Origin of the sequence: Burkholderia thailandensis E264, from assembly GCF_000012365.1 — a bacterium.
GTDB classification, from domain to species: Bacteria; Pseudomonadota; Gammaproteobacteria; order Burkholderiales; family Burkholderiaceae; genus Burkholderia; species Burkholderia thailandensis.
On sequence record NC_007650.1, the window covers coordinates 2,752,870 to 2,809,994 of the forward strand.

Sequence of the window (57,125 nt, forward strand, 5' to 3'; positions counted from 1 at the left end):
CGGCGGATCGCGCAGCGGCGGAGCAGGCTGCCGCGCACGCCGCGGCGGACAAGTCGGCCGCCGAAGCACTAGCCGCTCGAGCCGCAACCGATCGCGAGGCAGCGGAACGTGCATCGACCGAGCGCAGCGCGGCCGATGCCGCAGCGGCGCAAGCAGCCAGCGACAAATCGGCAGCCGAAGCGCTCGCCGCGCAAGCGGCGGCGGATCGCGCGACCGCCGAGCACGCGGTGACCCAGGCTGCCGCGGAGCGCGCCGCGGCCGAGCAAGCGGCGGCTCAGGCGGCAGCCGACAAGGCCGCCGCCGAGACGCTCGCCGCGCAAGCAGCGGCCGATCGCGCCGCCGCCGAGCAGGCCGCTGCCCAGGCCGCAACCGACAAGGCCGCGGCCGAAGCGCTCGCCGCGCAAGCCGCCGCCGACCGCGCCGCCGCCGAGGAAGCCGCCGCCCGGGCAGCAGCAGACAAGGAGGCCGCCGAGTCGCTGTTCAAGCAGGCCGCGGCCGAGCGCTCGGCCGCCGAGACCGCCGCCGCGCGCGCGGCGAGCTACAAGGCGACGGCGGAATCGCTCGCGTCTTCGCAAGCCGAGCGGAACCGGGCGCTCGCCGAGCCCGGCGAGCCGGCCGCGGCGCGCGAGACCGCGAACGGCAGGCTTTCGCTGCACGTCGCACGCCCATCGCAGGACGAAATCACGCTCGCGCTCGGCGAGCACGCGGTATCGCTGCCGCCGCCGCAGCTCAGCCAGTTGATCGAGGAATTGGCGCACGCGCGCGCGTCGATGACGATCGAGCAGCCCACCGGATTGCCGAACGGCTGGCGTTTCGTGACGACCCGCAATCCGCTGATGGCGGTCCAGAAGCAGGCGAATGGCGACCGCCTGCTGGTCGCGCGGCACAACGGCTACGGCTGGGTGCCGTTCACGTTCTCGCCGGACGTCGTGATCCAGCTGTACATGCTGCTCACGCAGAAGTGACGCGGCGACGCGCGGCGTCCGAAGCGGCCCTCGTGGCCGGCAGCGGCGCCGCGCCGTCGATTCGAAAAAGAAACTGGCCGAAAGGGGCATCGACGAGCGCGCCGGCTGAATCCCCCAGCCGGGCACCCTGTTTTCCCGCGCCCGCCCGCGCTCGCGCATCCCGCCGCCGGCGGGCCGCCGTTCAACGATCCTGCACCGGCGCCTGCACGCGCGCCTTCCACTGCCCGCCCTTGCCGCGCCAGTAACGCACGGCCGACGCGACCGTCGCGCCGACGTAGAACAGCGCGACGAGCGGCAGCGCGGGCGCCCACCACGGCGAACGCCGGTAGTAGCTGAGCATCGGCGCATACGCGGTGCACATCGACGCCCAAGCGAGCCACGCCGGCCACGCGCGCGCGCCGTACGCGAGCGCGGCGACGGGCGGCACCAGATAGATGATCGTCATCCCGACGAGCGTGCCGAGCAGCAGCGCCGGCGAATACCGGAGCTGCGTGAACGCGGTGCGCGCGATCATGTTCCAGATGTCGCGCCAGCTGTCGTAAGGCCGCAACGACACGCTGCGATCGGCGAGATCGAGCCGGATCGGGTGACGGCCGGCGCCGCGGTGCTTGATTTGGGCGGCGAGGCTGCAATCGTCGATCAGCGCGCCGCGGATCGATTCGATGCCGCCCGCCTCCTCGAGCGCGTCGCGGCGCACGAGCATGCAGCCGCCCGCCGCGCCCGCCGTCCGGTTGCGCGGATCGTTGACCCACGAGAACGGATAGAGCTTCGCGAAGAAGAACACGAATGCCGGAATCAGCGCCTTTTCCCAGAACGAATCGCAGCGCAGCCGCACCATCAGCGAGACGAGATCGCGCTGCTCGGCCTGCGCGCGCGTGACGAGCTGCGCGACCGCGTCCGGCGGATGGCCGATGTCGGCGTCCGTCAGCAGCAGATAGTCGGCGGGCAGCCCGAGCGAGCGCACCGCGGCGATCCCCTGCGACTGCGCCCACACCTTGCCCGACCAGCCGGCGGGCAACGGCTGCGCGGCGAGCACGGTCAGCCGGTCGGCGCGGCCGACGGCCGCCGCGGCCGCGCGCGCGGCGTCGGCGGTGCCGTCGGTGCTGTGGTCGTCGACGACGATCAGATGGAACGCGCCCTCGTACGCCTGCCCGACGAGCGACTGGACAGCCTCGCCGATCACGTCGGCCTCGTTGCGGGCGGGCACGACGGCCGCGACGGCAGGCCAGCCGGCGGCGGCGGCGGCCGCGCCGCGCGCGTCGGGCGGCAGCCGCCGCGCGGGCCGCACGCGCCAGAAGCCGCCGCGTCCGAACAGCAGCACGAGCCAGATCACGAGCGACAGGCACGACAGCAGAAACACGACGATGAGCGTCATGCGCGGCCCTCCGCCCGTGCGCCGCGACGGCCCGGCGCGCCGTCCGGCCGGGCGGCGGGGCGCGCCGCCGCGCCCGTTTCGTTACGATCGACTTCCATGCGAATCAGCCCTTTCTTCATTGCGCTCCGGCGTCAGCAAGCCGAAAGCTTCGGTGAAAACCGCCTAGTTTACTGGGTTTGACGCGCGCAAGCGCCGGATCTCCGGGGTTGCTCCAATTGCCACAACGTCAGGAACGGTAAAGCACGCAAAGGCCGATAGGGTTAAAATGCGCGATTCCTTCGGGGTGCCGGGCCCGTTCCAGCATTCATAACATCCAAGTTGGGGCGATCGGCCCGGTCTGCCGGCCGCTCGCACCCCGCGTCAGTCGTCGGAGTTCGCCCAAATATGCGAGTCATCCTTGCCCAGCCTCGCGGCTTTTGTGCGGGGGTTGTCCGCGCGATCGAGATCGTCGAGCGCGCGCTGCAACAGAACGGCGCGCCGGTCTATGTACGTCACGAGATCGTCCATAATCGGCACGTAGTTGAAAACCTGAGAAATAAAGGGGCGCGATTCGTTGAGGAACTCGACGAAGTGCCGCACGGCGCCGTGGCCATCTTCAGCGCGCACGGCGTCGCCCAGACCGTCGAGAAGGATGCCGACGCGCGCGGGCTCGACGTGCTCGACGCCACCTGCCCGCTCGTCACGAAAGTGCACGTGCAGGGGCGCCAGTACGTCGCGGCCGGCCGCCGGCTGATCCTGATCGGCCACGCCGGCCATCCGGAAGTCGAAGGCACGATCGGGCAGATTCCGGCCGAGGTGATCCTCGTGCAGAGCGAAGCCGAGGTCGACACGCTGACGCTGCCGGCCGACACGCCGGTCGCGTACGTCACGCAGACGACGCTTTCGGTGGACGACACGCGCGGCATCATCGAGGCGCTGCAACGCCGGTTCACCGACATCGTCGGCCCGGACACGCGCGACATCTGCTACGCGACGCAGAACCGCCAGGCGGCGGTTCGCGAGCTGAGCGAGCAGGTCGACGTGCTGCTCGTCGTCGGCGCGACGAACAGCTCGAACTCGAACCGGCTGCGCGAGATCGGCACCGAAAGCGGCGTGCCGAGCTATCTCGTCGCTGACGGCTCGGAAATCCGCGCCGAATGGTTCGCGAGCGCGCGCACGGTGGGCCTCACGGCCGGCGCGTCGGCGCCCGAGGAAATGGTCGAGGACGTGATCGCCGCGCTGCGCGCGCTCGGCCCGGTCGAGGTCGCGACGATGTCGGGCCGCGAGGAAAAAGTCGAATTCAAGCTGCCGGCGAAGCTCACGCAAGCTGTCGCCCGCGAAGTTTAAGGAGGACATCTCTTGTCTATTCCGCTGCTCCAGCAAGTCCGCGTTGGCGCGTACATCGTGCGCCAGCACCTGTCCGGCAACAAACGCTATCCGCTCGCGCTGATGCTCGAGCCCCTCTTCCGCTGCAACCTCGCCTGTAACGGCTGCGGCAAGATCGACTATCCGGACCCGATCCTGAACCAGCGGCTGTCCGTCGAGGAATGCCTGCAGGCCGTCGACGAGTGCGGCGCGCCCGTCGTATCGATCGCGGGCGGCGAGCCGCTCCTGCACAAGGAGATGCCGGAAATCGTCCGCGGCATCATGAAGCGCAAGAAGTTCGTCTACCTGTGCACGAACGCGCTGCTGATGGAAAAGAAGATGGACGACTACGAGCCGAGCCCGTATTTCGTCTGGTCGGTCCATCTCGACGGCGACAAGGACATGCACGACCACTCGGTGTCGCAGGACGGCGTGTACGACAAGGCGGTCGCGGCGATCAAGGAAGCGAAGCGCCGCGGCTTCCGCGTGAACATCAACTGCACGCTGTTCAACGACGCGATCCCCGAGCGCGTCGCGAAGTTCTTCGATACGCTGGGGCCGATCGGCGTCGACGGCATCACCGTGTCGCCGGGCTACGCGTACGAGCGCGCGCCGGATCAGCAGCACTTCCTGAACCGCGACAAGACGAAGAACCTGTTCCGCGAAATCTTCAAGCGCGGCGAAGGCGGCAAGCGCTGGTCGTTCAGCCAGTCGTCGCTGTTCCTCGATTTTCTGGCCGGCAACCAGACGTACAAGTGCACGCCGTGGGGCAACCCGGCACGCACGGTGTTCGGCTGGCAAAAGCCGTGCTATCTGGTCGGCGAAGGTTACGTGAAGACCTTCAAGGAACTGATGGAATCGACCGACTGGGACAACTACGGCGTCGGCAACTACGAAAAGTGCGCGGACTGCATGGTCCACTGCGGCTTCGAGGCCACCGCCGTGATGGATACGATCGCGCATCCGCTGAAGGCGCTGAAGGTGTCGATGAGCGGCATCCGGACCGACGGCGCGTTCGCGCCGGACATTCCGATCGACAACCAGCGTCCGGCCGAGTATGTGTTCTCGCGCCACGTCGAGATCAAGCTCGAAGAGATCCAGCGCGCGGGCAAGGGCAAGCTTCAGAAGTCGCCGAAGCCGGCCGCGACGGCCTGACGATCGCCGCGACACGGAGCGCGCTCGCGTTCTCCGCCGTCGCCCAGGGCGCCCCGGACGATGTTCGGGGCGCCTTTTGTTTTTGCTTGTGTTTTTTGCTTGTGTTTTTTGCTTTTGTCCGGGCCAACGTCTCGCACGAAGCTGGCGGCCGAACGCGTCGTGCGAATGCGACGCGCGGTCGGCGGTCGGCGGTCGGCGGTCGGCGGTCGGCGGTCGGCGGTCGGCGCACGATAGCCTGCGTTTCCGTTCGGACGAACGGCGCCTGCAGGCACGAACCGCATCTTCGACACCGCCCGCGCGGATGCACGGTCATCCGCGCATCGGACTGTCGGCGTTGCGCGCTTTCGCCGCATCGCCGCCGTTGCCGCAGCCGCTTCGATCTGCGCGAAACGCGGCAACGATCGAGCGGCGGCGGGCCGGCAGCACACTTTCCCGCGCCGGGTTACGATGCCCGCTGAGCCGGCGCCGGGACGAGACGATGCGCCGCCGATCACGCTGCGCGTCGCGCCGGATGCCGCGACGCCGCCGCCGACATTCCGGGAACCGCCATGACATCATCCGACGTCGCCGCCATCACCGGCTGGCATGCCCACATCTATTTCGACGCGTCGAGCCGCGACGCGGCGTGGGCTTTTCGCGAAACCGTCGAACGCCGCTTCGGCGCGAGCGTGCAGCTCGGCCGCTTCCACGAGCGCCTCGTCGGGCCGCATCCGGCGTGGTCGTATCAGATCGCGTTCGAGCCCGCGCAATTCGCCGAAGTCGTGCCCTGGCTCACACTGCATCACGGCGCGCTCGACGTGTTCCTGCACCCGAACACGGGGGACGAACTGCGCGATCACCGCGACGCCGCGGTCTGGATCGGCCGTTCGCATGCGTTGGATCTCGCTGCGCTGAAGCCCTAGGCGCCGTTTATACACTCGATGAAATGCGTTTACATCTTGTCTTTTGCACAAGCAGGGCAAGATGATTCGAACGTTACCGAGCAAGGAGGTATGGGAACGAATCGAATCCGTGTTGCCGGGCAAGGAAGGCGATCCGGGTCGAACGGCGGTCGACAATCGTTGGCTTGGTTTGTCGAAGCGGTCCGCTGGATCGGCCGAACGGGCTGCCCGTGGCGCGATTTGCCGAAGAAGTTCGGCCGATGGCACACGGTGTACATGCGTTGCTCGCGGAGGCGTCGCAAAGGTGTGTGGGAGCGTGTAGCACACGTAGTGTCCGACGAAACGGAGATCAAACGCGTGGCGATCGACTCGGCCATCGTGCGTGCACACCCGCATTCGGCCGGCGCTCGAAGAAAAGCGGCGCGCAAGACCTCGGCCGTTCGCGCGGCGGACTGACGACCCAGGTTCATCTCGCTGTCGATGAAGCCAGCGTCCTCTGCGAAAGACCGTCACCGAGCGGCAGGTTGCCGATATTTCCTGCGCACGCGAATTGGTCGAGCATGTGCACGGGCGCGGCGATTGCCGACAAAGGTTACGATTCGGATGCCTTCGCGAACACGATCCGTGCTGTACATGCGAAGGTGGCCATCACGCCGCGCTCGAGTCGAAAGACCAAGCGTCGCTACAGCCATGTGCTGTACCGCACTCGGAACATCGTCGAGCACGTCTTCAATCGCATCGAACATTTTCTTCGCGCCTCCACTCGATACAACAAGCTCGCTGGCAACTATCTTGCCTTCACGACGCTTGGCAGCGCCTTTAGGGCGCTGGTGAGAATGTGAACGGCCCCCAGCGAGCATGCAGCGAGTTGGCGCTCGCCCGTACCTCGTCTTGTCGGCGTTTCCAAGATGTACAAACATCGGCACGACACACGCCGCGCCGATGCGCTGACGCGTCGCGGAACCGGCCGCACCGCGAAGACGACGAGGACGAAGACGAAGACGAAGACGACACCAAACGATACACCGCAAGCCCGCCGACGGCCCCGCATTCGCGCGAACCGAAGCGCACGCTCGCGCATCGCGCGGCAGCGCCATCCGTTCGCGCCGCCGCGACCGCGCGGACGGCTCGCCGCATGGCGGGCGTCGCCATTGGTCGAGCCGCAACGCAACGATGCGATGTGATTCGGCAGGCAGGCACGCGCGCGATCGCATGCCGGAATCGGCAAGTAAAACCGCAGATGCGTTCGTCCAGCGTTGTGCGCCGTGCAATCGTCGAGTGCGTCTGGGTTAACGCCGGACGACCGACGCTCGCACTACCATTGCACCGGATGCACGTCATGACACGGAGAAGCCGATGGCACCCGATCTGAATCTGCTGATTGCGCTCGATGCACTGCTCGAGGAAGGAAGCGTCGTCGGCGCCGCGCGCCGCATGAATCTCAGTCCGCCCGCGATGAGCCGCACGCTCGCGCGCATCCGCGAAACCGTCGGCGATCCGATCTTCGTCCAGGCGGGGCGCAAGATGGTGCCCACACCGCGCGCGCTTGCGCTGCGCGGCGCCGTGCGCGAGACGGTCGAGCGCGCATCGCAACTGCTCGCGCCGAGCGCCGAAGTCGATCTGCGCACGCTCGACAAGCAGTTCAACGTGCGCGCGAACGACATCTTCGTCGGCACGCACGGCGGCCGGCTGCTCGAGGAGATGGAACGCGGGATGCCGCGCGCAATGCTGCGCTTCACGCCCGAGGAGAACGACGTCGACGACGACGCGCTGCGCAGCGGCCGCATCGACCTGTTCATCAGCGCGTCGCGCCGCCTCGGCCCCGAGATCCGCGTGCAGCCGCTCTTCACGACGGCCTTCGTCGGGCTCGCGCGCAGCGATCACCCGATCTTCGACGACCACATCACGCCCGAGCGCTTCGCGCGCTGGCCGCACATCGGCGTGTCCCGGCGCGGCAAGTCGTCCGGGCCGATCGACGCCGCGCTCGGCGAGCTCGGGCTGAAGCGCCGCGTCGCGCTCGTCGTGCCGACGCCGTACGCGGCGGTGTTCGCGCTGCAGGCGTCGGACCTGATCCTGCCGCTGCCCGAGCACCTCGCGCTCGGCGCGATGCAAGCAGGGCTCGGCGTGCGCACGTTCGAGCTGCCGGTGCCGCTCGAAACGGTGCTGATCACGCAGGCGTGGCATCCGCGCTTCCAGAGCGATCCCGCGCATCAATGGCTGCGCCGCGTCGTGCGCGGATTGTGCACGGGCATGGCCGCCTTGCAGCCCGCACATGCGTGACGCGCGCAAGCCGTACGCCCCGCGCATGCGTCGAGTGCGATAACTTCACTTTTCCGAACGCACGCGCCGCCGATAGACTGCGTTCGTCCTTGATCGCGAAACGATAGCAATGCATGACGCGGCAGGCCGGCCGCCCTCGCGGTGCCGCGGGCAGGCCGGCCACGGCGGCGCTCGCCGCGGCCATCGGCCCGTTCGCGCCGCGTGCCGCGGAAGCTCGAGCGCTTCGGCGGCGCGCGATCGAATCGGCCGATACGCGGGTCAAGGCGAACGATGAAGACGGCCACGCGACGCTCGCGTGCCTGCCCGCCGGGCTTGCATCCGATTGCGCGGCGCGGCGCGCGGGCCGGATGCGGCTTTACATCGCCGCCGACCGCCCCGCGAGCCGCGACGCAACGCGCGCCCGACCGCGCGCTCGGCGCGAAGCGATCCCGGTACGTGGTTCGACGTCGCGCAGGCGTGCGCCGCGCCGCCGCCGCTGCGAGCGGACGTCGGGCGGCTCGCGCAGGCGATCGGCGTGCCGCCCGACGCCCGCCTCCCCCATTTCGTCAACCCACACCGGAGAATCGCCATGGCTCTCGATCCGCGGGATTTCATCGTTCACGACATCAGCCGGTTTCCGATGTGCGTATTCCGCGAACGCGCGGCGACGCACGGCTACGCCCCGCAGTGGGAACAGGAAATCGACGCGCTGATGCGGCGCGGCGCGCCGTTCGTCGTCGTGTATGTATCGCTCGACGCCGACGAACATCACGACGACCGCCGGCATCGCGCGATGTGGCTCAAGCGGAACAAGGCGGCGCTCGCCGCCGTGTGCAAGGCGCTCATCAGCGTCGAGCCCGATGCCGAGCGGCGCGCGGCCGCCGTCGAGCAGGGGCGAACGGCCGTCAGCGCATTCGGAATTCCGCACGCGGCGGTCGCGTCGCTCGGCGAAGCGGCCGCGCTCGCCGCGCGGCTCGCCGGCGCGGATGATCAGAATGGCGCGTCGGGCGGCGGCGCCGCCGCGCTGCGGACGTGATGCGCGCGGCGGCGATCGCGCGAAGGTCGGGAAACCCGACGATCGACGCCGGCGCGAGCGCACGCCGTCACGCGTCGACACGCACGCGCCGATGCAACGGCAACGAACGCCAGCGATGCGATACGGCTTGACGGCGACGCCGAATCGGCGCGTTCAATGCGTCCGCTGTCGGCCGCTCGGACCGACGCCGCTGCGGATCGACCAACTCGCACGAATATGCGAAGCTTTCGCCGACGTTCCGCGATTCCGCCTCATCCCGCACAAGGAGCCAGACTTGGAGATTCGCCACGGAGTGAACCTCGCGCGCGCCCGCGCGCTCGCCGCGCGCGAACGCGACGCGTTCGAGCGGGCGATGCCCAAATCGCGCGCGCTCTCGGCCGAAGCTGCGCAACACTTGCTGTTCGGCGTGCCGCTGCACTGGATGCGCGACTGGTCGACGCCGTTCTCGCTGTACGTCGATCACGCGCGCGGCGCGCATTTCACCGACGTCGACGGCCATCGCTACGCCGACTTCTGCCTCGGCGACACGGGCGCGATGTTCGGCCATGCGCCCGAACCCGTCGCGCGCGCGCTCGCAGACCAGGCGGCGCGCGGCTATACGACGATGCTGCCGAGCGCGGACGCCGCGTGGGTGGGCGCCGAGCTCGCACGCCGCTTCCGGCTGCCGTACTGGCAGTTCGCGCTGAGCGCGAGCGACGCGAACCGCTTCGTGCTGCGCTGGGCGCGCGCGGCGACGGGCCGCAAGCACATCGTCGTGTTCAACGGCTGCTATCACGGCACTGTCGACGACGTGTTCGTCGATCTCGTCGACGGCCGGCTGGTGCAGCGCGACAGCCTGCTCGGCCAGGCGCACGATCTGCTCGCGTACACGCGCGTCGTCGAGTTCAACGATCTCGGCACGCTCGAAGCGGCGCTGAAGGACGGCGACGTCGCATGCGTGCTCGCCGAGCCGGCGCTGACGAACATCGGCATGGTGTTGCCCGATCCCGGCTTCTGGCGCGAGGCGCGCGCGCTGATTCGCCGCTACGGCACACTGCTCGCGATCGACGAAACCCATACGATCAGCAGCGGCCCCGGCGGCTACGCGGTCGCGAACGGGCTCGAGCCGGATCTCCTCGTCGTCGGCAAGCCGATCGGCGGCGGCGTGCCGTGCGCGGTATACGGTTTCAGCGCGCCGTTCGCCGAGCGCGCGCAGCGTGCGAAGGCGAGCGCGCCGCCCGGCCACTCCGGCATCGGCACGACGCTGACCGCGAACATGCTCGCGATGCGCGCGATCCGCGCGACGCTCGCCGACGTGATGACGGACGCCGCGTACGCACACATGTTCGATCTCGCCGCGCGGCTCGCCGCCGGGCTCGAACAGGCGATCGCGCGGCGCGGGCTGCCGTGGTGCGTCACGCGCATCGGCGCGCGCACCGAATTCCAGTTCGCGCCGACGCCGCCTCGCAACGGCACGATCGCCGGCATGCAGCTCGACGGCGAGCTCGAGCACATCGTGCATCTGTATCTGCTGAACCGCGGCGTGCTGATCACACCGTTCCACAACATGATGCTCGTGTGCCCGGAGACGACGGCGGAAGACGTCGATCGGCTGACCGCCGCGTTCGAAGCGTGCATCGGCGAGATGGCCTGACCGGCATCGCGGCGGCGCGAGCGCGCCGGGCGCGAAGGCGTGCGACGGTTCGCGCCGCCGCGCGCAAAGAATCGGACGATGTCCGATCGCGCGGCGGCTCTCACGGATATTCGGCACCCGATTAATTATCTCGCATGCGTTAATTAAAACCTGACAATCGGATATTCCATGCGGAGCGCATGCGAAATCAAACGCCAACTCAAACAATGAATAAGGCGGCCAAAATTGGCCGGGCGCACCTTTCATCACCAAGCCAAATTTACCCTATATACGATATTAATAGCCTGACTGGTTGTCCGCGCCGTTGATGTGCAGCCGCACAATGCGGCCATGCCGACGCTCGAAGAAAAAGCGGCGTTCGCAGAACGCCTGAAATTCGCCTTGCAGCGCAGCCCGGAGAAAATCTCCGGCGCGACCGCTCTCGCACTGCGCTTCAATCTGCGGCATCGCGGCGAACATCCGATTTCACCGCAGACCGCGCACAAATGGCTGACGGGCCGCACGATCCCGACGCCCGACAAGCTGCGCACGCTCGCCGACTGGCTGCGCGTCGACCTGCACTGGCTCCATTACGGCCCGCCGCCCGGCGCGCCCGGCGGCAAAACGCCAGCGCCGCCGCGACACGACGAGAAATACGCGCCGACGCAGGAGACGATTGAGCTGGCGTCGAAAATCGAGGCGCTTTCGCCGCATCATCGCTATCTGATGCAGGAATTGATCGAGCATTTCTACGGCGATCCGCCGAAGCCGCGCTGAGCCGAGGCCAGCGCCGCGCGCCGTTCGCCGAGTTGCTCCGCCGCATCGGCTCGACGCCGCGCGCCGCCGATGCGCGCAGCAAAAAAAAGCGCCACGGCCCGCGCCGTGACGCTTCTGCGCGATCGCGACAAACGCCTCGCGAAAGCACCGCCGCCCGCGCACTACGCAGTCAGCAGCACTTCCCCGCACCCGAGCCGTATCGCGCGTTCTGCCGTTCGCGGAAGAACGCCTCGTACGTCATCACCGGGCGATCGGGATGCGTCGCGCGCATGTGCGCGACATAGCCGTCGTAGTCGGGCAGGCCGACCATCAACCGCAGCGCCTGCCCCAGATAGCGGCCCGCGGTGCGCAATTCGCCGCCGAGATCGGAGAACATCGCGGCCTCCTCTTAGCGTCCGCTGCCGAGCGCCTGCGCGGCCGGCATCTGCTCGTACGGCGTCTCGCGCGACGTCGGCTGCGCGGCGCGCCGCGCGCGCGCGACCGCGATCACGCCGTACACCGCAATGCTCACGACGACCAGAATGAACAGCGCCGACAGCGCCGCGTCCACGTAGTCGTTGAAGATGATCCGCTGCATCTGCGCGATCGACTTCGCGGGCGCGAGCACCTTGCCGTCGGCGGCGGCCGCCTGCAGCTTCGCCGCGTGCGCGAGGAAACTGACCTTCGGATTCGAATCGAACACCTTCTGCCAGCCGGCCGTCAGCGTGCAGATCAGCAGCCACGCGGTCGGCACGATCGTCACCCATGCATAGCGCTCGCGCTTCATCTTGAACAGCACGACGGTGCCGAGCACCAGCGCGATCGCGGCGAGCATCTGGTTCGAGATGCCGAACAACGGCCACAGCGTGTTGATGCCGCCGAGCGGATCGACCACGCCCTGATACAGGAAGTAGCCCCAGGCAGCCACGCACAGCGCGGTCGCGGTCAGGTTCGCCGGCAGCGATTCGGTGCGCTTGAGCGCCGGATGGAACGTGCCGAGCAGGTCCTGCAGCATGAAGCGGCCGGCGCGCGTGCCCGCGTCGACCGCGGTCAGGATGAACAGCGCCTCGAACAGGATCGCGAAGTGATACCAGAACGCCATCATCGCCTCGCCGCCGATCACCTGGTGCAGGATCTGCGCCATGCCGACCGCGAGCGTCGGCGCGCCGCCGGCGCGCGCGATGATCGTCGTCTCGCCGACCGCCTTCGCGGTCTGCGTGAGCATGTCGGGCGTCAGCATGAAGCCCCACTGCGTGACGGTATGCGCGACCGCTTCCGGCGTCGTGCCGAGCACGGCGGCGGGCGCGTTCATCGCGAAGTAGACGCCCGGCTCGATCACGCACGCGGCGACGAGCGCCATGATCGCGACGAACGATTCCATCAGCATCGCGCCGTAGCCGATGAAGCGCGCGTTGGTTTCGTTGTCGAGCAGCTTCGGCGTCGTGCCCGACGAGATCAGCGAATGAAAGCCCGACACCGCGCCGCACGCGATCGTGATGAACAGGAACGGAAACAGGTTGCCCGACCAGACCGGGCCCGTGCCGTCGACGAACTTCGTGAGCGCCGGCATCTTCAGCTCCGGCGCGACGATCAGGATGCCGATCGCGAGGCCGACGATCGTGCCGATCTTCAGGAACGTCGACAGATAGTCGCGCGGCGCGAGCAGCAGCCACACCGGCAGCACCGACGCGACGAAGCCGTAGCCGATCAGGATCCACGTGAGCTGCGTGCCGCTGAACGTGAACCACGCGGCGAGCGCGGGCGAATCGTGCACGTGCTGGCCGTACGCGATCGACGCCATCAGCAGCACGAAGCCGATGATCGACACTTCGCCGATCCGGCCCGGGCGGATGTAGCGCGTGTAGATGCCCATGAACAGCGCGATCGGAATCGTCGCGGCGACGGTGAACGTGCCCCACGGCGAGTTCGTCAGCGCCTTCACGACGATCAGCGCGAGCACCGCGAGAATGATCACCATGATCAGGAACGCGCCGAACAGCGCGATCACGCCCGGCACCGTGCCGAGCTCCATCTTGACGAGATCGCCGAGCGAGCGGCCGTCGCGGCGCGTCGAGATGAACAGCACGATGAAGTCCTGCACCGCGCCCGCGAACACGACGCCCGCGAGAATCCACAGCATGCCAGGCGTGTAGCCCATCTGCGCGGCGAGCACCGGGCCGACGAGCGGGCCGGCGCCTGCGATCGCGGCGAAGTGATGGCCGAACAGCACGTACTTGTTGGTCGGCACGTAATCGAGGCCGTCGTTGTACTTGACGGCGGGCGTCATCCGCAGGCCGTCGAGCTGGACGACCTTGCTCGCGATGAAGCGGCTGTAGAAGCGGTATGCGATCAAATACACGCAAACGGCGGCGATCACGATCCACAGCGCGCTGACCCGCTCGCCGTGCGCGAGCGCGATCGTGCCGAACGCGAACGCGCCGAGCAGCGCGACCGCGATCCAGATCAAATAACCGGAAGCCCGATTCATGGCGTCTCCTGTCTATTTTTTGGGAATATGCGCGGCGGGCGGCCGCGCGCAACGACGGCAAGCGTCACGCTGCGTCGGGACGTAGCGATGGGGGCTTATTGTTCGCCTTCGATGCGAACCTCACAAGCGCGGAACTACGTATGGCCGCTACGTAGCATTGCGTAGGGGTTTGCGAGGGGCGAGCGCCGTTCGATTCCCCGGAATATGGAACCGAGCGGCGAGAAAGGAAACCGCGAGGCCGCCGCGCGCGGTCCCGCACTACGGCGCGAATCGCGTGAACACGAAATCGCGCGCCTGCACGCGCGCCTGATGGCAGGCGAAGCAGGTCCGGTGCTGTGCTTCGTCGGCCGGCACGCTGTTGATGAAACGGCCGAAGCCCCAGCCGCCCGTCGACGCATACCGGCGCGAATCCTTGACCATCACCTGCACCGTCGTCGGCGCGCCCGGCACGGTTGCCGATTCGAAATCGCCGGATTGCCTGCGCTTGTAGGCGAGCTTCACGAGCATCGCGCCGTCAGGAAACGGCAGCGTCGCGCGCTCGATCGCCTTCACGGCCGCCGGGTTGCCCAGCACCACGCGCAGTTCGTCGAGCGGCGCCGCCTCCTCGGCGGGCGCGATCATCTGCCACTTCCGGTAGCCGTCGGGAAGCGTCACGCCGTAGATCGGCGACGCGGCGCGCGTGGGCGCGTCCGCGAACGCGCCGTCGCCTTGCGCCGCGACCAGCAGCAGCGCGCATGCGACGAGCGGGCGAACGTATCGGAGACATTGCATCGAGCGGCCTCCCCGCGTCACAGGCGCGCGACCTGCAGGATCGCATCGGCGAACGCGTTCGGCGCTTCCTGCGGCAGGTTGTGCCCGATGCCGCCCGCGATGTCGCGATGCAGATACTTGCCGGTGAACTTCCTCGCATAGGCGGCCGGCTCGGGATGCGGCGCGCCGTTCGCGTCGCCTTCGAGCGTGATCGTCGGCACCGAAATCGCCGGCGCGGCGGCGAGGCGTTTCTCGAGCGCATCGTATCGCGGCTCGCCCTGCGCGAGCCCGAGGCGCCACCGGTAGTTGTGCACGACGATCGCTACGTGATCCGGATTGCGGAACGATGCCGCCGAACGCGCGAACATCTCGTCGTCGAATGACCATTTCGGCGACGCGAGCTGCCAGATCAGCCGGTTGAAATCGTCGCGGTTCTGCGCGTATCCGGCCGCGCCGCGCTCGGTGGCGAAGTAGAACTGATACCACCACGCGAGCTCGGCCTTCGGCGCGAGCGGCTTGCGGTTCGCCTCCTGGCTGCCGATCAGATAGCCGCTCACCGAGACGAGCGCGTTGCATCGCTGCGGCCACGCCGCGGCGATGATGTCCGCCGTGCGCGCGCCCCAGTCGAAGCCGCCGAGCACCGCGCGATCGATCTTCAGCGCGTCCATCAACGCGACGATGTCGGCGGCGGTAACCGCCTGCTGGCCGTTACGCGGCGTATCCGCCGAGAGAAAGCGCGTCGTGCCGTAGCCGCGCAGGTACGGCACGATCACCCGATAGCCGGCGGCCGCGAGGAGCGGCGCGACTTCGGCGAAGCTGTGGATGTCGTACGGCCAGCCGTGCAGCAGGATGACGGCCGGGCCGTCCTTGGGGCCGACGTCCGCATAGCCGACGTTCAGCACGCCGGCGTCGATCTGGTGGATCGTGTCGAACGACGCGCCGCTTGCGGCACTGGCGGCGCGCGCCGCGTTCGGCGCCGACTGAGCATGAGCGAGCCCGCCCAGGCCGAGATCCATCAGGCTGATGCCCGCCAGGGTGGTGCCGATCAGCCGGCGACGCCGGGCGTTGATGGAATGCGACATGATGAGTCCTCCTTCAGGGTTGTCGGAAAACGCCGCGCCGTTCCGCGCCGATGCGCGCCGGATCGTTCGCGGCATACCGGCGGGATGCGTCGCGCGCCGCCCGCCGGTCGAACGCGCGCGCGTGGGCCGCCGGCGGACGCCGCCCGCGCCGGAAACGTGCTGCCGAGTGAAGCGGAAACTAACGCGCCGCCGCGCGAAGCGCCCCGAACGTCGGTCCGTTCGGCCGAACGCGGATGTCGGGATCGAGGCGCGCCCACGGGAGATCCGAGGGATCGGCGGCCATCGGCCCCGGCGATTTCGCGATGAGAATCGCATCGGCGATCGCCTCGAAATCCGCGCGAAAATGCACCGAGCTCTTGCTCACGACGATCCTCATGCGCTCGGGCTCGATGCCCGCGACGCGGAACTGGTTGCGCTCGAACGTCTGCATCTTGTTCGTGCTCACCGCCATCCGCACGCCGTCGATCCGCAGGCATGCGACCGGCCCGAGATCGCCCTGCGCGCCGTTGAACATCGGCCCGTCGAACCGAAAACGTCCGTCGGACAGGTGCTCGACTTCGAACACGGCGTCGAGCGGCGCATCGCCCCGCACGCGCGAGCGGCCGCCCAGACGCAGGCTGACGCGCGCGCCCACGCCCGCCCCGTGCGCGGCGGCCGCGGCGTCGGGGTCCCAGATCAAGCCCACCGCCGCGTCGTCCGCGCCGTTGCGAAGCAGCGCGCGCACCATGCCCATCGTATCGGCGTCACCACCCGCGCCGGGGTTGTCCTGCGTATCGGCGATGACGACGGGCTTCGTCGCCGTGCGGCTCAGCCGAATCGCCTCTGCGGCGGCGGCGTCGGGCGCGAGAAACGGCACGCTCCAGCGCGCCTCGTCGCCGACGAGCTTCGCGAACAGTGCGTCGGCCGCGCGCTGCGCCGCGTCGGCCTCGAACGCGTGCGCCCAGACGGTCGGCCCGCACTCCGGGAAGTCGGCTGCCGGAAAACCGGGGGCGAACGACATCGATACGACGCCGTCCCGTTCGAGCTGCGCGAGCAGCCGGTACGCGCCGCTCGCCGGCTCCGCGTGCGTGCACATGCCGTTGATCGGGATCAGGAACGGCAGCCGGCGCATCGCGCAATGCAGCGGCCTGGCCTCGGCCGCGAGCCGCTCGAGCACCTGCGCGGCGCGCTCGCCGGTTTGCGCCATGTCGACATGCGGATAAGTGCGGTAGGCGACGAGCGCGCTCGCATGCGCGGCCATCCGTGCGGTGACGTTCGCATGCAGATCGAGCGACACGACGATCGGCATCCGGTCGCCGACGATCCGCCGCACGCGCGCGAGGAGCTCGCCTTCTCCGTCGTCGAACTGCTCGGTGACCATCGCGCCATGCAGGTCGAGATAGATCGCGTCGAAGCCGCCGGCCTCGGCCGCGGCGACGATCTCGCCGCCGATCCGCTCGAACGCGTCGCTCATCACGTGCGCGGACGGGCAAGCGCCCGCCCAGACGACCGGCAGCAGCGCGTGCCCGTTCGCCTGCGCGGCCCGGATGAAGCCGCCGATCGGCACGTTGACGTCGCGCAGCGACAGCACGCCGCCGCCGCGCACGAGCGGCGGAAAGCCTTCGCCGAGAACGAAGCTCCGATATGACGCGCGCGTCGGCGCGAACGTATTGGTTTCGTGCTGAAAGCCTGCAATCAGAATGTTCATGTCGCTTTCCTGTATGGCGAACGGCATCTCGGGCCGGCGGCGGTCGGACGATACGCGGCGTGAATGCATGTTGGCAGCGCGTTGCCCTACTAGCAAGAGCAACTAAGTTCACATATCGTTGCCCTATGAACAACGGTGAATCGAGCCGGGAGTAAGACGATGCGAGAAATCAACCATCAGCGCCTGCGGTATTTCCACGAAGTCCTGACGCACGGCACCATTCGCGGCGCGGCCGACCACATCAACACGTCGCCGTCCGTGATCACGCGGCAGATCCGGCTGCTCGAGGAAGAGCTCGGCACCACGCTGTTCGAGCGGCAGGCGCGCGGCGTGCGGCCGACCGAAGCCGCCGCGCATCTGCTCGAATTCTGGCGGGGCTATCGTTCGCAACAGGAAAAGCTCGAAGACCAGCTCCACGCGCTCAAGGGGCTTCAGCAGGGGCACATCCGGATCGTCGTCAGCGAGGGATTCGTCGATACGCTCGTCGACGACGTGCTCGCGCCGTTCTGCGCGAAGTATCCGAAGCTGAACGTCGGCGTCGACATGCTCGCGGTCGACACGCTCCTCGAGGAAGTCGCGCAGAGCCGCGCGCACGTCGGGCTTGCGTACAATCCGCCGCCGCATCCATCGATCGCGTACCGCGCGAGCTCGCCGCAGCCGGTCGTGCTGCTGCTGCGCCGCGATCATCCGCTCGCCCGACGCCGGCGGCCGGCGACCGTCGACGATCTTCGCGCGTACCCGCTCGCGCTGATGCCGCCGACGTTCGGCATCGGCCACGTGGTGAAGATGCTGGAGCTGGCCGAGAACATCGAGATCCGGCCGACGATGACGACGAATTCGCTGACCGCGCTCAAGCGCATCGTCACGGCCGAGAATTTCATCACGCTGATCGGAGAATTCGCCGCCTATCGGGAGATCGAGGCCGGCAAGCTGACGACGGTGCCGATCGCGCACCCGATATTCGAGGGAACGCACGCGCGGCTGATCGTGAAATCGGGGCGGCCGTTGGCGCCGGCGCCGGTGGAGCTGATCAGGTGGATCGAGATGAGATTGGCGGTGTTTTCGGCGGCGGGCAATGGCGCAGGCCCGACACGCGCCAGCGTGCGCCGTCGAGCTTCACGGCGGCCCTCTGTGCCTCAACCGGCCGCCCCCAAATCGTAGGGCCGCGTCAGCAACTCGAGAAAATGCCCGTCCGGATCGTCGAAATACACGCCGCGTCCGCCGCCTTGCGTATTGATCTCGCCCGCGCGGCGCCTCGCCGGATCGGCCCAGTATGCAAGCCCTCGCTCGCGGATGCGCGCGAACGCGCGATCGAATTCGTCGTCAATCAAATCGCACCGGTACGCTGCACCGCGATCGACTCGACATCGTCAAGACCGCCGCGCGCGGTCTCGCGAGCGGCGGCCACGACACCGGCCGGCGTTCGACACGCGCGCAAGCGCTGCGGCATGCGCGCACACCGTCAGCGATACGTCCACAGCCGGTGCATCGCGAACGTCAGCGGCGGCACGAGCACGACGACGGCCGCGATGCTCCACGCGGCCGCGATGCCGAGCGCCTGCACGCCGTGCGAGATCGCCATCGTCAGCATCAACCCCGCGACCGACACGGCGAGGAAACGCGCGACGTTGCGCCAGCGCAGCGGCACGGAAAAGCTCCAGAGCGTGTTCAGCAAATACGACGCGCCCGTCGCGCAAACGAACGCGATCGCATTCGCCTGCACTGCGGTCGCGGCGAGCGCACCCATCAGCGTGCCGGCGATCGCCGCGTGCAGCGCGGTGGACGCCGCGCCGGACACGCCGAAGCGCACGATCCGCGCGCGCATGCCGATGTCGGCGGCGGCGCTCATCGCGGCTCGCCGCGCTTCGTCAGGACCGCGAACAACGACACGCCGAACGGCAGCGAATGCTTCGGCAGCCAGCCGCGCTCGGCGCGGAAGATCCGGTACAGCGCCGCGTTGACCGCGCGCGGCCCGAGCGCGTCGCCGCTCGAGCGCGCGCGATGCAGCAGCCGGTCGATCGTCCGCGCGACGACGGCAAGCGGGAACAGCAGCGTGTTGAAGTACGAACTGCGCACGATCGTGCAGCCGGCCGCCTGCGCGCAGCGTTCGAGCGCCGCGCGATCGTAGCGCCGGTAGTGATGCAGAAACGTGTCGTGCGCGCTCCACAGCCACTGGTACGCCGGCACCGTGACGACGATCGCGCCGCCCGGCGCGAGATAGTCGCTGATGCGGCGCAGCGCGGCCGCGTCGTCTTCGATGTGCTCGAGGCAGTCGAAGAAGCAGATCAGATCGAAGCGCTGGTCGCCGAACGGCACGTCGTCCGGGCAGCGGCCCGCGCGGATGTCGAAACGCCAGCCGGTCTTGCGGTTCGCGATCGCGCGCGCGCCGTCGTCCATCTCGAGCGCGCTCACCGCGCCGAACGTCTCGAGCATGCCGAGATTGCCGCCCGTGCCCGAGCCGATCTCGAGAATGCGGGCGCCCGCCGGCAGCCCGAGCCCCGCGAGCAGCGCGTGCAGGATGTCGCGCCGTGCGCGAAACCACCAGTGCGTCGCTTCGGTGGCGGCCATTTGCAGATATGCGTCGGGTGACATGGCGTCCTCCTTCCGTCGGCTCTTCGGTCAGCGGCTTTCGGCGCGCGCGCGCGGCATCGCGCGGCGGCGCGGGAACTCGATGCGCGCGCCGTGCGCGGCGCGCGTCGCCGCGGCGCCCACGGGCAGCGCGCTCACCTTCGTGCGCGCCTGATAGCGCCGGCGCACGAGATAGATCGGCCGCTCCTTCGATTCGTAATAGATGCGGCCGATGTACTCGCCGACGACGCCGATGCCGACGAGCTCGATCCCGCCGATGAACAGCACCACCGAGATCAGCGAAGCGTAGCCCGGCACCGCGTTGCCCATCCACAGCGTGCGCGCGACGATGAACCCGCCGTACAGGAACGCGAGCGCGGCGATGCCGAGCCCGATATAGGTCCAACTGCGCAGCGGCACCGTGCTGAAGCTCGTGATCCCTTCGAGCGCGAAGTTCCAGAGCTTCCAGCCGGAGAATTTCGAGTGGCCCGCGCAGCGCGCCTCGCGCTGATACTCGACGATCACGGTCCGGTAGCCGACCCACGCGAACAGCCCCTTCATGAAGCGCCGGCGCTCCGGCAGGCTGCGCAGCGCGTTGACGACCTGCCGGTCCATCAGCCGGAAATCGCCGACATTGACGGGCAGCTTCACTTCGGACAACGCATTGTGCACGCGGTAATAGAGCGCGGCGGCGGTGCGCTTCGCGAACGTGTCGCACGCGCGGTTGCTGCGCTTCGCCGCGACGACTTCCGCGCCTTCGCGCCAATGGCCGATCATCACCGGGATCAGGCTCGGCGGATCTTGCAGGTCCGCGTCGATCGGGATCACCGCGTCGCCGTTCGCTTCGTCCAGGCCCGCCGTCAACGCGGCCTCCTTGCCGAAGTTGCGCGTCAGATCGATCACGCGCACGCGCGGGTCCTGCGCGCCCACGGCGACGAGCTTCTCGAGCGTGTCGTCGCGGCTGCCGTCGTTCACGCAGACGATCTCGAAGCGGATCGATTCGATCGCCTCCATCAGCGGCACGACTTCCGCGAAAAACCGCGTGACTGCGTCGCCCTCGTTGTAGAACGGCACGACGAGCGAAATGAGCGGTATGTCTATTTGATCCCGCATGATGCTTCTCCCTGAACCCCGTAACGGCAGCGGCGGGCACACGGCAACGCCGCCGCCCGCGCGCGCCTCGGCGCGGCGTCCGGTGCGCCGCGCGCCGCAATGAAACGAATCGAATCGATCGCGTCCGCCGCGTCTTCGTCGCCGGGCAGACACGGCGCGCTTCGGCGCTCGCGCGCGATGCGCCACACGATCGCCGCGAGCGCGCCCGCCGTCACGAGCGGCAGGAACTGGAACCCCAGCGGCCCGACCGCGACGAGCCCCGCAAGCGGCATCGGCACGAGCGCCACGAGCCCTTCGCGCTCGAGCGGGCGCCAGCCTTCCGCGTGCGCGTGGCGCACGGCCCACGCGATCACGAGCCCATACCACGCGAGGTCGTAGTCATACAGGTATGGGCTCACGAGCAGGCTCGCGCAGACGAGCGCGGCCGAGCGCAGCGCATGCGGGCACGCGCCGCGCCACGCGTAGACCACCGCAGCGGCCGCGAACGCGATCGACGCCGCCTGCAGCAGCTGCGCGACGACAAGCGGCAGGCCGGCGAACGTCGCCATCGCGAAGAACGTCGGGATTCGAGCGAGCGTCGCCTGCCCGGCGCCGATCGTTTGCAGCGCGGACGCCGCGCCGTGCGCGAATGCGGCCCACGCGCCGATGCCGAACGCGAGCGTGCTCAGCGCGGCGGCGAGCGCGACCGTCGCGGCCCATGCGCCCAATGCGCGCCATTGCGATGCGCACAGCAGCGCGAGCGGAAACAGCAGCGCGAGCTGCGGCTTGATGACGAGGAGCCCGAAGCAACATCCGGCAAGCGCCGGGCGGCGGCGCAGCGCGACGAGGCCGAAGCCGGCGAGCGCCGCCGTCAGCAGGCTGTTCTGGCCGACGAGCGCGACGAAGAACGTGCCGGGAAACGCAAGCGCGCAGAGCGCCGCGAGGCGGCGCGGCACGATCGCGCGCACCGTCGCGACGAACAGCGTGCCCGTGCCGACCACCCATGCGAGCGCCGCGACCGGATACGGCAGCCAGCCGAGCGGCGCGACGAGCAGCAGCGTCTGTGGCGGATAGAGCCACAGCAGCACGCCACGCATGTCGCGTATCGACGGCGCCGCCTGCAGCTCAAGCGCATGCAGCGCGGAGAAGCGCCATGCGTCGACCGCGTGGCCCTGCACCGCGAGCCGCGCGGCGCTCCAGGTCGGCGCGAAATCGAGCGCCGGCGGCAGCGGCGAGCCGAGCCAGCCCGACAGCCAGCGGACCAGATAGATGCCGCCGAACACCGCATAGCAGACGAGCGCCGCGACCGCATAGGTCCGCACCCGCTTCGCGCCCAGCCAGTGCGGACGGCGGCGCGGGCCCGCGGCCGGCAGCTCCGGGCATTCGACATTGCGATGCGCCGCCGCGTGACCGTGCAGGCGGGCTTTCATCGCGCGACTCCCGGCATCGTTCGCGCGCGGCGCACGACGATGAGCAGCACGGCGAGCAGCACGACGGGCCCGAACTGCGGAAAGCGCGCCGCGCGATTGAAGAACTCGAAGAACGGCAGCAGCCAGCCGGCGACGAACACGGGCTGCTCGCCGGGCAGCCAGCCGGTGTCGAGCGCGCACGCGAGCACGCCGAATAGCGCGATGCCAAGCCACGCCAGCTCGTAATGCCACAGATACGGCGTCGCGAGCAGCGTCGCGACCGCGAACGCGGCCGCGCGCAAACGCGTGTCGCTCGTGCGCAGCCAGACCTCCAGCGCGGCCGCGGCCGCGAGCACGCCGACGCCGATCTGCACCGCATACGCGGCGTGCAGCGATGCGCCGGCGAGCCGCATCGCCGAGAACGGCGCAGGCGACGCAAGCCAGTACTGCGTGCCTTGCTCGAGCACGAGCTCGCGCAGCATCGTCGCGCCCGACAGGAACGCAGGCACGGACGCGATGCCGCAAATGGCGACGCTCGCCGCCGCGAAGACGAGCGTGCCCGCGGCGGCGGCGAAGCACGCGCGCCATGCACGTGTCGCGACGAGCAGAAGCGGAAACAGCAGCGCCATCTGCGGCTTGACCGCGAGCAGGCTGATGCAAAGCCCCGCGAGCGCCGGGCGCTTCGCGAGCAGCCGGATCGCGAGCGCCGCGCACGCGGCCGTGAGCAGCGCATTCTGTCCGATGACGGACGCGACGAGCACACCCGGGAAAGACAGGATCACGAACGACGATGCGAGACGCGGCTTCATCAGCCTGTCGCGCAACCCGCACAGCGCGCCGACGCTCTTCGCATACGCGACGAGGCCGAGCGCGCAGAAGAGCAACAGCGACGGCACGTAAGGCAGCAGCGCGAGCGGCGTGACGAGCACGAGCAGCGTGGGCGGATACACCCAGGGCAGGAAGCTGCGGTTCACGTACGCGCCGAGCTGCGCCGCCTCGGCGCGGGAGAATGCCGGATAGTCGTAGACGGTGGCGGGCGCGCCGTGCAGCATCGCGTGCGATCCGCTCCAGAACACCGTGAAATCGATGCCCGGCCGAACGGTCGTGTTCGCGGTGAAGCCGCTCGTCGCCCAGCCCCACGCGCCCAGCAGCGCGATGCTGAGAATCAGCGTCGCGCCGCCGTATGCGAGCACGCGATCGCCGGTCAGCCACCCGCCTGAGCGCAACATGCGAAAGCATGTTCCCCGATTCGCAATATCCATGATGCCCCGATGTGTGATTAAGCGTTTTGTTTAAACGCGTCGATTCTTCTTTATCTGATTCATTAGGGCGGCGTTTCTGTTTGCGCGATGCCGCCGCGCTTCCATTGTTAGAAAAAAAAGCGAATCGATGCAAATCGCGGCGGCGCGCGATATCGCCACGGGCCCGCCGAAAACAGCGGATTGAGCATGAAAAATGACGAGCGGGCGCGCTAGCGTTTCGGAGTTGAAACATTTTCCGTCGCCGGACGTCTGCGCCGAAGTCGCGTGGCACGGTTGCATTCACGGATGCCCGGCTCAGGGAAAATCCCGACAAAATTTTTTTAGCCTTGCCCGGCGGGCGTTTGCGGGCAGCCGCGGCGCCCGGCGGCGCACCCGCGTGTATCAGAACCGAAACCTTCTGCGCCGCGCCATGCCCGTCGCGTTGCAACGGTGAGCCGCTCGCCCTTGTTCCGCCGTGCCTGCCCGAAAGCTGGCCCACTCCTTGCGAAATGTCCTGCGCGGCAAACGACGACGCGACGATCGGCGAATTCACGGCAAGCAGATCAACAGACAAGAATCTCGCCGACGTCACCCACGGGGTCGCATCCGACGCCACGCACGCGAGTGCGGCGCCGAATGCGTGCGGGGCAGTCGCCGTTCGACCAGCGGAGCGCCGGCTACGGCCGAGTGCCTGGAAAAATTGCTCGTAGTGAATACCGGGGTAAAGCAATGTCCACTTATACCGTTCAGCGGCTTCTCGGCCGCTCCAGCAGCGAAACGGCGCACGCATGCGCCGCCGCTCGCAAACCCGCCGCCGGCCGTAATGGCCGCCGCTTCCGCGTTTTTCCCGGGTGGCACCGCGCAGCGCGCATCGGTTCATGCGCACGCGCGGGCAAGCCCCGTCCCGCCGATCGCTCCGTGCGTGCCGGCGCATGCGTTCGCGTGCAAGCGCCGCTGCGGCTGTTCTGATCCGCGCCCCCGTTTTTTAGCAGTGCCTTGCAGTACCCGTAGTGCCCTGTCGTGCCAGCAGCACCTCGAAGCAGCAGTAATGGAAGCAGTTCCCGTTGTACGTCCCGAGCCGTCGACGGCAAGGGTTTTTCTTAGTCATCCGAAAGGAGAGAGTCATGTCCAGCCTCGTTCAATACGTCAAGCAGTTCGTTCGCGAAGAAGGCGGCGTCAGCGCCATCGAATACGGCCTGATCGCTGCGTTGATTGCGATCGTGATCATCGGTGCAGTGAAGACGGTCGGCACCAACCTCAATTCCGTCTTCTCGACGATCGGCAGCGATCTGTAAGGGTACGTCGCCGGAAGGACGGATGGCTTTGCGCAACTCGCCGTCCGTCACTTCCCGTGCGTTCGTTGCCCTTCGACGTTCCGTTCGATACCGCTGAGGAGCGATTCATGAGAACCCAGTCCTTTTGCCGGAAGCCCGCCCATCCGCACGCGATCGGCGCCCGCGCCGCTCACGCGTTCATGTGCTGGCTGCGCGACGAATCGGCGGTGTCCGCGATCGAATACGCGCTGATCGCATCGCTCATCGCGATCGTGATCATCGGCGCGGTGCAGGTCGTCGGCACCAATCTGCAATCGGTGTTCAGCACCGTCGCTTCGGATGTGTGATCTCAAGCCCGCCTGGATGCGCCAGTCCGGCACGCCGGCTGGCGTCATCGAAGCGGTTCATCGAACGACTGAATTTGACGCGAGGCCTTCCATGCTTTCCGATCTGCCGCCGCAACCCATTCCGCTGTGCGTGGCGCTGCTCGCAGTCGTCGCGGCCAGCATCGATCTGGCGAGCCGGCGCATTCCCAACCGGCTGATCGTGCTGGGCCTCGCGGGCGCGCTCGTCGCGCAATGCGCGCTGCCCGGCCCGCACACCGGTTTCGTCGCGTGGCTCGCGGGCGCCGCCACCGGCGCCGGCCTGCTGCTGCCGTTCTACCTCTTGCGGGGAATGGCCGCGGGCGACGTGAAGCTGATGCTTGCGATCGGCGCGTGGGTCGGCCCGACGCTCGCGCTGCACATCGCGCTCGCGACGTTCGTCGTCGGCGGCGCATGGGCGCTCGCGGTCGTGGTGAAGCGCGGCCTCCTGCGCAAGCTGCTCGCGAACCTGCGTCACCTGCTCGCGAGCGCGGCGCTGCTGCGCGATCCGTCGGCCGCGCGCGCCGCACCCGAGATCGAATCGGTCGGGATGCTGCCGTACGGCGTCGCGATCGCGATCGGCACGCTCGGCGTGCTGTTCGCGGCGGCGAGCTGAAGCCACGCACGCCGGCCCCTCACCCAACGATTGGAGCGACCATGAACCTGGATCAAGCAGAATCGCGGCACGACACGCAGATCGCCCATCTGCCCGAGCCGCAATCGCTGCGCACGTACCGCGCGAGGCAAGCCGCGCGCCTGCCGGCCGCGCCGCGCACGCTCGCGGAAACCGGCCTGGACGAAGCCTTCATCGCGGCGCTGCTGCTGAAATCGATGCTCGCGCACGGACGCTCGAGCCTCACCGAGATCGTCGAGCGCCACTGCCTGCCGCCCGTCGTGCTCGACGAAGTGCTGACGTTCCTCGCGTGCGAGCGCCTGATCGAAGTCACGCACCGCGGCCTGTCCGACATCGACCTGACGCTGCGCCTGACCGATCTCGGCCGCGCGCTCGCGCTCGAGGAGAAGGCGCGCAACAGCTATTGCGGCCCGGCGCCCGTCACGCACGACGCGTACGTCGCGAACGTCGCCGCGCATTCGGTGCGCCACGTGACGATCACGCGCGCCGACGCGCACGCGGCGTTCGACGGCATCGTGATCGAGCCGGAGATGCTCGACTCGGCCGCCGCGTCGCTGAACGCCGGCCGGCCGCTGCTGATCCACGGCCCCGCGGGCAGCGGCAAAACGTATCTCGCCGAGCGCCTCGGCTCGCTGCTGCGCGGCAACGTGCCGATTCCGTACGCGATCTATGCGTCGGGCGAGATCATCAAGATTCACGATCCGCTCGTGCACGTCGACGCGCCGCGCGCGGCCGACGGCGCGAACGGCGACCGCCGCTGGCGCCTGTGCCGCCGGCCCGTCGTGCTTTCGGGCGGCGAGCTGACGCTCGCCGAGCTCGACCTGCGCCGCGACGATTCGACGGGCTACTACCAGGCGCCGCCGCACGTGAAGGCGAACACGGGCCTCTATATCGTCGACGACCTCGGCCGCCAGCGCATCGCGCCGCGCGACCTGCTGAACCGCTGGCTGCTGCCGCTCGATCGCAACGTCGATCAGCTCACGTTCCAAAGCGGCGTGCGCCTCGAAATGCCGTTCGACGTGTGGCCTGTGTTCTCGAGCAACCTCACGCCCGCGCAATTCAGCGACGACGCGTTCCTGCGGCGGCTCGGCTCGAAGCTGCACGTCGGGCCGCTGCCCGTCGAGCGCTACCGCGACGTCTACGACGCGAATTGCGCGGCGCTCGCGCTCGGCTCGGATGCGTCGACCTTCGACTACCTGCTGCGATACCTGCACGAACCCGCACGGATGCCGTTTCTCGCGTGCTACCCGGGCGACCTGCTGCGGCTCGTCGCGGCGGCGGTGCGCTATCGCGGCGACGCACCCGTGGTCACGCCGCAGGCGCTGCACGAGGCGTGGCGCAGTTTCTTCGGCTCGGCGCCCGACGAACCGCCGTTCACCCCGCCGGATGCGGATCGCGATTGGTAGCGCCCGGCCCATTGGCTCTTGATACGACTAGCGAGGAGTACCGCCATGAAAAACAGTCGCGCATTCACGATGCTCGCCATCGCCATTCTGGCGGGGCTGGCCGCCGTCGCCTTCGCTTCGCGATGGCTCGTGCAGACCTCGAGCAGCGCCGTCACGCCCGTCGCGGTCGCCGCGACCGACGTGAACCTCGGCGAGCCGCTCGGCCCGAACCAGTTGCGCATCGTCAACTGGCCGACGGCGAGCGTGCCGCCCGGCGCGTTCACCGATCTCAAGTCCCTCGAAGGCCGCGTGGTGCGCACGAGCCTCGCGCGCGGCGAGCCCGTGCTCGGCACGAAGCTCGCGCCCGTCGGCACGAAGGGCGGCCTGTCCGCCGTGATCGCCCCGGGAGACCGCGCGATCACCGTGCGCGTGAACGACGTCGTCGGCGTCGCGGGCTTCGCGCTGCCGGGCAACTACGTCGACGTGATCGTCAACACGCAGGAGCAATCGAAGGCCGATCCGCAACAAAGCATCTCGAAGATCGTGCTCGAGAAGATCCTCGTGCTCGCCGTCGCGCAGCAGGTGAGCCGCGACGACACCGCACCGAAGGTCGTCAACGCGGTCACGCTCGAAGTCACGCCCGATCAGGCCGAGAAGCTCGATCTCGCGCGCAGCGTCGGCACGCTGTCGCTCGTGCTGCGCAACCAGGTCGACAAGAGCGCGCTGACCACCGAAGGCGCGACGAAGCGCACGCTGCTCGGCCAGCCGGCGGCCGCGCCCATCGCCCTACCCGCCGCGCAACCTCGCCCCATGCGCACGCGCGTCGTCGCGCATGCGCGCGTCGCGGCCGGCCGCGACTGCGTCGGCGTGCTGTCCGGCGTGAAGGGCAGCGTCGAATGTTTCTGACACAAACGGCAAAGCACTGACGATGCCTGGCGTTTCCGCTGCCCGTTTGCGTTCCGGCAGCTTCGATAGTCAAACCCGGCGCACTGCGCCGGGCACTGGGGGACCACACGAAATGGACACCAAATCGCAACTTTTCCGGCCGGCGCGCTCGCGCGTCGTGCGCAACGCGGCGCTCGCCGCCGCGTGCTGCGCCGGACTCTTCACCGCCCTCGCCGCAGCCGCGCAGGACGCCATCGAGAATGCCGCGCTCGCGAAGAGCACGGCGGCCGCGCCGATGGCGATCGGCCGCGGGCCGATGCAGATGACGATCAGCATGGCGCCCGTGCCCGCCGCCGGCGCAGCAGCCGCGGCGGCGGCCGCCGCCGCGCCGCTGCGCGGTCCGAACTGCGTCGGCGCGATGGGCGAATCGACGAGCGTGAGCGTGCCGCTCGGCAAATCGCTGCTCGTGCCGCTCGACGAGCCGGTGCGCAACCGCACGATCGGCAACCCGGCCGTCGCGCAGGCGACGATGGTGTCGCCGCGCACGCTCTACCTCGTCGGCATGTCGGTCGGCACGACGAACATGATCGTCCAGGGCAAGAGCGGCGCGTGCCGGATCATCGACGTCGCGGTCGGCGCGGACGCGGGCGGCCTGCAGGCGTCGCTGCGCCAGCTGATGCCGCGCGAGCGCGACATTCGCGTGTCGACCGCGGCGGACACGATCGTGCTCGCGGGCAACGTGTCGAGCGCGCAGGCCGCGCAGCAGGCGGTCGCGATCGCGAAGGCGTACAGCGACCGCACGAACGCCGGCGCGCTCGGCGGCGGCGGCGGCGGCACGCGCGCCGGCGTGCTAAACATGCTGACCGTCACGTCGCCGCAGCAGGTGATGCTCGAAGTGAAGGTCGCGGAGGTGTCGAAGACGCTGATCAACCAGATGGGCTCGGCCGTCAATCTCCAGGGCGGCTTCGGCTCGTGGACGGGCGCGCTCGTGACGAGCCTCCTCACGGGCGTCGGCAACGGCATCGCGGTCAGCAAGTCGAACAAGCTGCCGTTGAACGGCTCGATCGACGCGCAGAACACCGACCAGCCGGTGAAGATCCTCGCCGAGCCGCGGCTCGTCACGATCAGCGGCCAGGAAGCGACGTTCCTCGCGGGCGGCAAGATCTTCATCCCCGTTCCGCAAAGCAGCGGCGTCGGCACGAGCACGATCACGCTGCAGCAAGAGGAATTCGGCGTCGGGCTGAAGTTCACGCCGACCGTGCTGTCGAACGGCCGCATCAACCTGAAGGTCGCGCCCGAGGTGTCGGAGCTGTCGCCGACGGGCGTCACGCTGTCGGCGGCGAACGTGGGCGGCGTGTCGATCCTGCCGCTCATCACGACGCGGCGCGCATCGACGACCGTGCAGATGAACGACGGCGAGACGTTCGCGATCGGCGGGCTCATCAAGGACAACGCGCAGGGCACGCTGAAGGCGCTGCCCGGCATCGGCGAGCTGCCGGTGCTCGGCGCGCTGTTCCGCAGCACGTCGTTCCAGCAGGACCGCACCGAGCTCGTGTTCATCATCACGCCGCATCTGGTGAAGCCGCTCGCTGCCGCCGACGTGCCGCTGCCGACCGACAGCTTCACGCAGCCGAACGAAGCCGACGTCTACGCGACGGGCAACATGGAAGGCCGCGGCGGACTGCGTCAGCACGGCGTGGCGCCGGGTGCCGCCGCTCCCGCGAACGCCGCTCCCGCGAACGCCGCGCCGACGAACGCGGCCCCGGCCGGTGCCGCGCCGGCGGCTGTCGCGCCCGCCGCGCCGGCCGCAGCCGCCGCGCCTGCGAAGGACGCGCCGGCGAGCCCCGCGCCCGAGCAGCATGCGCCGGCCGCCGCGCAAACGTCCGCGCCCGCGCCGCAGCCGGCGGCGCCCCCGCGCGCGTCGGCGACCGTGCAGGCGCCGCCGCCCGCGCTGCCGTCCGCGGTCGCGACCGCGCGGCGGCAAGGCTCGCGCGCCGCCGCGCCGGAGCCCGCGCCCACGGCGGTCACCGCGTCGCCCGTGCCAGCCGCATCGCCCGCGCCCGCCGCGCTCGCGGCACCGGCCGCGGCCGGCGCGACCGCGAAGCGCCAGGGCGCGCAGCCGCAGCAACAACTCGCCAATGCAGGCGCGATCGCGCCCGCCGTCGATCGCTGAACTTCACGCAAGGGGACGCTCATGAACCTCGATTACTTCACGCTGACGCGCCGCCTCGTGCTTGCCGCGTCGCTCGCCGCCTCGCTCGGCGGATGCATGTCCAGCACGCCCGTCTGGGACAGCCGCTTCGGCGATTCGGTGCGCGCCGTGATGCAGGCGCAGATCATCGATCCGCACGCGGCCGAGCATGCGCCGTCCACGCCCGGCGTCGACGGGAGCGCGGCCGCCGCCGCGCTCGACAACTACGACAAGTCGTTCCAGCAGATCGAGCCCACGCCGAACGCGTTCGTGATCGGCGTAGGCGGCGGCAAGTCGGGCGGCCAATAACCATCATTCGCTCAGGGAGACCGTCATGTCTCGCGTCACTTCTTCGTCAGGCGCCGCCCTTCACGGCGGGCGGCGCCGCCAGCGCGGCGTCGTGTCGATTCTCGTCGCGCTGATGCTCGCGGTGCTGATCGGCTTCGTCGGCCTCGCGCTGGATCTCGGCAAGCTCTACGTGACGCGCAGCGAACTGCAGAACAGCGCGGATTCGTGCGCGCTCGCCGCGGCGCGCGACCTGACGGGGGCAATCAATCTGTCCGTGCCGGAGGCGGCCGGCATCACCGCCGGCCACCTCAACTACGCGCTGTTCGAGCAGTTTCCGGTTCAGTTGCAGACGAACGCGAGCGTCACGTTCACCGATTCGCTCAGCAATCCGTTTCAGCCGAAAAGCGCGATCACCTCGCCGTCGTCGATCAAGTACGTGAAGTGCATGACGTCGCAAACGGGCATCGTCAACTGGTTCATCCAGGCGCTCGACATGGTGCCGGGCGTGACCGTCGCGAACGCGTCGGTGTCCGCGACGGCCATCGCAACCATCGGCGCCGCGCAGACCACCTGCGCGATTCCCGTGTTCATCTGCAAGGCAGGGACGCAGACGAACCCGCCCGTGGCTGGCGCGACGTACAACATCGGCGACTGGCTTTCCGCGAAGACGGGCTCGCCGCCATCGTTCGGCGCGGGCAATTTCGGCTGGTCGGCGCTCGACGGATCGAACAGCGCTTCGTCGATCGCCAACGAACTGACGGGCAATTACTGCGCGCTGCCCGCGACCGGCTCGCAGGTGGGCACGCCCGGCAACAAGGCGGCGACGACGAACGCGTACAACACCCGCTTCGGCATCTACGCGAATCCGTACAAGGACCCATCGTACGGCACGCCCGACTTCACCGGCTACGCATACGACGCGACCACATGGCCGTCGCAAAGCAACGCATACGCGGACTTCGTGAGCAAGCGCCAGACATTCACGAGCTATCAGGGCGACCTGATCACCGGCATCAACACGGGCGGCACGTACAACCCGAACTACTACGCGGCGGGCGCCGACCGGCGTCTCGCGCTCGCGCCCGAGGTCGACTGCTCGGTGCTGCTGAGCGGCCACAGCGCGCCCGTGCTGTCGTGGGATTGCGTGCTGATGCTCGACCCGATGGGCTCCGGCGGCAGTGCGGGGCCGGTGCATCTCGAATACCGCGGCTCGTCGTCGGCGCCCGGCAGCCCGTGCGCGACGCAAGGCACGCCCGGCAACGGCAGCTCGGTCGGCCCGCAGGTGCCCGTGCTGCTCCAATGAACACGCGATCACAAGAGACGATCATGAACCGACTCTCATTGCCTCCCCGCCCATCGCGGATGCGCGGCGCCGTCGCGGTCGAATTCGCGATCGTGATGATTCCGCTCGTGCTGCTCGTGACCGGCGTCGCGGAGTTCGGCCGCGCGATCTACCAGTACGAGGCGCTGACGAAGGCGACGCGCGACGCCGCGCGCTACCTGTCGATGTACCTGCCGACCGATCCCGCGTATCCAATCGCGCAGGCACAGTGTCTCGCCGTCTACGGCAGCACGACGTGCGGCTCGACGGGCAGCGAGCTCGCCCCCGGCCTCGCGACGTCGATGGTCGTCGTCTGCGACGCTGCGCACTCGACGAACTGCAGCGACGCGTCCGATCCGGCGCAGTTCGCGAACGTGCCGACCTACGACACGGACAACGGCTCGCCCGATCCGGCGAGCCTCGCGGGCAGCATCAATCTCGTCGAGGTCAAGATCAAGGGCTACCAGTACCAGCCGATTCCGGCGTTCCCGGGGCTGCCGGCCTTGACGTTCGGCAACATCATCACCGTGATGAGGCAAGTGTCATGAACGCGCGCCCGTTCTCCCTCGCCCGGCGCCGCGCGCAGCGCGGCATGGCGGCTGTCGAGTTCGCGCTCGTCGCCGCGATCCTCTGCACGATCCTGATCGGCATCTGCGAGTTCGGCCGCGTGCTGTTCTACTGGAACACCGCGAGCGAGGCGGTCCGGCTCGGCGCACGCACGGCGGCCGTCTGCGACGCCGACGCCTCCGTCGTGAAAACACGCATCAGCCAGCTGATGCCGCTCATCGGCAACGCAAACGTGAGCCTCACGTACGCGCCCGCCGGCTGCGATTCCGATGCGGTCACGGCGCGCAGCACCTGCACGTTCGTCACCGTGTCGGTCACGAACGTGACGGTCAAGACGCTGATTCCGTTCGTGCCGCTCACGCTCACGATGCCGCCCTTCGTCACCACGCTGCCCCGCGAAAGTCTTGCGACGTCGACGGGCGGCTCGGTCTGCCAATGAACCCCATGCGAGGTCAACGACCATGATCAACATCCTCGTCGCTTCCGAAGACGCATCGCGGCTCGCGCATCTTGCGCGGCTCGTCGGCGACGCCGGCCGCTACCGCGTCACCCGCACAGTCGGCCGCGCCGCGCAGATCGTCCAGCGCACCGACGGGCTCGATGCGTTCGACATCCTGATGATCGACGGCGTCGCGCTCGATACCGCCGAGCTCGCCGCGATCGAGAAGCTGAGCCGCCTGCACCCGGGCCTCACGTGCATGCTCGTGAGCGCCGATGCGTCGTCGCAGACGCTGCTCGAAGCAATGCGCGCCGGCGTGCGCGACGTGCTGCGCTGGCCGCTCGAGCCGCGCGCGCTCGACGATGCGTTAAAGCGCGCGGCCTCGCAATGCGCGCAACGCGACACGCCCGACACGCGGATCGTGTCGTTCATGTCGTGCAAGGGCGGCGCGGGCACGAGCTTCATCGCGGGCAACGTCGCGTACGAGATCGCGGAAGGCTCGAAGCGCCGCACGCTGCTCATCGACCTGAACCAGCAGTTCGCCGACGCCGCGTTCCTCGTGAGCGACCAGAGCCCGCCGTCGACCGTCGCGCAGCTCTGCGGGCAGCTCGAGAGAATGGACGGCGCGTTTCTCGACGCAAGCGTCGTGCGCGTGACCGAAACGTTTCACGTGCTCGCGGGCGCGGGCGATCCGATCAAGGCCGCCGACCTGCGCGAGGACGCGCTCGAATGGATTCTCGGCGTGGCCGCGCCGCGCTACGACTTCGTGATCTTCGATCTCGGCGTCAGCCTGAACGCGGTGTCGATGGTCGCGCTCGACCGCAGCGATCGCGTCGAAGTCGTGCTGCAGCCGAGCATGCCGCACGTGCGCGCGGCGCGCCGCCTGCAGGAGCTGCTCGTGTCGCTCGGCTGCCCGCTCGACCGCCTCCAGCTGGTGCTGAACCGGCAGACGCGCGCGTCCGATCGCGCACGCGCGGCGCTCGAGGAAGTGCTGAGCATGCACGCGGCGCACGTGATCGCCGACGATCCCGCCACGGTCGGCGAGGCGGTCGACCAGGGCGTGCCGCTGTCGCGGCTGTCGCGCAATTGCGGCGTCGCGCGCAGCCTGCAGGCGTTCGCGAAGCAGCTTGTCGACGGCGAGACGCGGCCGCGGCGCGACAGCGAGCGCGACGCGCCGCTCCTCGCCCGGCTCTTCAGCCGCGGCGCGGCCCCCAAACTCAAATCGATGTAACCCCCGTTCGAGGAGACCATCATGTCATTGCGAGACCAGATGTCCGCGCGGCGCGTGCAGCCGCTCATGTCCCGAAGCGACGCCGTCGGCGCGGCGACGGCGATGGCGCGCGAGGCATATCAGAAGCTGCGCCGCCAGATGCACGGCGCGGTGCTCGAGCGCGTCGAGCTCGAGCGCCTGTCGCGGCTGCCCGCCGAGCAGGTGCGAAACGAGATCGCGTCGCTGATCGCGCGCATTCTCGACGAAGAGAAGCTGCTCGCGAACGATCTCGAACGCCGCCAGCTGACCGTCGACATCTACGACGAAATGTTCGGCTTCGGCCCGCTCGAATCGCTGCTGCGCGACCCGACCGTGTCGGACATCCTCGTCAACACGGCGAGCGCCGTCTACGTCGAGCGGTACGGCCGGCTCGAGCTGACCGACGTCACGTTCTACGACGACGCGCACCTGATGAAGGTGATCGAGAAGATCGTGTCGCGCGTCGGCCGGCGCATCGACGAATCGAGCCCGATGGTCGACGCGCGCCTGCCCGACGGCTCGCGCGTGAACGCGATCATCCCGCCGTCCGCGATCGACGGCCCGCTGATGTCGATTCGCCGCTTCGCGGTCAATCCGCTGAAGATGGACGACCTCGTCAACTACCAGACGCTGACGCCGCCGATGGCGCAGCTGCTCGAGGCGCTCGCGCGCGCGAAGGTCAACGTGCTCGTGTCGGGCGGCACCGGCAGCGGCAAGACGACGCTGCTGAACATCCTGTCCGGCTTCATTCCGGACGACGAACGGATCGTGACGATCGAGGACGCGGCGGAGCTGCAGTTGCAGCAGCATCACGTGCTGCGGCTCGAGACGCGCCCGCCGAACATCGAGGGCAAGGGCGAGATCACGCAGCGCACGCTCGTGCGCAACGCGCTGCGCATGCGCCCCGACCGCATCATCCTCGGCGAAGTGCGCGGCGCCGAGGCGCTCGACATGCTGAACGCGATGAACACCGGCCACGAAGGCTCGCTCGCGACGATCCACGCGAACACCCCGCGCGACGCGCTGACGCGGCTCGAGAACATGATCGGCGTCTCGGGCCTCACGCTGCCGCCGAAGACGATGCGCCAGCAGATCAGCTCGGCGATCGCCGTCGTCGTGCAGACGTCGCGGCTCACGGACGGCAAGCGCAAGATCGTCAGCATCCAGGAGCTGACCGGCATGGAGGGCGAGATCATCAACATGCAGGAGATCTTCATGTTCAAGCGCACCGGCCTCGACGCGAACGGCAACGTGCTCGGCTACTTCACCGCGACGGGCGTGCGGCCGAAGTTCACCGAGCGTCTGAACGCGTTCGGCATCCAGCTGCCCGACGCGATGTACGATCCCGCGCGCCGCTTCGAAGTGGCGTAAGGAGCCTGTCATGGACCCGATTTTCTACGGTTTCGTCCTGCTGCTGTTCGTCGCCGTGGTGCTGGCGTTCGAAGGCGTCTATCAATGGTGGAACGCCCGCCACGGGCCGGCCGCGAAGCGCATCGAGGCGCGCATCCGCGCGATGTCGGCGGGCGGCCAGGTGCAGAAGGAGCGGCTGTCGATCCTCAAGGAGCGCATGCTCAACGAAGCGAAGCCGTTCGATCGCCTGCTGATGCGCGTGCCGCGCGTGCAAACGCTCGACCTGCTGATCGAGCAGTCGGGCCTCACGTGGTCGGTCGTGAAGCTCGCGTGGATCTCGCTCGCGATTCCGTTCGTCGTGTTCGTCGCGCTCAGCTTCACGCCGCTGCCGCTATGGGTCGCGGCCGTGGCGTCGATCGCGACGGTCTGCCTGCCGACGCTGTTGGTGCTGCGCTGCCGGACGCGCCGCCTGCGCAAGCTCGAACGGCAACTGCCGGACGCGTGCGACATGATCGCGCGCGCGTTGCGCGCCGGCCACGCGTTCTCGAGCGCGATCTCGATGGTGGGCGGCGAGTTCGCCGATCCGATGGGCGGCGAATTCCGGATCACCTTCGACGAGATCAACTACGGCGTGCCGCTGCAGGAGGCGCTGCTGAACCTCGCGACGCGCGTGCCGGTGCCCGATCTGCGCTACTTCGTGATCGCGGTGCTGATCCAGCGCGAGACGGGCGGCAATCTCGCCGAGCTGCTCGACGGCATCGCGCTCCTGATCCGCGAGCGCTTCAAGCTGTTCGACAAGATCCGCGTGCTGTCGGCGGAAGGCAAGCTTTCCGCGCTGATCCTCACGCTGCTGCCGTTCGGCACGGCGGCGCTGCTGGCGATCATGAACCCCGATTTCATCTCGGTGCTCTGGGAGGACTCGGCAGGCGTGCTGCTCGTCGGGGCCACGGTCACGTCGATGGCGTTCGGCATCCTGTGGATGCGGCACATCATCCGCATTCGCGTGTGAAGCGGCGCGCCGCGCATCCGGCCATCACTCGTTGAACGACATTCGGGAACTGTCATGGAAAACCTCAACGTCATGCATATCCTGCTGCTGCTCGGCCTGTTCGCGATCGTCGTCGCGAGCGTGATGGCCACGTGGCTCGCATTCGCGCCGCGCGGCCTCGCGCGGCGTCTCGAACAGATCGGCGGCGCCGGCGCGGTGGCGGCGGGCGACAGCCCGGCGCCGCCCGCCGTCTGGGTCGAGAAGCTCGCCGAGATCTCGCAGCCGATCTCGAAGCTGTCGCTGCCGAAGTCCGGCTGGGAAAACTCGCCGCTGCGGCTGCGCCTCATCAACGCGGGATGGCGCTCGCCGAGCGCCGCGCATCTGTATTTCGCCGCGAAGACCGTGCTTGCGCTCGCGCTGCCCGCGGCCGCGATGCCGTTCCTGATCGGCACCGCGATCGCGGACAGCCCGTATTCGGTATCGGCGATGCTCGTGCTGATCGGCGCATTCGGCTTCTATCTGCCGAATGCGATGCTCGCGCGCCGGATCGCGTCGCGGCAGCGGATGATCATCGAGGATTTTCCGGACGCGCTCGACCTGCTGACCGTATGCGTCGAAGCGGGGCTCGGCCTCGACGCGGCGCTGACGAAGGTCGCCGACGAGCTGCGGCTGCGCAGCCCGGTCGTCGCCGACGAGCTCGGGCTGATGCTGCTCGAGATGCGCTCGGGCTTCACGAAGGAAGCCGCGCTGCGCAATCTCGCGCTGCGCACGGGCGCCGAGGACGTCGACGCGTTCAGCGCGATGCTGATCCAGGCGGACCGTTTCGGCACGAGCATCGGCGCGTCGCTGCGCGTGCTGTCCGACACGCTGCGCACGCAGCGGCGGATGCGCGCCGAGGAGCGTGCGGCGAAGATCGCGCTGAAGCTGCTGTTTCCGCTGATCTTCTGCATCTTTCCCGCGCTGCTGACGGTGCTGCTCGGCCCCGCGTTCATCCATATCTACCGGACGCTGCTGCCGACGATGGCGGGCGGCTGAGCGACGCTCGCGGCGGCGCGGGGCGGCTTTTTTCGCCGTGCCGCCGGCGCCGCCCGGCGGTCAGCCCGCCGCGCCGACAACAAGAAGTCCAAAGCAGCGCGGCGGGTGGGGCGTCGATCGCCGCTCCGCCCGCCGCGGGCGGCCGCGCATGCGCCGGCTCGCCGCGCGCTCGGCTCGAAGCGCTTCGTCGTCCCGATATTCCGCAGTCCCGGCGAAAGCGCGCCGCCCGCGCGGCTCGCGCGCGCACGAAGTCCGTCCCGAGCCCGTCCCGAGCCGATTCGCAAGCGCAAACGTAAGCCGCGCGCGCGGCGCTTCGCCGCGCGCCTGTCCGGCCGGGCGAGTACACGCGAATGACGGCCCCTAGGGCGTGTTCACACTACATTAGTTTGAGGTTATGCTTCGGAGATGGAAATCTCCGAAGCCCAATTCAAGCAGATCGAACATTGCCTGCCGCGACAGCGTGGCAATGTGAGCCTGTCGAACCTGCAAGTGCTCAACGCGATCCTTTATGTGGCCGAGCACGGATGTAAATGGCGCGGCCTGCCACCACGTTTCGGCCGCTGGCACACGATCTACACGCGCATGAACCGTTGGTCTCGCAACGGTGTACTGGACCGAGTGTTCACGGAGTTGCAGCGCGCGCAGATCATTCGCGTTCGGATTGAAGCGGTATCGCTGGATAGCACGATCGTGAAGGTTCATCCTGACGGCACCGGTGCGTTAAAAAAAATGGACCTCAAGCCATCGGCAAGTCTCGCGGAGGATGGACAACCAAGATTCATATGGTTGCCGCGGATGCTCGAACAGCCATAACGTTCGCACTGTCGCCCGGTCAAGCCGGCGATGCGCCGCAGGGACGTGCACTGCTCGAACGCCTGGGGCCGCCGAATCGGCCGCTGCACCTGCTGATGGACAAGGCGTACGAAGGTAACGAAACCCGACAACTCGCGCTCGATCTCGGCTTCATCCCGGTCGTCCCTCCGTTGAGTACGCGCGTCGAGCCTTGGGAATACGACCGGGAAATGTACAAGCGTCGTAACGAAGTCGAGCGGCTGTTCCGTCGATTGAAGGGTTTTCGTCGCATCTTCTCGCGCTTCGACAAACTCGACTTGATGTTCATTGCCTTTATCAACTTCGCCCTGATTATCGAAGCCCTTCGATAGTGTGAACACGCCCTAGGCCGGCTTGCCCGCGAGATCGAGCACGGAGCCGTCACGCTTGAGCGTCGCGAGCACGATGCTCGAATTCGTCGACATCACGCCGCGCGCGCGGTGCAGCTTGTTCATCACGAATTCGGAGAAGTGATCGAGGCTGCGGGCCCGCACGGTCAGCACATAGTTCGATTCTCCCGTCACCACCTGCGCGGCGACGACCTCCGGCCACGACTGGATCGCGGCGACGAAGGAGTCGTGCCAGTCGTCGATGTCGGGGCGCATCGCCACGTGCACGAGCGCCTCGAACGCGACGCCGATGCGCTTCGGCGCGATCAGGCACCGGTAGCCCTCGATCACGCCCTGCTCCTCCATCAGCTTCACGCGCCGCAGGCACGCGGAAGGCGACAGCGCGACAGACGTCGCGAGGTCCTGATTGCTGATGCGCCCATCGCTTTCGAGTTCGCGAAGGATGCGCATGTCGGTACGGTCCAGATTCATTTCGAAGAATCCCGCAAAAAATCGATATCGATTCGCAGACTCTATCACGACAAAACGATCTCAAGCATGATTTCTGAAGCACATTTCATTTTTTCGCCGATAACATGCGCTCCATGAATCGTGCGGCGGCGCGGCCCGGAAGGCCGCCCGCGGCGCGCCGGCGCGGCCTTCCGGGCGATGCGGCTCGGCCGCCGCGGCCAAGCCGTTGTTCCCGTCATCCGTCAACCCGTGTCCAACATGTTCGAACACATTCCCGCGTATCCCGGCGACCCGATCCTGTCGCTGTTCCAGGCGTTCCAGCGCGATCCCGAGCCGCGCAAGGTCAATCTGAGCATCGGCCTTTACTACGACGAAAACGACGCCGTGCCGGTGCTCGACAGCGTGCGCGCGGCGGCGGCGCAATGGGCCGGGCGGCACGACGCGCACACGTATCTGCCGATGGAAGGCATGGCCGACTACCGGCGCGCGCTGCAATCGCTCGTGTTCGGCGCAAGCAGCGCCGCGTTGCGCGACAAGCGGATCGCGACCGTGCAGACGGTGGGCGGCTCCGGCGCGCTGCGCCTCGGCGCGGATCTGCTCAAGCGCTATTTCCCCGACAGCGCGGTCTGGATCGGCGATCCGACGTGGGACAACCACCGCGTGCTGTTCGCCGCGGCGGGCCTCGACGTGCACACGTATCCGTACTACGACGCGGCGACGAACGGCGTGCGCTTCGACGCGATGATGGCGACGCTCGACACGCTGCCCGCGCGCGCGATCGTGCTATTGCAGCCGTGCTGCCACAACCCGACCGGCATCGACCTGTCGCGCGAGCAGTGGCGCGAGATCGCCGCGCTGTGCGACCGGCGCGGGCTGATCCCGTTTCTCGACATCGCGTATCAAGGCTTCGGCGACGGCCTCGACGACGATGCATGGCCGATCCGCGCGATGACCGACGCGGGCCTGCCCGTGTTCGTGAGCAACTCGTTCTCGAAGAATTTCTCGCTGTACGGCGAACGCTGCGGCGGGCTGTCGATCGCGTGCGCGAACGAGCGCGAGGCGGCGCAGGTGCTCACCCAGATCCAGGCGGGCGTGCGCCGCGTCTATTCGAGCCCGCCGCTGCACGGCGCGCGCCTCGTGTCGACCGTGCTGAACGACCCGGCGCTCGCGCGGCAGTGGGAGCGCGACGTCGCCGCGATGCGCGAGCGGATCAGGCGGATGCGCACGGCGCTCGCCTCGCGGCTCGCGGCGCTCGTGCCCGGCGCGTCGTTCGACTATCTCGCCGAGCAGCGCGGAATGTTCAGCTACACGGGCCTCGCGCCCGACGAGGTCGATGCGCTGCGCGAGCACGACGGCGTCTACCTGCTGCGCTCCGGCCGCGCGTGCATCGCGGGGCTGAGCGACGCGAACGTCGACTATGTCGCGAACGCGATCGCCGCGGTGCTGAAGGCTCGGCGCCTGCGCGTCGCGGCGTGATGCGCGGCGCGCGGGGCATCGTGCGCGATGCGTGATGCCCCGCGCGTGATGCGTGACGCATGCGGCCGGCAACCGAAGGCCGCGCGCGGCACGTCGACCGGATACGGCGGCCGATTCACGACCGAAGTCTGCATCGACCGCCGCCTTTTGACCGAGCCCTCATCGACCGCCCCGACCAGGCCCGCTTTCGACCGAAGCCAAAACCGAAACCGAAGCCGACGACGCGAGCGCCGCCGCACATGCGCCGCCAACGCCCCCCGGCCCCGCCTCAATCATCAGATATCCGAACGAGTCCCCCCATGCCCGAACTGATCCCCGTCGATCTTCCCGAACCCGCGCAACCGTTCTCGTGGGCCACGCGCGCGCACGGCCTGATGTTCACCGCGCACGGTCCCGTCGATGCGACGGGCGCGATCGCCGGCGGCGACATCGCGCAGCAGGCGCGTCTCACGCTGTCGAACCTCGCGGCGGCCGTGCGCGCGGCCGGCGCGCAGATGCGCGATGTCGCGCAGGTGCTGCTGTACGTCGCCGACGCACGCGACATCCCGGCCATCGACGCCGTCTATCGCGAGTTCTTCGACGCGCCCTACCCGAACCGCGCATGCGTCGCCGTGCAGGGCTTCGCGCATCCGGACATGCGCATCGAGCTCGTCGCGCACGTCGCGCTCGGCCGCGCGGCCCCAGGCTAAGGCCGCATTCGAACCACGCATCGCCGCCGGCCCACGAAGCCGGCGGCCGCGCGCGGCGCGTCGCACCACGGACGGCGGCGGCCCGCCCGCCTCGCCGCGGCATCGCCCGCGCGGCGAGGGCTTCGCGCCGTCCGGCACAACGACACTTCGACAAGGAAACGAAGATGAACAGGTTTGGAGCAACGACATGGCCGGTCGCGATCGGCCTCGCACTATCGGGCCCGGCGTTCGCGCAAAGCTCGGTCACGCTGTATGGGATCGTCGATCAGAGCGTGCGCTACACGACGCACGCGAACGCCGCGAACGACAGCGCCGTGCAAATGGCGAACGGCGCGATCACGAACAGCCGCTGGGGCATGAAGGGCGCCGAGGATCTCGGCGGCGGCCTGAAGGCGATCTTCCGTCTCGAGAACGGCTTCGAGCCGCAATCGGGCCAGGCGGACGGCGCCCGCCTGTTCGGCCGCTACGCTTACGTCGGCCTGTCGGGCCGCTTCGGCACGATCGAGCTGGGCCGCCAGACGACCGAGGGCTTCAACCTGTTCGGCGACCTCGATCCGCTGGCGATCGGCAACTACACGGCGAACATGTGGCCGTACTTCCTCACGCAGGGCTACGCGAACAACGTCGCCAGCTATGCGAACACGCTCGGCGGCCTCGCGGTGGGCGCGAGCTACGGCTTCGGCGGCGTCGCGGGCAGCATGAGCCGCAACGCTTACTGGGGCGTGCGATCCGCGTACACGCACGGCGCGCTGACGATCGGCGCCGTCTATCAGCAAACGCGCGACGCCGACGGCCGCGCGCAGCAGATGTGGGGCGCGGCGGGCCGCTACGCCGTCGGCGCCGCGACGCTGTTCGTCGGCTATCTCGGCGGCAAGGACGCGACGGGCACGATCGATCGCGACGACCTGAACGATCCCGGCCGCACGGTCGCATACGGCTCATTCGCCGATCACCCGCGCTACGACACGATCGGCTACGCGGGCGCCGCGTACCGGATCGATCCGGCGATCACGCTGACGGGCGCGTTCTATTACGACGCGATCCGCAACGTGAACGGCATCGACGGCAACGGCGGCAAGCGCTGGGCGGGCGTGCTCGAGGCGGAGTACGCACTGTCGCGGGCGACGCAGCTCTACGCGAGCGTCGATTACAACAAGGTGTCCGGCGGCGGCGCAACCGAGATGCCCGGCCGGGGCGATCAGACGGGCGTCGCGGTCGGCCTGCGGCACATGTTCTGACGAACGGTCCGGATCGTTCGCGACGATCTTGCGGGCGCCGCGGCGCGCCCGCGATCCATTACGACAATCGGAGGAGCATTCAATGAGTTCGGAAGAGCAATTTCACGCGATCGCGGCCCGCGAAGGCGGGCTGCGTCGCACGCTGAGCGCCCGGCAGATGACGATGATCGCGATCGGCGGCGCGATCGGCACGGGCCTCTTTCTCGGCAGCGGCTTCGCGATCGGCTTCGCGGGGCCAAGCGTGCTGATCAGCTATGCGATCGGCGCGCTGATCTCGCTGCTGCTGATGGGCTGCCTCGCGGAGATGACGGTCGCGCATCCGATATCGGGCTCGTTCGGCGCGCACGCCGAGCACTACCTCGGCCCGTGGGCGGGCTTTCTCGTGCGCTACGCGTATTGGGCGTGCATCGTGCTCGCGGTCGGCACCGAAGTCACGGCCGTCGCGCTGTACATGAAATACTGGCTTCCGGCCGTGCCGGGCTGGATCTGGATCGCGAGCTTCTCGGCCGTGCTCGTGTGCGTCAACGCGCTGAGCGTCGACGTGTTCGGCTCGGTCGAATATGGGTTCTCGGTCGTCAAGATCGCGGCGATCGTCGCGTTCATCGCGATCGGCGGCTACGTCGTGTTCGTCGATCCGTCGCTCGTCGCGGACCCGAACGCGGGCGCGCCGGGCCTGCGCCACTACTTCGCGCACGGCGGCTTCTTCCCGAAAGGCCTGTGGGGAATGTGGGTCGCGGTGATCGTGTCGATCTTCAGCTACCTGAGCATCGAGATGATCGCGGTGGCCGCGGGCGAGGCGCAGGACCCGGAGCGCGCGGTCACGCGCGCGTTCCGCTCGACGGTGATCCGCCTCGTGCTGTTCTATCTCGTCACGCTCGCGCTGATGCTCGCGATCGTGCCATGGACCGCGGCCGGCCGCGACGAAAGCCCGTTCGTCAAGGTGATGATCGCGATTCATCTGCCGGGCGCGGCGGGCGTCATCAACTTCGTCGTCCTGATCGCCGCGCTCTCCGCGATGAACAGCCAGCTCTACATCACGACGCGGATGATGTTCAGCCTCGCGTGCGCGGGCCACGCGCCGCGCGGCCTCGGCAAGCTGACGAGCCGCGGCGTGCCGCTCAACGCGCTGCTGCTGTCGACGGCCGGCATCGCGATCGCGACGCTCGTGAGCATCGTCTACCCGGACGCGTCGTTCACGATCATGATGGCGATCTCGATGTTCGGCGCGATGTTCACGTGGACGATGATCTTCGTCACGCACTACTTCTTCCGCCGCAAGCGCGCGGCGCAGGGGCTTCCGCCGCCGCGCTTCCGGATGCCCGGCTTCCCGTTCGCGACGCTCGCCGGCGCCGCGCTGATGCTCGCGATCATGGCGACGACGTACTTCACGGCCGAGTTCCACATGACGCTCGTGTTCGGCGTGCCGTTCCTCGTCGCGCTGAGCGTGCTGTACTTCGCGCGCTATCGCCGCCGGCCGCAGGCGCTCGCGCAGGCCGAATCGCTGCCGCGTTAGGGCCGTCGTCCGCGAGAGGCGCGCCGGGTGCGGCGGCGCGCGTCGAGAAGGGCTGCCGCGTCAGGCCGGATCGAGGCTCGTCTCGTTGACCGCCGCGCGCAGCGCGATCATCGCGGTGCGCGCGCCGTGCGCGTCGCGGCCGTCGATCGCCGCGACGAGCTTCGCCGCCGCGTCGCGAATCGCTTCGTTGCGCTCCTGCAGCGTCGCCGCGTCGAGATCGATCGCCATCACGCCCGCGCGGGCGACTTCGGCCATCTGCCGGATGAACTGATTGCGGCTCGCCTCGACAATCGACGCATGCAGCAACTCGAGCGCGCGGCGCAGCGCATCGGGCTCGAGCGCGTCGCGCAGCGCCGCATGCGCGGCGCGCACCGCGCGGCGCTGCGTTTCGTCAGAATGCACGGCCACCTGCGCGGCCGCCTCCGGCTCGATCAGGTCGCACATCGCGGCCACGTCGAGCAGGAAATCCGTGTCCGACGCGATCCGCATCCGCCACTGCATCACGTGATCGTCGAAGAGCCGCCATTCGCTGCGCGGCGTGAGGCGCGTGCCCGCTTTCGTGCGCGCATGCAGCATTCGCCGCGCGGTCAGCATGCGCGTGACCTCGCGCATCACCGAGCGCGGCACGCCGAGCTCGCGCGCGAGCACGTCCTGCGGCGGCAGCAGGCCGGACGTATATTCGCCGCCTACGATGCGCGTGACGAGCTCGTCGAGCACGCGCTGCACGCGCGGGGACGCCTTCAGCGAGCGGCGCTCGGCCGCGTCGCCGAGCGGTCTTGCCGGCGCGCGCGCCGGATTCAGGAGGTGGTTGCTATCTAAGGAGTTCATCGTACTCATCCATGTGCGCAATGGGATCCTTCGCTGAGAACGCAAGGCGCGACGACGTGAACGCATCCGCGACGCGACGAACACACGCGAAAGCGGGCTCGGCCGCGACAATCGCTGCCTCGGGAATAAAAAGCGCGACCGGAGCGTGTTCCGATCGCAAGGCCACTGCCGCAAACAACCGGGCCACCGGGCGGCAGATGGAGCGCGACGCGCGCGGTGCGCATCGCGACAATCGAATCGAGGCGGCCGGGGCGAGTGCCGGCCGCGAAAGCGCGAAGCTCGGGGAAGCGGCGAGCGCCGCGCCGGGCGCGCGTGCGGGCGGCGAAGACGGGCCATCGGCCCGCTCGCGCACGCGGCGGCGCCGGGGCGGCGAGCGGCCGGAGCCCGCGCGCCGCCGATGACGGCCGGGCTGCCGCCGCATCCGCTGCGCCCGCGCGCCGCGCCGGCGCGAGCGCGCGCACCGCATCCGGACGCTCGCCGCGCCCGGACGCCTGCCTCAGGAAACGCAACGCGCCGCGCCGCCGCCGCAGCGGCGCGCGCGCGACGGAGCATGGACGTTGCCGTACAATGCCGACAGCCATGGTGGGGTCTTCGCTGAAAGTCTTCCGTGGTCAGGCCGCAGCAGGTGTTGGCGCACCTCGCGCGGCCGCTCGCCTCAATGCATCCGTCCTATAGCCGCATCTCTCCCGTGATCCCGTCCGCATGCGGCGCGTGCCGCCCGCCGCAGCCGAAGAACGGCGCGCCGCAAGGGCTCGTGCGCATCCCGTCGGCAAGCGACGTCCAGCGCAGGTCGGCCGGGTCGGCGGCCATCCAGCCGCCCGCTTTCGCGATCAGCACGCAATCTGCGATCGCATCGAAATCCGCCCGAAAATGGACGGAACTCTTGTTGACCAGAATCTTCATCGTCTCGGGCGCGATGCCCGCGATCCGATAGAAGCTCCGGTCGGTCATCTGCACGCGCGCCGACGTGACGACGACGCGCACGTCGCCGATCCGCAGGCACGCGGTCGGGCCGAGCTCGAACGTCGCGCCCCTGAGCATCGGGCCGTTGCAATGGCAGCGGCCGTTCGACAGCGACTCGACGCGAAACGTCCCGGTGAACGGCAGCCCGCTGTCCGCGCCGAGCGTGATCTCGACCGACGCGCCGAGCCCCGCCGCATGCGCGGCGCACGCGGCGGCCGGATCGAAGAAGAGCCCGAGCGCCGCGTCGGGCGCGCGGTGCCTGACGAGCGCGCGCAACAGCCCGGTCGTGTTCGAGCCGCCGCCCGCGCCCGGATTGTCCTGCGTGTCGGCGATCACGACCGGCTTGCGCGCGCGGCGCGCGATCCGGATCGCTTCCGTCACCGCATCGTCCGCCGACATGAAGGGCACCGACCACTGCGCCTCGGCCGACACGACGTGCTCGTACAGCGCGTCGACCGCGCGCGCGAGCTGGACGGGGTCCGCGCCGTAGCCCCAGATCGTCGGCCCGCATTCGGGGAAGTCCGCGGCCGGAAAGCCGGGCGCGAACGACAGCGAACGCACGCTGCCCGTCTCCAGCCGCTCGAGCAGCCTGAACAGGCTCTTCGAAGGCTCGAGCGACGTGCACATCGCGTTCACCGGAATCAGGAACGGCACGCGCCGCGCGCTGCTGAAATGGCGGTGGCGGCCACGCCTGCCGAGCAGCGCGTCGAGCAGCGCGACCGCGCGGCGCCCGGTCTCCGCCATGTCGACGTGCGGATACGTGCGATACGTGACGAGCCCGTCCGCGCTGTCGAGCATCTGCTGCGTGACGTTCGCGTGCAGATCGAGCGACGCGACGATCGGCACGCGCGCGCCCACCGTCTCGCGCAGCCGGCGCAGCAGCTCGCCTTCGCCGTCGTCGTAGCGCTCCGTCGCCATCGCGCCGTGCAAGTCGACATAGATGCCGTCCGCATCGCGCCGCTTCGCGGCATCGACGATCTCGCCCGCGATCCGCTCGAACGCGACCGAATCGACGCGGCCCGACGGCGTCGCGTCGGCCCAGGTGGCGGGCAGCGCGACGTGGCCGGCATCGTCGAGCGCCGCGAGCGCGCCCGCCACGGGCAGGTTCATGCCCTTGAGCCGGCCGATCTCGGCGCCGCGCGACAGCGGATAGCGGCCGCCGTCCGCCGCGAAGCTCGCGTAGGTCGCCTTGCTCGGTGCGAACGTGTTCGACTCGTGCCGGAATCCGGCGACCAGGATCTTCATGATGCGGCGGCGCTCCATTTGTTCGCGTCGGCGCGGTTCGCGAGCAGCACGATCGCACCCGAGACGAACAGCCCGACCATCACCATCAGCCCGGCCTGCAGGCTGCCCGTTGCGGTCTTGATCCAGCCGATGATCGTCGGGCTCACGAAGCCGCCGAACAGGCCGATCGAATTGATGAGCGCGATGCCGCCCGCGGCGACGTCGCCCTTCAGGTAATCGGCGGGAATCGCCCAGAACACCGCATACGACGAATACATCAGCGCGGTCGCCGCGACGAGCGCGACCATCGCGACGACGAACCGGTCGCCCGCGAGCACGGTGCCCGCGAGCGCGGCCGCGCTCAGCAGCAGCGCGATCGCGCTGTGCCGGCGCCGCTCGCCGCGCTTGTCGGACAGCCAGCCGATCACCTGCATCGCGACGATCGCCGCGAGATACGGCAGCGCGCTCAGCGCGCCGATGTGCAGCAGGTTCTTCACGCCCGCGCCGCGCAGGAGCGTCGGCAGCCAGAAGCTGACCGCGTACAGGCCGCAGATGATCGCGAAATAGGAAAACGCCATCGCATAGATTCGTGGATCTTTCAGGACCTCGCGAAACGCGGTGTGCCGGCTCGCCGCGCGCGGCGCCGAGGCGAGTTCGCTCAGCAGGATCGCCTTCTCGCTCTCGCTCAGCCACTTCGCGTCGGCCGGCCGCTCGCTCAGCGTGAAGAACAGCATGACGCCGAGCAGCACCGCGGGCAATCCCTCGAGCAGGAACAGCCACTGCCAGCCGGCCAGACCATGGGCGCCCGCGAGCTGCGTCATGATGAGCGTCGATACCGGCCCGCCGATCACCGCGCCCACCGGCCCCGCGCACAACAGCATCGCCATCGCGCGCGCCATGCGCGCCTGCGGATACCAGCGGGTCAGACAGAACAGCATGCCGGGGCTGAAACCCGCCTCGAACACGCCGAGCAGAAAACGCAAAACGTAGAACGTCGTCACGTCGGTGGCGAACATCATCGCGGCCGACGTCAAGCCCCACAACACCATGATGCGGCTCAGCGTGAGCCGCGCGCCGATGCGGGTCAGCCACAGATTGCTCGGCACCTCGAACACCATGTAGCCGAGAAAGAAGATTCCGGCGCCCAGGCCATACACGGCCTCGCTCCATCCGAGGTCCGTCTGCATCGCGAGCTTCGCGAAACTGATGTTGATGCGATCGATGTAGGCCGTGATGTAACAGACTGCGAGAAACCCGAGGATGCGGATGTCGACCTTTCGATAGATTCGCGAGCGCGCGTTTCCGGAAGCGTTCTGTTCTCTCATATGGCCCGTTTTGGAATCTGCGTGCGCGTACTCCTGCGCTCATTTGTCGTGGCCATTATCTCCATACTGTATGATCCCAGTGACAGCAACTTTGGTGTACAGCCGTTGCTTTGCAGAGCAACAAGCGTATGGATCAATCGTTTCAAGTCAACCTCAACCGCCTTCGCTACTTCCACGCGATCCTCGAGCACGGATCGATCCGCGCGGCGGCTGAACGGCTGAACACCGCGCCGTCCGTCGTCAGCCGGCAATTGCAGCTGCTCGAGAGTGAAATCGGCGCGCCGCTGTTCGAGCGCCGCCAGCACGGCATGATCGCGACCGAAGCCGCGACGCTGCTCGTCGAATACACGCACGCGTGCCGAATCGGATTAGAGCAGTTCCACGAATCGCTTCACGGCGAATTGCGCGGGCGCGTCGAAATCGCATTGACGGTCGGTTATGTCGAAGACCTGATGGATTCCGTCGTCACCGAGTTTTTGCATCGGCATCCGCACGTGGCGGTTGAATTGAACGTGCGCACCGCGGATGGCGTCGTAGATGACGTATTACGCAAACGTGCGCATATCGGCCTCACGTACAATCCGTCGCTGCCGCCCGAAATTCGCGAATGCCTGAGCGTCGCGCATCCGACCTTTCTCGCGGTCGCGCCCGCTCATCCGCTCGTCAAGCGCGGCGGGCCGCTCGAATTGCGCGACGCGGTGCGCTATCCGCTCGCGCTGATGCCCGCGCCGTATTTCGGCGTCGGGCAGATCGTGCACACCGTCGCGCACGCGGAGAACATTCCGCTCGCGCCGCGGCTCGTCACGAACTCGGTGCCCGCGATGCGGCGATTCGTGCGCTCGGGCAACGGCGTCGCGTTTCTCACGCGTCTGTTGATCGAGGACGATCTCCAACGCGGCGAGATCGTCGCGCTGCGCATGCGCAATCCGCTGTTCAACTCGCCTTGCGGCAAGGTGCTCGTGCACAACGAGCGCGCATTGCCGCGTGCGGCCAACGAGATCCTCGCGCGAATCGTGAGGGATTTGCCGTCGTTCAAGTCTTGAAGCGGCGCGCCGCCCGTGCGGCGCGTTCCCGGCGCTCCGACGGATTGCTTCCATTCCCGATGCATTTCCATTCCGCCGCGTCGATCGCCTATCGACCGGAAGCGATTCGTTGCAATGTCCGGAAAAACGACGCGCGCTCTTCCGCGAGTCGACACGCGCGCGCATCGGATGACGAACGTCTTCGGCGCACTCAGCGGCGGTCGCGTTGCACATCGCGCATCAGGCTTTCACATGCTGGACGGCATCGTCCGCTTGCCGGCGTATCGCGTCGAAGCGCGAAAGCGGAACGCGCGAGCCGCCGGCGACACACTGCGCGCGGCCCGCAGCGCTATTCGTGCATGAACACGAGCGGCTTCGCGCCCACTTCCAGGCACGCGTGCATGAACCCGCTCAGCAGCCAGAACATCTGCAGCACCGAAGGCTGCGCCTTACCCGTCTTGATCTTCGCGAGCTCGCCTTCCACGGCCTTCTTCGAATAGTTCGGCACGACGATCGCCACTTCGTAGACCGCATGCGGATCGGCCGCCGCGGCATCGAAGCGCTTCTTGATGTCGGCCTTGGCCGGCAGTTTCCCCAGGCGCCGCAGGCGATCGATACTGCTACTGGACGGCAGCGCGCACGTCTTCGACACCCACGTGTCGTACCGCCCGGAAAATTCCGGGTCGCTCGTGGAAATGCGCAGCCTCGCCAGATTCTTGATCGCCTGCCCGACGACTTCCTCCAGATCCGAGGCGCTGAGCGACGGACTCGTCTGTACCGCGACCGTCGGGCTGACGTGAGAAGGCAACGCCTTCTTCGCCTTTCTGGCCTTCCTTGCTTCTTCCGACTCGATCTTCTGCACCTTCGCGTGCATCCAGCGGATGCGCGGCGCGGCGCTGTCCAGCTCGATATAGTCTGCCCATTCGACGGTCGAGTCGTCGCAGATCAGCGCCGAATGGCGAAGGGCGAGCGCGCTGTCGGTCTCGATCACGTGAAAGCAGCTTTGCGTCTGAAACGACGTCGATAGTCGATGCGTCTCGCCTTTCTCCGAATGCACGCCGCCGAGTGCGCGAACGCCGCGAAAAATGCCCGCGAGCTGCTTGGTCGCGAGCGTCAGGCTATCGCTTCCGTAAGCGCCTTCCGAGCAGAACAGCGCGCGCCCGCCGTCGAACACGGCCCGGAACGCGCGGCTCTGGTTCAGGATCTCGTCCAGCCGGCGGCGCTGCGCATCCTTCGCCGTCCCCACGTAACCCAGCGCCGACGGCAATATGACCTTGCAGGTTCGGCTGCCGACTTTCAGCTTGACGCGATCGGTCGGCTTCAAGCCCGGGATCGACGGCGTACTCGAGGGGTAGAACGCCTCGGAAAAAGGCTTGCTCCGGTCGATCGGCGCGCCGCTGCCGTCGAGCCCCTGTCCGTCGATGACGAATGTGTCGCTGACGGCATCGAGCGCGTCGTCGAGCGTTTTCCAGGTATCGGGCGCGCCTCTTCCGGCCACCCAGGCGAGGCCCGTGAGCTTCGCATATTCGCCGATCGCCTCGGCGAACGCGCGCCGCTCGATCAGCACGCTCGACGGCGTCTTGTCGAGCAGGCGCGCGATCGGCTGCGCGAATTGCGAGAGAAACGCCGAAGACGTCTCGCTCGCCGTGCTCGACCGGCTGAATCCGACCGCGCGCTCCGCTGCCCAGTGGATCACCTTGTCGAGCGGCAAGCGCGACGTTCCGGCGCGCACGCGCTGCCGATGCGGCGACACGTCGAAGCGCCGCACGCCGCCGCCGTGCGGCACCGCGAGCGTCATCGAACCGGCGATGGTCCGATGCAGGCCGAGGCTCGACGTCGCCGCGCCGACGTCGTACGCGTCGATCGTCTTGCGCCGGATCTCGCCGCGCGACGCCGCCATCATTCGCATGCTCATGCGCTCGATGCGCGTCGCGTCGGGCTGCACGAACGGCTCGATGAACGCCGGCGGCCCGATTTCGACGCACCGCTCGCGCAAGCCGTGGTCGAGCGGATCGTCCGACAGTTCGCGATAGAGGTACAGGTAAGCATCGGTGTCGCCATCACGAACGGGTTGCAGATTCAACTCCAGAAGCAATACGTGCGCGAAGCGCGCTTCCGCCACGTCCGCGTCCGGCGCGAGGAGCGGGGATCTGAGAAACGACCGCGTGAGCGACGACAGCGTCACGCCAACCGTGACGCCGTCTATTTGCAAATCGGCGCGTTTCTCGCGGATACAGCGCACGCTGACCGGCTCGAACGCATGCACCGCCGCTTCGTTTCGCTCGGCGAACTTCGCCGTTTGCGCATCCAGCGCCGCCTCGATGCCGTTGAACGCGCCGGTCACGCACGGCTTGTCCAGCGCGCGCTCGAGCACATAAAACTGCCCAGAACACGGCAGCCTGATGCACGCCCCGATGTTGGACGGCGACAGGGCCGTCGCCGTCGCGCCTTTTTCATTCTTGTCCGTTTTTTTCATCCCCGTTCACCCGTGCCTGTTCGCCCATACGGGCCCATGCCGCGCGGCTCGGTCATGTCTATTTCTTCTCGGGGTTCGAACCGGCAAAATCGCCGCGTCTCGTTTCCCTATATCCAAACCGCGTCAAAACCGATTCACCGGAATTATCGTCGATTCATCCGTTCACGCATTTCCGCTGCATCAAAATGTTCGGTCGTTTCCGCCATGCGCGCGTTGCCGACGAATCCGCGCCCACCGCAGCGATCGGTCATGCGTAAGCGCCACGTAAACGGCGGGATGAATGAAGCGGGCATTTTCGTCGCGGACGTTGTTTGAATCGTGCGTCGATATGGATATTCGACTCGACAAAATCAACGCCGCACACGATTGATCCGATTTCCAATACGGTTTGTGCAAATGCCGGCGCGAGCCATATATTGAAAGCCGGGGCGCCGCCGCGCTGTTGCCCGGAGGCCCAAGCCGAGGGCCGACAGGAACGCCGGTGCTCGCCGTTTCGATTCGAGGCCGCCCGCCTCGGGAAGGCGTAAGCGATGCGGATATTCGATGCGATCGCCCTGCTGCTCTCGCGCGTCGCCGCCAGGCGGACGCGCTCCGTTCATTCCGCCGGTTCGCCCGGCTTCGCGCGCGCGGCGCGGCGGACATGCGCCGCGCGCCGCGCGCGCGAAGCCGGCGGCGTCAAGCTGTGAGCGCGCGATGGCTGCCCGCAACACACCCGCCCGCAAGCAGGCCCCGCACAAGACCGCGCACCGGCCGCCCGCGTCCGGCCGCAAGCGTGCCCGCGTCGCGCAGGAAAAGTCCGGCCGCTACTGGTCGAACGACGTGACGGAGCACAGCAACGCGCTCGACCTCGAACCCGACGTCTTCAAGTCCGACGACCCGGAAGCGATCGCGCAATCGCTGAAGCGCTCCGCGCTCGAGAGCACGCGGCGCAAGGCGAATCCGTTCCAGTCGGCGATGTCGATGCTCAATTTTTACGTGAACCGTGCGGGCCGGAATCTTCCGAAAGCGCGCCGGATGACGCTCGAGCGCGCGAAGCAGAAGCTGCGCGAAGCATTCGGACGCAAACCCTGACGCGCGCCGCGCGTTACGCGGGCACGCCGTCCGCGCGCGCCTCGCGCGGCCAGACGCGATGCCCGGACAGCGCGTCGAAGCGCTTCGCGCCCCCCGGTCGACATCCGCCGCGTGCCCGACGCACGCGCCGTCGCCCTGCTTGGGCAGGCGCGCGGCATCACGGCCGGGTTGAGCGCAACGGTCCATTCGTTGCGCGCCCGCCGCGCCGCCGAGCGGCGGACCGATCGAGAAAGGCGACGACGATATCGTGCAGGTGCTGCAACAGCCATTGCGCCGCGTCCGCTTTCCGCTTCAGGGTCCGCTCGCGGCAAGGTCGAAGGCCGAAGACAAAGCACCGAGCGCCCGCGCCGAACGCCAATCCGCCCTGGGCCCTCGGGCTCCGGCCCGTTGCGTCCGCGCCGCTAGAACTGGTAGTTGATCGATACGTCGACGACCGCGTTCGTCGAACGCTGCGTGAGCGGGCTGCGTGCGGCGCTGCCGACGAGCTGCTCCACCGCGCCGTCGGCCGTCACGAACCAGTGCTTCGTGACGAACCACACGAGCGTCACGCCGCCGCCGAACGATTTCACGCCCGCGCTCGGCGCGTAGCGCGGATGCCTGGAGCGCGCGGCCTGCGCATCGTTCACGCCGAACCAGCTGTTCATGTAGCGCGAATCGGCGAACGTGACGGCCGGCCCCGCGAACCAGTAGAACGTCTCCGAGCTGCCGGGCAGCGGCATGTAGGCGGCGAGATCGGCAACCCAGCCGTTCGCGCCGCCGACACTGCGCCGCACGTCCGCGCGCAACACGAGCGGGAACGCGCGCGAGATCACGTAATCGGCCGACAGCTTGATCACCGCCGCCGGATTGATGTTGCCGATGCCCGTCAGATGGCCGCGATCATCGGCCTCGCGGCGGCCGAGGTCGTAGCCCGCCGCGAGCGTCGCGCGCCAGTTCGGCCCGCGCAGTACGTTGACGCCGATCCCCTCGCCCGTCGACACGAACCATAGGTCGCGATAGCGGACATCGAACGTCGGCCCGGCCATCGGCCGGTACTGGTTCGAGCCGTCGTAGCGCGGCTGCAGCGTCGCGGCCGCGCCGACCGAGATCTGCCATGTCTGCGGGCTCGGATTGAAGAGCTTGTCGAGCGGCACGCCGGCCGAATACTGCCATTCGGAGAGCGGCGATGGTGTCTGCGCGTGGGCGGATACGGCCGCCGCGCACGCCGCGCAGACGATGCCGCGCGCGACGCGCCTGCGCGCGGCCACGCCGCTCGCAGCGGCGGCTCCCAGGACCGGAACGGCTCGTGCGTCGCTCATCTGCTGTCCTCTTTGTTCGTTTTGTTGTCGGCGCCGCGCGCATTCGCGCGAATGACGCGCGTGGCCGGCACGCGGCGAAGCGATGCCGCCGTCCGGCCCGCCATCCAGTGTGCACGCATACGGCCCGTTATGCGAGCCCCCGCGCGCGGTGCACGGCAGGCGGCATCAATGATCGCCGCCAGACGCGCTCGGCGCGGGCGGCGCGCCGTTGCCGTCGGACGGCGTGATGGCGGCCGGAGCGGGCTCGATTGCGCACCATGCGCCGCTACACGTCCCGACTGCATCCGCCGCGCATTCGCTCACACATCGCGCTCGATTCGGTCTGCAAGCAGATGCAGCGCGCGCGAGACCTGTCGCCCGAAGTAGTTCGGCCGCTCGCGCTCATACGCGCGCAACAGCATCGTGCACTCGCGTTCCGCCCAGCGCCAGTGCGGCCCCTGCTTCGCGAACGCCGAATGATCCCGCAGCTCGGCGGGCACCGTGTGCTCGTCGTCCCATCCCCACCAGTAAGTCCCGCGCGAGCCGGTGAACGGCACACCGATCATGCTCGCGACCATCGCGTCATGACGCATCGTAAAGTCGATGACCTCGGTTCGCGTGCGCCCGTCGGCATCGGTGTGACGCGCCTCGATCCAGCAGTGATAGCGCGCGAGCTGCGACAGATGCCTGGCTGCCCTGCGCCGTTCGCGCGTCGAGCAAAGCACGAATAGGTTGCCGCCGCCGAAATCCATCACTTCGCCGCCCGCGACGGGCCGGTACCGCGCGCCGGTCAGCATGCTCAGCACGCGCGCGCCGACGATCGCGTAATCGGCGCAGCGCATGTAGCCGTTCTTCGTCGTCGCCTCGGACACACTGCGGTGCACGACTTCGTCGATGACGGGGTGCAGCGCCGCGTGGATCGGCGCGGCGAGGATCGGGGGGCTCGTCTCGGGTTCGTGTTGCATTGAGGCTGGGCGCATGCGCGACGGCTGTCGGCGGGGTTGGCGGCCGCAGGATTATTACTTTTCGTTACAGTCGGCTGTGTCGAATTTGGCGAAGGTTTGTGTGCTTTTGTCGTCGCGGACGAGCGCGGCGACGCGCGCACCGGCAAAGGCTCTCGCCATCCCGCGCGCGGCAGCAACGGACGGGCCCGACGCGGGCGAGGCGCCGGCGGAATCTGTCCGTCGTCTTCGCGCAAGCCGTTCATGACCCTGAAGGCGTGCGGGGTCATCGCCGGCGCTCACGGCGGCGGAACAAGCACTGGTTCGCGCTCATGTGCGGCGTGGGCGTGCTCGCGCCGCAGGTGCGGCTGCCGTATCCGCGTTGCGCGCGCTATCTGATCTGAAATGGCTGACCGTCGCGCTGTTCGCGCACGTGATCAAGACGCGATCAAGGCCACACTCGTCGATGTCCATAGGGCAGCGCTCGCGCGTGCTGATCGCGCGTGCATCGCGTTCGGCGTCGCGCCGTGCGCCAGCCCGATCGATCCGTTCAAGGCGCGGTACCGGGCGCGCGGCGCTCGACGGCGTCGCGAAGGTGCCGATGCGTCGGGAAGCGGAAGATGGCGCAGCCTGCGCCACGCGATCACTATCGCGACATCGCGCCCACGCGGCGCGCATGTAACGCATATCGCGCATACGTCGCGTTCGGCGGATAGACGACGAGGCCCGGCTCGCCGAACGGCGGCTCATACGTCATCACGAAAGCGGTCACCGCCATCCGCTCGCCGAGCGTCTCATGGTCGAGCTCGTAGCCGCGCGAGCGTAATTCTTCGACCGCGCGCGTCAACGCCATCCGATAGCGAGCACGCGCCGCTTCCTCGGCGGGCGGCCCGCCGCCGGGAAGCGGCGCTCGCGCGAGGCGCCGAATCCGATCCGCGCGCCGCGAGGGCATCGTGCGAACCCGCCCGATCGCGCGCGTCAACTGCCTGCGTAACGCGCGACGCTGCGCGCCTCGATCGCATGCACGACGGCCGCCATGTCCGCTTGTCCATGCCCGAGCGCCTCGGTCTCCCGATACAGCTCGCAGCAGACTTCGAGCAGCGGCGCCGAAAGATGCGCGCCGTGCGCGGCCTCGGTCGCGAGCCGGCTGTTCTTGAACACGTCGGTGATCGACGCCTGAACCTCGTAATCCTCATTGACGAGCTTGTCGATCTTCACGCGCGACACGCTGCTCGCCATCGGCCCCGCGTCGAGCACCGCCTGGAACTGCTTCATGTCGAGCCCGAAGCCGCGCGCCGCGTGCGCGGCCTCGGCAAGCCCCGTCACCATCGCGATCAGGAACGTGTTGACCGCAAGCTTCATCAGCAGGCCGGTCGGCACCGGCCCCGTCACGACGATCTCGCGGCACATCGGCGCCAGCAGCGCCCGCACCTCGTCGACGGCGGCCGGCTCGCCCGCCAGCATCGCGACGAGCTGCCCGGCCTCGGCCGGCTTGCGCGAGCCGGACACCGGCGCCTCGACGTAGCGGCCGCCCGCCGCGCGAATGTCGGCCTCGAGGCCGCGCGAATACTCGGCCGACACCGTCCCCATCTGGACGATCGTGTGTTGCGCGACGTTGCTCGCGAACGCGGGCTTGCCACGGTCGAGCACCGCGTCGATCGCGGCGTCGGTCGCCATCATCAGGATGACGATGCGCGCGTGCCGATAGACGTCGGCCACCGAATCGACAACTTGCGCGCCGGCCGCGCGCAACGGCTCGCAACGTTCGCGCGTGCGGTTCCAC

At 68.6% G+C, this 57,125-nt stretch carries 51 protein-coding genes and 2 pseudogenes (2 of these 53 only partly in view); 32 read left to right on the forward strand and 21 right to left on the reverse strand.

The genetic code is table 11. The features are described 5' to 3' along the window. Positions 1-965: the 3' portion of a hypothetical protein gene (locus BTH_RS11485; protein ID WP_009894242.1), read on the forward strand. The gene continues 346 nt to the left of window position 1, outside the view; 965 of the gene's 1,311 nt are visible here — the last part of the coding sequence; the start codon falls outside the window, past its left edge; the stop codon is at positions 963-965. Between the two features lie 181 nt (positions 966-1,146). Here BTH_RS11485 and BTH_RS11490 read toward each other — a convergent pair whose 3' ends face one another. Then, positions 1,147-2,340 (reverse strand): glycosyltransferase, encoded by a 1,194-nt coding sequence (locus BTH_RS11490; RefSeq protein ID WP_009894243.1) that lies wholly within the window; start codon positions 2,338-2,340, stop codon positions 1,147-1,149. 384 nt (positions 2,341-2,724) lie between these two features. Between BTH_RS11490 and ispH the strand changes: the two genes are divergently transcribed. The 8 genes and pseudogenes from ispH to BTH_RS11540 all read left to right on the forward strand — a co-directional run bounded on the left by ispH (position 2,725) and on the right by BTH_RS11540 (position 11,404). Continuing rightward, positions 2,725-3,666, forward strand: coding sequence for a 4-hydroxy-3-methylbut-2-enyl diphosphate reductase (gene ispH, locus BTH_RS11495; RefSeq protein ID WP_009894247.1), 942 nt, complete (start codon positions 2,725-2,727; stop codon positions 3,664-3,666). Between the two features lie 12 nt (positions 3,667-3,678). Continuing rightward, positions 3,679-4,839 (forward strand): adenosyl-hopene transferase HpnH, encoded by a 1,161-nt coding sequence (gene hpnH, locus BTH_RS11500; RefSeq protein WP_009894248.1) that lies wholly within the window; start codon positions 3,679-3,681, stop codon positions 4,837-4,839. A 548-nt stretch (positions 4,840-5,387) separates the two neighbouring features. Then, entirely contained in the window at positions 5,388-5,741 is a 354-nt protein-coding gene (locus tag BTH_RS11505) for a DOPA 4,5-dioxygenase family protein (protein ID WP_009894250.1), read from the forward strand. 61 nt (positions 5,742-5,802) lie between these two features. Beyond that, positions 5,803-6,562: pseudogene (locus BTH_RS30675) on the forward strand (IS5 family transposase). A 514-nt stretch (positions 6,563-7,076) separates the two neighbouring features. Then, complete coding sequence (locus tag BTH_RS11520; RefSeq protein ID WP_009894254.1) at positions 7,077-8,000, forward strand: LysR family transcriptional regulator; 924 nt, start codon at positions 7,077-7,079, stop codon at positions 7,998-8,000. 568 nt (positions 8,001-8,568) lie between these two features. Next, positions 8,569-9,015, forward strand: a complete 447-nt coding sequence (locus tag BTH_RS11530) for a hypothetical protein (RefSeq protein ID WP_009894257.1) — start codon at positions 8,569-8,571, stop codon at positions 9,013-9,015. A 274-nt stretch (positions 9,016-9,289) separates the two neighbouring features. Further along, positions 9,290-10,648, forward strand: a complete 1,359-nt coding sequence (locus BTH_RS11535; protein WP_009894260.1) for an aspartate aminotransferase family protein — start codon at positions 9,290-9,292, stop codon at positions 10,646-10,648. 330 nt (positions 10,649-10,978) lie between these two features. Further along, positions 10,979-11,404: a transcriptional regulator gene (locus tag BTH_RS11540; RefSeq protein ID WP_009894261.1), complete on the forward strand. Its 426-nt coding sequence runs from the start codon at positions 10,979-10,981 to the stop codon at positions 11,402-11,404. Positions 11,405-11,573: 169 nt separating this feature from the next. On the opposite strand, the gene BTH_RS11545 is transcribed toward BTH_RS11540, so the two are convergent. The 5 genes from BTH_RS11545 to BTH_RS11565 form a co-directional block, all read right to left on the reverse strand. Beyond that, positions 11,574-11,780, reverse strand: coding sequence for a YbdD/YjiX family protein (locus BTH_RS11545; protein WP_009894263.1), 207 nt, complete (start codon positions 11,778-11,780; stop codon positions 11,574-11,576). 12 nt (positions 11,781-11,792) lie between these two features. Next, complete coding sequence (locus tag BTH_RS11550) at positions 11,793-13,871, reverse strand: carbon starvation CstA family protein (RefSeq protein ID WP_009894266.1); 2,079 nt, start codon at positions 13,869-13,871, stop codon at positions 11,793-11,795. 258 nt (positions 13,872-14,129) lie between these two features. Continuing rightward, entirely contained in the window at positions 14,130-14,642 is a 513-nt protein-coding gene (locus tag BTH_RS11555; RefSeq protein WP_009894267.1) for a cytochrome P460 family protein, read from the reverse strand. 17 nt (positions 14,643-14,659) lie between these two features. Then, a complete protein-coding gene (locus BTH_RS11560) occupies positions 14,660-15,703 on the reverse strand; it encodes an alpha/beta fold hydrolase (protein ID WP_009894268.1) in 1,044 nt (347 codons plus the stop codon). Between the two features lie 178 nt (positions 15,704-15,881). After that, the gene (locus BTH_RS11565) at positions 15,882-17,390 is read right to left on the reverse strand and encodes a M81 family metallopeptidase (RefSeq protein ID WP_041223811.1); all 1,509 of its coding nucleotides are present in this window, start codon (positions 17,388-17,390) and stop codon (positions 15,882-15,884) included. A 159-nt stretch (positions 17,391-17,549) separates the two neighbouring features. On the opposite strand from BTH_RS11565, the gene BTH_RS11570 reads away from it, so the two are divergent. Then, positions 17,550-18,551 (forward strand): LysR family transcriptional regulator, encoded by a 1,002-nt coding sequence (locus BTH_RS11570; RefSeq protein ID WP_009894270.1) that lies wholly within the window; start codon positions 17,550-17,552, stop codon positions 18,549-18,551. Here BTH_RS11570 and BTH_RS11575 read toward each other — a convergent pair. The 6 genes and pseudogenes from BTH_RS11575 to BTH_RS11600 form a co-directional block, all read right to left on the reverse strand. Continuing rightward, positions 18,527-18,715, reverse strand: a pseudogene (locus BTH_RS11575) (VOC family protein); the annotation flags it as partial. The gene BTH_RS11570 and the pseudogene BTH_RS11575 sit on opposite strands and share 25 nt — an antisense overlap. 137 nt (positions 18,716-18,852) lie before the next feature. Next, positions 18,853-19,239: a GtrA family protein gene (locus tag BTH_RS11580; protein ID WP_009894274.1), complete on the reverse strand. Its 387-nt coding sequence runs from the start codon at positions 19,237-19,239 to the stop codon at positions 18,853-18,855. After that, positions 19,236-19,982: a class I SAM-dependent methyltransferase gene (locus tag BTH_RS11585; RefSeq protein WP_009894275.1), complete on the reverse strand. Its 747-nt coding sequence runs from the start codon at positions 19,980-19,982 to the stop codon at positions 19,236-19,238. The genes BTH_RS11580 and BTH_RS11585 overlap by 4 nt, the downstream gene beginning before the upstream one ends. A 27-nt stretch (positions 19,983-20,009) precedes the next feature. Next, entirely contained in the window at positions 20,010-21,071 is a 1,062-nt protein-coding gene (locus tag BTH_RS11590; RefSeq protein ID WP_011401575.1) for a glycosyltransferase family 2 protein, read from the reverse strand. Beyond that, positions 21,056-22,480, reverse strand: a complete 1,425-nt coding sequence (locus BTH_RS11595) for a glycosyltransferase family 87 protein (protein ID WP_009894279.1) — start codon at positions 22,478-22,480, stop codon at positions 21,056-21,058. Before BTH_RS11595 ends, BTH_RS11590 begins: the two co-directional genes overlap by 16 nt. Beyond that, on the reverse strand, positions 22,477-23,688 hold the full coding sequence (locus BTH_RS11600; protein ID WP_009894281.1) for a glycosyltransferase family 87 protein: 1,212 nt from the start codon (positions 23,686-23,688) through the stop codon (positions 22,477-22,479). Before BTH_RS11600 ends, BTH_RS11595 begins: the two co-directional genes overlap by 4 nt. A gap of 1,136 nt (positions 23,689-24,824) precedes the next feature. Between BTH_RS11600 and BTH_RS11605 the strand changes: the two genes are divergently transcribed. The 15 genes from BTH_RS11605 to BTH_RS33515 all read left to right on the forward strand — a co-directional run bounded on the left by BTH_RS11605 (position 24,825) and on the right by BTH_RS33515 (position 38,831). Next, positions 24,825-24,995 carry a Flp family type IVb pilin gene (locus BTH_RS11605; RefSeq protein WP_009894283.1) on the forward strand — a complete coding sequence of 57 codons (171 nt, stop codon included), beginning with the start codon at positions 24,825-24,827 and terminating at the stop codon, positions 24,993-24,995. 179 nt (positions 24,996-25,174) lie between these two features. Then, positions 25,175-25,321 carry a Flp family type IVb pilin gene (locus tag BTH_RS11610; RefSeq protein ID WP_009916580.1) on the forward strand — a complete coding sequence of 49 codons (147 nt, stop codon included), beginning with the start codon at positions 25,175-25,177 and terminating at the stop codon, positions 25,319-25,321. A gap of 91 nt (positions 25,322-25,412) precedes the next feature. Then, the gene (locus BTH_RS11615; protein ID WP_009894290.1) at positions 25,413-25,952 is read left to right on the forward strand and encodes an A24 family peptidase; all 540 of its coding nucleotides are present in this window, start codon (positions 25,413-25,415) and stop codon (positions 25,950-25,952) included. A gap of 41 nt (positions 25,953-25,993) precedes the next feature. Further along, on the forward strand, positions 25,994-27,376 hold the full coding sequence (locus BTH_RS11620) for an ATPase (RefSeq protein ID WP_009894292.1): 1,383 nt from the start codon (positions 25,994-25,996) through the stop codon (positions 27,374-27,376). Positions 27,377-27,421: 45 nt separating this feature from the next. After that, entirely contained in the window at positions 27,422-28,261 is an 840-nt protein-coding gene (cpaB, locus tag BTH_RS11625; RefSeq protein WP_009894294.1) for a Flp pilus assembly protein CpaB, read from the forward strand. A gap of 112 nt (positions 28,262-28,373) precedes the next feature. Further along, positions 28,374-30,413: a type II and III secretion system protein family protein gene (locus BTH_RS11630; protein WP_011401577.1), complete on the forward strand. Its 2,040-nt coding sequence runs from the start codon at positions 28,374-28,376 to the stop codon at positions 30,411-30,413. A 21-nt stretch (positions 30,414-30,434) separates the two neighbouring features. Further along, positions 30,435-30,740 carry a hypothetical protein gene (locus BTH_RS11635; RefSeq protein ID WP_009901531.1) on the forward strand — a complete coding sequence of 102 codons (306 nt, stop codon included), beginning with the start codon at positions 30,435-30,437 and terminating at the stop codon, positions 30,738-30,740. Between the two features lie 25 nt (positions 30,741-30,765). Beyond that, positions 30,766-32,022: a pilus assembly protein TadG-related protein gene (locus BTH_RS11640; RefSeq protein ID WP_009894296.1), complete on the forward strand. Its 1,257-nt coding sequence runs from the start codon at positions 30,766-30,768 to the stop codon at positions 32,020-32,022. A 59-nt stretch (positions 32,023-32,081) separates the two neighbouring features. Then, complete coding sequence (locus BTH_RS11645) at positions 32,082-32,588, forward strand: TadE/TadG family type IV pilus assembly protein (protein WP_009894297.1); 507 nt, start codon at positions 32,082-32,084, stop codon at positions 32,586-32,588. Continuing rightward, positions 32,585-33,046, forward strand: coding sequence for a TadE/TadG family type IV pilus assembly protein (locus BTH_RS11650; RefSeq protein WP_009894298.1), 462 nt, complete (start codon positions 32,585-32,587; stop codon positions 33,044-33,046). The genes BTH_RS11645 and BTH_RS11650 overlap by 4 nt, the downstream gene beginning before the upstream one ends. A gap of 22 nt (positions 33,047-33,068) precedes the next feature. Then, on the forward strand, positions 33,069-34,277 hold the full coding sequence (locus tag BTH_RS11655) for an AAA family ATPase (protein ID WP_009908183.1): 1,209 nt from the start codon (positions 33,069-33,071) through the stop codon (positions 34,275-34,277). Between the two features lie 21 nt (positions 34,278-34,298). Beyond that, complete coding sequence (locus BTH_RS11660) at positions 34,299-35,666, forward strand: CpaF family protein (RefSeq protein ID WP_009894301.1); 1,368 nt, start codon at positions 34,299-34,301, stop codon at positions 35,664-35,666. A gap of 10 nt (positions 35,667-35,676) precedes the next feature. Then, positions 35,677-36,654 carry a type II secretion system F family protein gene (locus BTH_RS11665; RefSeq protein ID WP_009894303.1) on the forward strand — a complete coding sequence of 326 codons (978 nt, stop codon included), beginning with the start codon at positions 35,677-35,679 and terminating at the stop codon, positions 36,652-36,654. A gap of 54 nt (positions 36,655-36,708) precedes the next feature. Further along, complete coding sequence (locus tag BTH_RS11670) at positions 36,709-37,668, forward strand: type II secretion system F family protein (RefSeq protein ID WP_009894305.1); 960 nt, start codon at positions 36,709-36,711, stop codon at positions 37,666-37,668. 405 nt (positions 37,669-38,073) lie between these two features. Then, positions 38,074-38,831, forward strand: a protein-coding gene (locus BTH_RS33515; protein WP_099005207.1) for an IS5 family transposase whose coding sequence is annotated in 2 segments (ribosomal slippage) — positions 38,074-38,389 and positions 38,389-38,831 — 759 coding nt in all. Because the reading frame shifts where the segments join, the coding sequence is not laid out codon by codon here. 12 nt (positions 38,832-38,843) lie between these two features. Here BTH_RS33515 and BTH_RS11680 read toward each other — a convergent pair. After that, positions 38,844-39,320: an Lrp/AsnC family transcriptional regulator gene (locus BTH_RS11680; RefSeq protein WP_009894310.1), complete on the reverse strand. Its 477-nt coding sequence runs from the start codon at positions 39,318-39,320 to the stop codon at positions 38,844-38,846. 237 nt (positions 39,321-39,557) lie between these two features. Between BTH_RS11680 and BTH_RS11685 the strand changes: the two genes are divergently transcribed. From BTH_RS11685 to BTH_RS11700, 4 genes are all read left to right on the forward strand, one after another. Beyond that, positions 39,558-40,775: an amino acid aminotransferase gene (locus BTH_RS11685; protein ID WP_009894312.1), complete on the forward strand. Its 1,218-nt coding sequence runs from the start codon at positions 39,558-39,560 to the stop codon at positions 40,773-40,775. A 299-nt stretch (positions 40,776-41,074) separates the two neighbouring features. After that, the gene (locus BTH_RS11690) at positions 41,075-41,464 is read left to right on the forward strand and encodes a RidA family protein (RefSeq protein ID WP_009894313.1); all 390 of its coding nucleotides are present in this window, start codon (positions 41,075-41,077) and stop codon (positions 41,462-41,464) included. 164 nt (positions 41,465-41,628) lie between these two features. Continuing rightward, complete coding sequence (locus tag BTH_RS11695; RefSeq protein WP_009894314.1) at positions 41,629-42,702, forward strand: porin; 1,074 nt, start codon at positions 41,629-41,631, stop codon at positions 42,700-42,702. A gap of 82 nt (positions 42,703-42,784) precedes the next feature. Continuing rightward, positions 42,785-44,215 carry an amino acid permease gene (locus tag BTH_RS11700; RefSeq protein WP_009894315.1) on the forward strand — a complete coding sequence of 477 codons (1,431 nt, stop codon included), beginning with the start codon at positions 42,785-42,787 and terminating at the stop codon, positions 44,213-44,215. 60 nt (positions 44,216-44,275) lie between these two features. Here BTH_RS11700 and BTH_RS11705 read toward each other — a convergent pair whose 3' ends face one another. Then, on the reverse strand, positions 44,276-45,043 hold the full coding sequence (locus BTH_RS11705) for a FadR/GntR family transcriptional regulator (RefSeq protein WP_009894317.1): 768 nt from the start codon (positions 45,041-45,043) through the stop codon (positions 44,276-44,278). 56 nt (positions 45,044-45,099) lie between these two features. Here BTH_RS11705 and BTH_RS34455 point away from each other — a divergent pair, with 56 nt between their 5' ends. Next, positions 45,100-45,444 (forward strand): hypothetical protein, encoded by a 345-nt coding sequence (locus BTH_RS34455; RefSeq protein ID WP_155275565.1) that lies wholly within the window; start codon positions 45,100-45,102, stop codon positions 45,442-45,444. A 268-nt stretch (positions 45,445-45,712) separates the two neighbouring features. On the opposite strand, the gene BTH_RS11715 is transcribed toward BTH_RS34455, so the two are convergent. Together BTH_RS11715 and BTH_RS11720 are read right to left on the reverse strand one after the other, a co-directional pair. Next, positions 45,713-47,251, reverse strand: a complete 1,539-nt coding sequence (locus tag BTH_RS11715; protein ID WP_011401583.1) for a M81 family metallopeptidase — start codon at positions 47,249-47,251, stop codon at positions 45,713-45,715. Continuing rightward, a complete protein-coding gene (locus BTH_RS11720) occupies positions 47,248-48,555 on the reverse strand; it encodes an MFS transporter (RefSeq protein WP_009894322.1) in 1,308 nt (435 codons plus the stop codon). Before BTH_RS11720 ends, BTH_RS11715 begins: the two co-directional genes overlap by 4 nt. A gap of 128 nt (positions 48,556-48,683) precedes the next feature. On the opposite strand from BTH_RS11720, the gene BTH_RS11725 reads away from it, so the two are divergent. Further along, the gene (locus BTH_RS11725; RefSeq protein ID WP_009894323.1) at positions 48,684-49,598 is read left to right on the forward strand and encodes a LysR family transcriptional regulator; all 915 of its coding nucleotides are present in this window, start codon (positions 48,684-48,686) and stop codon (positions 49,596-49,598) included. 328 nt (positions 49,599-49,926) lie between these two features. Here the strand turns inward: BTH_RS11725 and BTH_RS11735 are convergent, their stop codons facing one another. Continuing rightward, complete coding sequence (locus tag BTH_RS11735; protein ID WP_009894325.1) at positions 49,927-52,053, reverse strand: hypothetical protein; 2,127 nt, start codon at positions 52,051-52,053, stop codon at positions 49,927-49,929. A 693-nt stretch (positions 52,054-52,746) separates the two neighbouring features. On the opposite strand from BTH_RS11735, the gene BTH_RS11740 reads away from it, so the two are divergent. After that, positions 52,747-53,124: a DUF3175 domain-containing protein gene (locus BTH_RS11740; protein WP_009894327.1), complete on the forward strand. Its 378-nt coding sequence runs from the start codon at positions 52,747-52,749 to the stop codon at positions 53,122-53,124. Between the two features lie 401 nt (positions 53,125-53,525). Here BTH_RS11740 and BTH_RS11745 read toward each other — a convergent pair whose 3' ends face one another. The 4 genes from BTH_RS11745 to BTH_RS11765 form a co-directional block, all read right to left on the reverse strand. After that, positions 53,526-54,422, reverse strand: a complete 897-nt coding sequence (locus BTH_RS11745; protein ID WP_011401586.1) for a MipA/OmpV family protein — start codon at positions 54,420-54,422, stop codon at positions 53,526-53,528. Between the two features lie 299 nt (positions 54,423-54,721). Beyond that, positions 54,722-55,366: a hypothetical protein gene (locus BTH_RS11755; RefSeq protein WP_009894334.1), complete on the reverse strand. Its 645-nt coding sequence runs from the start codon at positions 55,364-55,366 to the stop codon at positions 54,722-54,724. A 622-nt stretch (positions 55,367-55,988) separates the two neighbouring features. Next, on the reverse strand, positions 55,989-56,195 hold the full coding sequence (locus BTH_RS35125; RefSeq protein WP_226813809.1) for a hypothetical protein: 207 nt from the start codon (positions 56,193-56,195) through the stop codon (positions 55,989-55,991). 125 nt (positions 56,196-56,320) lie between these two features. Beyond that, positions 56,321-57,125: the 3' portion of an NAD(P)-dependent oxidoreductase gene (locus BTH_RS11765; protein ID WP_009894339.1), read on the reverse strand. 95 nt of this gene lie beyond the right edge of the window; the window shows 805 of its 900 coding nt (coding positions 96-900); its start codon lies off the right edge, out of view; its stop codon occupies positions 56,321-56,323.

Bases quoted from the DNA above. Each gene is read 5' to 3' on its own strand.
- BTH_RS11560 (WP_009894268.1), bottom strand. From the start codon at position 15,703: ATGTCGCATTCCATCAACGCCCGGCGTCGCCGGCTGATCGGCACCACC.
- BTH_RS35125 (WP_226813809.1), bottom strand. From the start codon at position 56,195: ATGGCGTTGACGCGCGCGGTCGAAGAATTACGCTCGCGCGGCTACGAG.
- BTH_RS11620 (WP_009894292.1), top strand. From the start codon at position 25,994: ATGAACCTGGATCAAGCAGAATCGCGGCACGACACGCAGATCGCCCAT.
- BTH_RS11655 (WP_009908183.1), top strand. From the start codon at position 33,069: ATGATCAACATCCTCGTCGCTTCCGAAGACGCATCGCGGCTCGCGCAT.
- BTH_RS11740 (WP_009894327.1), top strand. From the start codon at position 52,747: ATGGCTGCCCGCAACACACCCGCCCGCAAGCAGGCCCCGCACAAGACC.
- BTH_RS11600 (WP_009894281.1), bottom strand. From the start codon at position 23,688: ATGTTGCGCTCAGGCGGGTGGCTGACCGGCGATCGCGTGCTCGCATAC.
- BTH_RS11615 (WP_009894290.1), top strand. From the start codon at position 25,413: ATGCTTTCCGATCTGCCGCCGCAACCCATTCCGCTGTGCGTGGCGCTG.
- BTH_RS11635 (WP_009901531.1), top strand. From the start codon at position 30,435: ATGAACCTCGATTACTTCACGCTGACGCGCCGCCTCGTGCTTGCCGCG.
- BTH_RS11570 (WP_009894270.1), top strand. From the start codon at position 17,550: ATGCGAGAAATCAACCATCAGCGCCTGCGGTATTTCCACGAAGTCCTG.
- BTH_RS11725 (WP_009894323.1), top strand. From the start codon at position 48,684: ATGGATCAATCGTTTCAAGTCAACCTCAACCGCCTTCGCTACTTCCAC.
- BTH_RS11580 (WP_009894274.1), bottom strand. From the start codon at position 19,239: ATGAGCGCCGCCGCCGACATCGGCATGCGCGCGCGGATCGTGCGCTTC.
- BTH_RS11595 (WP_009894279.1), bottom strand. From the start codon at position 22,480: ATGAAAGCCCGCCTGCACGGTCACGCGGCGGCGCATCGCAATGTCGAA.
- cpaB (WP_009894294.1), top strand. From the start codon at position 27,422: ATGAAAAACAGTCGCGCATTCACGATGCTCGCCATCGCCATTCTGGCG.
- BTH_RS11505 (WP_009894250.1), top strand. From the start codon at position 5,388: ATGACATCATCCGACGTCGCCGCCATCACCGGCTGGCATGCCCACATC.
- ispH (WP_009894247.1), top strand. From the start codon at position 2,725: ATGCGAGTCATCCTTGCCCAGCCTCGCGGCTTTTGTGCGGGGGTTGTC.
- BTH_RS11605 (WP_009894283.1), top strand. From the start codon at position 24,825: ATGTCCAGCCTCGTTCAATACGTCAAGCAGTTCGTTCGCGAAGAAGGC.
- BTH_RS11745 (WP_011401586.1), bottom strand. From the start codon at position 54,422: ATGAGCGACGCACGAGCCGTTCCGGTCCTGGGAGCCGCCGCTGCGAGC.
- BTH_RS11590 (WP_011401575.1), bottom strand. From the start codon at position 21,071: ATGCGGGATCAAATAGACATACCGCTCATTTCGCTCGTCGTGCCGTTC.
- BTH_RS11555 (WP_009894267.1), bottom strand. From the start codon at position 14,642: ATGCAATGTCTCCGATACGTTCGCCCGCTCGTCGCATGCGCGCTGCTG.
- BTH_RS11585 (WP_009894275.1), bottom strand. From the start codon at position 19,982: ATGTCACCCGACGCATATCTGCAAATGGCCGCCACCGAAGCGACGCAC.
- BTH_RS11565 (WP_041223811.1), bottom strand. From the start codon at position 17,390: ATGAACATTCTGATTGCAGGCTTTCAGCACGAAACCAATACGTTCGCG.
- BTH_RS11720 (WP_009894322.1), bottom strand. From the start codon at position 48,555: ATGAGAGAACAGAACGCTTCCGGAAACGCGCGCTCGCGAATCTATCGA.
- BTH_RS11680 (WP_009894310.1), bottom strand. From the start codon at position 39,320: ATGAATCTGGACCGTACCGACATGCGCATCCTTCGCGAACTCGAAAGC.
- BTH_RS11715 (WP_011401583.1), bottom strand. From the start codon at position 47,251: ATGAAGATCCTGGTCGCCGGATTCCGGCACGAGTCGAACACGTTCGCA.
- BTH_RS11695 (WP_009894314.1), top strand. From the start codon at position 41,629: ATGAACAGGTTTGGAGCAACGACATGGCCGGTCGCGATCGGCCTCGCA.
- BTH_RS11650 (WP_009894298.1), top strand. From the start codon at position 32,585: ATGAACGCGCGCCCGTTCTCCCTCGCCCGGCGCCGCGCGCAGCGCGGC.
- BTH_RS11670 (WP_009894305.1), top strand. From the start codon at position 36,709: ATGGAAAACCTCAACGTCATGCATATCCTGCTGCTGCTCGGCCTGTTC.
- BTH_RS11660 (WP_009894301.1), top strand. From the start codon at position 34,299: ATGTCATTGCGAGACCAGATGTCCGCGCGGCGCGTGCAGCCGCTCATG.
- BTH_RS11685 (WP_009894312.1), top strand. From the start codon at position 39,558: ATGTTCGAACACATTCCCGCGTATCCCGGCGACCCGATCCTGTCGCTG.
- BTH_RS11755 (WP_009894334.1), bottom strand. From the start codon at position 55,366: ATGCAACACGAACCCGAGACGAGCCCCCCGATCCTCGCCGCGCCGATC.
- BTH_RS11630 (WP_011401577.1), top strand. From the start codon at position 28,374: ATGGACACCAAATCGCAACTTTTCCGGCCGGCGCGCTCGCGCGTCGTG.
- BTH_RS11520 (WP_009894254.1), top strand. From the start codon at position 7,077: ATGGCACCCGATCTGAATCTGCTGATTGCGCTCGATGCACTGCTCGAG.
- BTH_RS11700 (WP_009894315.1), top strand. From the start codon at position 42,785: ATGAGTTCGGAAGAGCAATTTCACGCGATCGCGGCCCGCGAAGGCGGG.
- BTH_RS11690 (WP_009894313.1), top strand. From the start codon at position 41,075: ATGCCCGAACTGATCCCCGTCGATCTTCCCGAACCCGCGCAACCGTTC.
- BTH_RS11490 (WP_009894243.1), bottom strand. From the start codon at position 2,340: ATGACGCTCATCGTCGTGTTTCTGCTGTCGTGCCTGTCGCTCGTGATC.
- BTH_RS11645 (WP_009894297.1), top strand. From the start codon at position 32,082: ATGCGCGGCGCCGTCGCGGTCGAATTCGCGATCGTGATGATTCCGCTC.
- BTH_RS11545 (WP_009894263.1), bottom strand. From the start codon at position 11,780: ATGTTCTCCGATCTCGGCGGCGAATTGCGCACCGCGGGCCGCTATCTG.
- BTH_RS11705 (WP_009894317.1), bottom strand. From the start codon at position 45,043: ATGAACTCCTTAGATAGCAACCACCTCCTGAATCCGGCGCGCGCGCCG.
- BTH_RS11735 (WP_009894325.1), bottom strand. From the start codon at position 52,053: ATGAAAAAAACGGACAAGAATGAAAAAGGCGCGACGGCGACGGCCCTG.
- BTH_RS11540 (WP_009894261.1), top strand. From the start codon at position 10,979: ATGCCGACGCTCGAAGAAAAAGCGGCGTTCGCAGAACGCCTGAAATTC.
- BTH_RS11640 (WP_009894296.1), top strand. From the start codon at position 30,766: ATGTCTCGCGTCACTTCTTCGTCAGGCGCCGCCCTTCACGGCGGGCGG.
- BTH_RS11530 (WP_009894257.1), top strand. From the start codon at position 8,569: ATGGCTCTCGATCCGCGGGATTTCATCGTTCACGACATCAGCCGGTTT.
- BTH_RS11665 (WP_009894303.1), top strand. From the start codon at position 35,677: ATGGACCCGATTTTCTACGGTTTCGTCCTGCTGCTGTTCGTCGCCGTG.
- BTH_RS11610 (WP_009916580.1), top strand. From the start codon at position 25,175: ATGTGCTGGCTGCGCGACGAATCGGCGGTGTCCGCGATCGAATACGCG.
- BTH_RS11550 (WP_009894266.1), bottom strand. From the start codon at position 13,871: ATGAATCGGGCTTCCGGTTATTTGATCTGGATCGCGGTCGCGCTGCTC.